This is a genomic window from Rothia sp. P13129 (assembly GCF_048512865.1).
Classification (GTDB): domain Bacteria; phylum Actinomycetota; class Actinomycetes; order Actinomycetales; family Micrococcaceae; genus Rothia.
Genome location: NZ_JBLXYA010000001.1, coordinates 346,029 through 403,699, shown reverse-complemented (window position 1 = coordinate 403,699; position 57,671 = coordinate 346,029). Strand labels below are relative to the sequence as shown.

Annotated in this window: 57 protein-coding genes, 3 tRNA genes and 2 rRNA genes (2 of these 62 cut by a window edge); 40 read left to right on the top strand and 22 right to left on the bottom strand. The window is 45.2% G+C overall.

The window, feature by feature from the left end; genetic code table 11:
- Window positions 1-1,125, bottom strand: partial view of a CCA tRNA nucleotidyltransferase gene (locus tag ACN081_RS01940; RefSeq protein ID WP_419106769.1) — the 5' portion only. It extends 297 nt beyond the left edge of the window; only the first 1,125 of its 1,422 coding nucleotides appear in the window; it begins with the start codon at window positions 1,123-1,125; the stop codon falls past the left edge of the window.
- A 91-nt stretch (window positions 1,126-1,216) separates the two neighbouring features.
- Between ACN081_RS01940 and ACN081_RS01935 the strand changes: the two genes are divergently transcribed.
- From ACN081_RS01935 to trxA, 5 genes are all read left to right on the top strand, one after another.
- Complete coding sequence (locus ACN081_RS01935; RefSeq protein WP_419101276.1) at window positions 1,217-1,723, top strand: NUDIX hydrolase; 507 nt, start codon at window positions 1,217-1,219, stop codon at window positions 1,721-1,723.
- Window positions 1,724-1,755: 32 nt separating this feature from the next.
- Window positions 1,756-3,417, top strand: coding sequence for a murein biosynthesis integral membrane protein MurJ (murJ, locus tag ACN081_RS01930; protein WP_419102812.1), 1,662 nt, complete (start codon window positions 1,756-1,758; stop codon window positions 3,415-3,417).
- Between the two features lie 97 nt (window positions 3,418-3,514).
- Window positions 3,515-4,759, top strand: coding sequence for a serine/threonine protein kinase (locus ACN081_RS01925; RefSeq protein ID WP_419106768.1), 1,245 nt, complete (start codon window positions 3,515-3,517; stop codon window positions 4,757-4,759).
- A 221-nt stretch (window positions 4,760-4,980) separates the two neighbouring features.
- Window positions 4,981-5,934 carry a thioredoxin-disulfide reductase gene (trxB, locus tag ACN081_RS01920; protein ID WP_419102837.1) on the top strand — a complete coding sequence of 318 codons (954 nt, stop codon included), beginning with the start codon at window positions 4,981-4,983 and terminating at the stop codon, window positions 5,932-5,934.
- Window positions 5,935-5,972: 38 nt separating this feature from the next.
- The gene (gene trxA / locus ACN081_RS01915; protein WP_419106767.1) at window positions 5,973-6,296 is read left to right on the top strand and encodes a thioredoxin; all 324 of its coding nucleotides are present in this window, start codon (window positions 5,973-5,975) and stop codon (window positions 6,294-6,296) included.
- 65 nt (window positions 6,297-6,361) lie between these two features.
- On the opposite strand, the gene ACN081_RS01910 is transcribed toward trxA, so the two are convergent.
- The 9 genes from ACN081_RS01910 to rpmH all read right to left on the bottom strand — a co-directional run bounded on the left by ACN081_RS01910 (window position 6,362) and on the right by rpmH (window position 14,222).
- Complete coding sequence (locus ACN081_RS01910; protein WP_419106766.1) at window positions 6,362-8,020, bottom strand: alpha-keto acid decarboxylase family protein; 1,659 nt, start codon at window positions 8,018-8,020, stop codon at window positions 6,362-6,364.
- Window positions 8,021-8,377: 357 nt separating this feature from the next.
- Window positions 8,378-9,490, bottom strand: coding sequence for a ParB/RepB/Spo0J family partition protein (locus ACN081_RS01905; protein ID WP_419106765.1), 1,113 nt, complete (start codon window positions 9,488-9,490; stop codon window positions 8,378-8,380).
- Window positions 9,491-9,682: 192 nt separating this feature from the next.
- Entirely contained in the window at window positions 9,683-10,660 is a 978-nt protein-coding gene (locus tag ACN081_RS01900; protein WP_419106782.1) for a ParA family protein, read from the bottom strand.
- 337 nt (window positions 10,661-10,997) lie between these two features.
- Entirely contained in the window at window positions 10,998-11,642 is a 645-nt protein-coding gene (gene rsmG, locus ACN081_RS01895; protein ID WP_419106764.1) for a 16S rRNA (guanine(527)-N(7))-methyltransferase RsmG, read from the bottom strand.
- A complete protein-coding gene (locus ACN081_RS01890) occupies window positions 11,643-12,185 on the bottom strand; it encodes a protein jag (protein ID WP_419102806.1) in 543 nt (180 codons plus the stop codon).
- Between the two features lie 5 nt (window positions 12,186-12,190).
- Window positions 12,191-13,168 carry a membrane protein insertase YidC gene (yidC, locus tag ACN081_RS01885; RefSeq protein WP_419106763.1) on the bottom strand — a complete coding sequence of 326 codons (978 nt, stop codon included), beginning with the start codon at window positions 13,166-13,168 and terminating at the stop codon, window positions 12,191-12,193.
- Between the two features lie 52 nt (window positions 13,169-13,220).
- Window positions 13,221-13,601: a membrane protein insertion efficiency factor YidD gene (gene yidD, locus ACN081_RS01880; RefSeq protein ID WP_419106762.1), complete on the bottom strand. Its 381-nt coding sequence runs from the start codon at window positions 13,599-13,601 to the stop codon at window positions 13,221-13,223.
- The gene (gene rnpA, locus ACN081_RS01875; protein WP_419106761.1) at window positions 13,598-14,020 is read right to left on the bottom strand and encodes a ribonuclease P protein component; all 423 of its coding nucleotides are present in this window, start codon (window positions 14,018-14,020) and stop codon (window positions 13,598-13,600) included. Before rnpA ends, yidD begins: the two co-directional genes overlap by 4 nt.
- A gap of 64 nt (window positions 14,021-14,084) precedes the next feature.
- On the bottom strand, window positions 14,085-14,222 hold the full coding sequence (gene rpmH, locus ACN081_RS01870) for a 50S ribosomal protein L34 (RefSeq protein ID WP_419101264.1): 138 nt from the start codon (window positions 14,220-14,222) through the stop codon (window positions 14,085-14,087).
- Between the two features lie 520 nt (window positions 14,223-14,742).
- On the opposite strand from rpmH, the gene dnaA reads away from it, so the two are divergent.
- From dnaA to rrf (ACN081_RS01780), 18 genes are all read left to right on the top strand, one after another.
- Window positions 14,743-16,308: a chromosomal replication initiator protein DnaA gene (gene dnaA, locus ACN081_RS01865; RefSeq protein WP_419106781.1), complete on the top strand. Its 1,566-nt coding sequence runs from the start codon at window positions 14,743-14,745 to the stop codon at window positions 16,306-16,308.
- 545 nt (window positions 16,309-16,853) lie between these two features.
- Window positions 16,854-17,450: a hypothetical protein gene (locus ACN081_RS01860; RefSeq protein WP_419106760.1), complete on the top strand. Its 597-nt coding sequence runs from the start codon at window positions 16,854-16,856 to the stop codon at window positions 17,448-17,450.
- A gap of 171 nt (window positions 17,451-17,621) precedes the next feature.
- Window positions 17,622-18,266 (top strand): hypothetical protein, encoded by a 645-nt coding sequence (locus ACN081_RS01855; RefSeq protein ID WP_419102801.1) that lies wholly within the window; start codon window positions 17,622-17,624, stop codon window positions 18,264-18,266.
- Between the two features lie 207 nt (window positions 18,267-18,473).
- Window positions 18,474-19,598 carry a DNA polymerase III subunit beta gene (gene dnaN / locus ACN081_RS01850; RefSeq protein WP_419106759.1) on the top strand — a complete coding sequence of 375 codons (1,125 nt, stop codon included), beginning with the start codon at window positions 18,474-18,476 and terminating at the stop codon, window positions 19,596-19,598.
- A 46-nt stretch (window positions 19,599-19,644) separates the two neighbouring features.
- Window positions 19,645-20,805: a DNA replication/repair protein RecF gene (gene recF, locus ACN081_RS01845; RefSeq protein WP_419106758.1), complete on the top strand. Its 1,161-nt coding sequence runs from the start codon at window positions 19,645-19,647 to the stop codon at window positions 20,803-20,805.
- Window positions 20,806-20,845: 40 nt separating this feature from the next.
- On the top strand, window positions 20,846-21,433 hold the full coding sequence (locus ACN081_RS01840; protein ID WP_419102798.1) for a DUF721 domain-containing protein: 588 nt from the start codon (window positions 20,846-20,848) through the stop codon (window positions 21,431-21,433).
- A gap of 306 nt (window positions 21,434-21,739) precedes the next feature.
- The gene (gene gyrB, locus ACN081_RS01835) at window positions 21,740-23,767 is read left to right on the top strand and encodes a DNA topoisomerase (ATP-hydrolyzing) subunit B (protein WP_419106757.1); all 2,028 of its coding nucleotides are present in this window, start codon (window positions 21,740-21,742) and stop codon (window positions 23,765-23,767) included.
- 78 nt (window positions 23,768-23,845) lie between these two features.
- Window positions 23,846-26,491: a DNA gyrase subunit A gene (gene gyrA, locus ACN081_RS01830; protein WP_419102796.1), complete on the top strand. Its 2,646-nt coding sequence runs from the start codon at window positions 23,846-23,848 to the stop codon at window positions 26,489-26,491.
- 2 nt (window positions 26,492-26,493) lie between these two features.
- Complete coding sequence (locus ACN081_RS01825; protein ID WP_419102795.1) at window positions 26,494-26,994, top strand: DUF3566 domain-containing protein; 501 nt, start codon at window positions 26,494-26,496, stop codon at window positions 26,992-26,994.
- Window positions 26,995-27,107: 113 nt separating this feature from the next.
- Window positions 27,108-27,181 (top strand) — tRNA-Ile (locus ACN081_RS01820).
- 21 nt (window positions 27,182-27,202) lie between these two features.
- Window positions 27,203-27,319 (top strand): DLW-39 family protein, encoded by a 117-nt coding sequence (locus ACN081_RS01815; RefSeq protein ID WP_419102794.1) that lies wholly within the window; start codon window positions 27,203-27,205, stop codon window positions 27,317-27,319.
- 23 nt (window positions 27,320-27,342) lie between these two features.
- Window positions 27,343-27,415, top strand: a tRNA-Ala gene (locus ACN081_RS01810).
- 3 nt (window positions 27,416-27,418) lie between these two features.
- Window positions 27,419-27,535: ribosomal RNA gene (rrf, locus tag ACN081_RS01805) — 5S ribosomal RNA — on the top strand.
- 401 nt (window positions 27,536-27,936) lie between these two features.
- Complete coding sequence (locus tag ACN081_RS01800; protein ID WP_419102793.1) at window positions 27,937-29,169, top strand: inorganic phosphate transporter; 1,233 nt, start codon at window positions 27,937-27,939, stop codon at window positions 29,167-29,169.
- Window positions 29,170-29,172: 3 nt separating this feature from the next.
- A complete protein-coding gene (locus ACN081_RS01795) occupies window positions 29,173-29,466 on the top strand; it encodes a hypothetical protein (protein ID WP_419102792.1) in 294 nt (97 codons plus the stop codon).
- A 39-nt stretch (window positions 29,467-29,505) separates the two neighbouring features.
- Window positions 29,506-29,949, top strand: coding sequence for a DUF3349 domain-containing protein (locus ACN081_RS01790; protein ID WP_419106756.1), 444 nt, complete (start codon window positions 29,506-29,508; stop codon window positions 29,947-29,949).
- Between the two features lie 215 nt (window positions 29,950-30,164).
- Window positions 30,165-30,237 (top strand) — tRNA-Ala (locus tag ACN081_RS01785).
- Between the two features lie 3 nt (window positions 30,238-30,240).
- Window positions 30,241-30,357: ribosomal RNA gene (gene rrf / locus ACN081_RS01780) — 5S ribosomal RNA — on the top strand.
- A gap of 261 nt (window positions 30,358-30,618) precedes the next feature.
- On the opposite strand, the gene ACN081_RS01775 is transcribed toward rrf (ACN081_RS01780), so the two are convergent.
- Window positions 30,619-31,080 carry a hypothetical protein gene (locus tag ACN081_RS01775; protein ID WP_419106755.1) on the bottom strand — a complete coding sequence of 154 codons (462 nt, stop codon included), beginning with the start codon at window positions 31,078-31,080 and terminating at the stop codon, window positions 30,619-30,621.
- Window positions 31,081-31,341: 261 nt separating this feature from the next.
- On the opposite strand from ACN081_RS01775, the gene ACN081_RS01770 reads away from it, so the two are divergent.
- On the top strand, window positions 31,342-31,869 hold the full coding sequence (locus ACN081_RS01770) for a peptidylprolyl isomerase (RefSeq protein WP_419102789.1): 528 nt from the start codon (window positions 31,342-31,344) through the stop codon (window positions 31,867-31,869).
- Between the two features lie 167 nt (window positions 31,870-32,036).
- On the top strand, window positions 32,037-32,741 hold the full coding sequence (locus tag ACN081_RS01765) for a rhomboid family intramembrane serine protease (RefSeq protein WP_419106754.1): 705 nt from the start codon (window positions 32,037-32,039) through the stop codon (window positions 32,739-32,741).
- Between the two features lie 265 nt (window positions 32,742-33,006).
- Here the strand turns inward: ACN081_RS01765 and ACN081_RS01760 are convergent, their stop codons facing one another.
- The 3 genes from ACN081_RS01760 to ACN081_RS01750 form a co-directional block, all read right to left on the bottom strand.
- Entirely contained in the window at window positions 33,007-33,312 is a 306-nt protein-coding gene (locus ACN081_RS01760; RefSeq protein WP_419106753.1) for a glutaredoxin domain-containing protein, read from the bottom strand.
- 134 nt (window positions 33,313-33,446) lie between these two features.
- Window positions 33,447-33,641, bottom strand: a complete 195-nt coding sequence (locus ACN081_RS01755; protein ID WP_419102786.1) for a CsbD family protein — start codon at window positions 33,639-33,641, stop codon at window positions 33,447-33,449.
- Window positions 33,642-33,852: 211 nt separating this feature from the next.
- Window positions 33,853-34,026: a ribosome recycling factor gene (locus ACN081_RS01750; RefSeq protein WP_419102785.1), complete on the bottom strand. Its 174-nt coding sequence runs from the start codon at window positions 34,024-34,026 to the stop codon at window positions 33,853-33,855.
- Window positions 34,027-34,428: 402 nt separating this feature from the next.
- Between ACN081_RS01750 and ACN081_RS01745 the strand changes: the two genes are divergently transcribed.
- Window positions 34,429-36,450 carry an amino acid transporter gene (locus ACN081_RS01745; RefSeq protein ID WP_419106752.1) on the top strand — a complete coding sequence of 674 codons (2,022 nt, stop codon included), beginning with the start codon at window positions 34,429-34,431 and terminating at the stop codon, window positions 36,448-36,450.
- A gap of 85 nt (window positions 36,451-36,535) precedes the next feature.
- Here the strand turns inward: ACN081_RS01745 and ACN081_RS01740 are convergent, their stop codons facing one another.
- Window positions 36,536-37,909: a galactokinase gene (locus ACN081_RS01740; RefSeq protein ID WP_419102783.1), complete on the bottom strand. Its 1,374-nt coding sequence runs from the start codon at window positions 37,907-37,909 to the stop codon at window positions 36,536-36,538.
- A gap of 180 nt (window positions 37,910-38,089) precedes the next feature.
- Entirely contained in the window at window positions 38,090-38,626 is a 537-nt protein-coding gene (locus ACN081_RS01735; RefSeq protein WP_419106751.1) for a TetR/AcrR family transcriptional regulator, read from the bottom strand.
- A gap of 63 nt (window positions 38,627-38,689) precedes the next feature.
- Here ACN081_RS01735 and ACN081_RS01730 point away from each other — a divergent pair, with 63 nt between their 5' ends.
- From ACN081_RS01730 to ACN081_RS01710, 5 genes are all read left to right on the top strand, one after another.
- The gene (locus tag ACN081_RS01730; RefSeq protein WP_419106750.1) at window positions 38,690-39,436 is read left to right on the top strand and encodes a hypothetical protein; all 747 of its coding nucleotides are present in this window, start codon (window positions 38,690-38,692) and stop codon (window positions 39,434-39,436) included.
- 117 nt (window positions 39,437-39,553) lie between these two features.
- Window positions 39,554-40,792, top strand: coding sequence for a biotin synthase BioB (gene bioB, locus ACN081_RS01725; protein WP_419106749.1), 1,239 nt, complete (start codon window positions 39,554-39,556; stop codon window positions 40,790-40,792).
- A gap of 103 nt (window positions 40,793-40,895) precedes the next feature.
- On the top strand, window positions 40,896-41,798 hold the full coding sequence (locus tag ACN081_RS01720; protein WP_419102779.1) for a serine hydrolase: 903 nt from the start codon (window positions 40,896-40,898) through the stop codon (window positions 41,796-41,798).
- A 163-nt stretch (window positions 41,799-41,961) separates the two neighbouring features.
- Window positions 41,962-42,324: a hypothetical protein gene (locus tag ACN081_RS01715; RefSeq protein ID WP_419102778.1), complete on the top strand. Its 363-nt coding sequence runs from the start codon at window positions 41,962-41,964 to the stop codon at window positions 42,322-42,324.
- Between the two features lie 16 nt (window positions 42,325-42,340).
- Window positions 42,341-42,571, top strand: a complete 231-nt coding sequence (locus tag ACN081_RS01710) for a hypothetical protein (RefSeq protein WP_419102777.1) — start codon at window positions 42,341-42,343, stop codon at window positions 42,569-42,571.
- Between the two features lie 81 nt (window positions 42,572-42,652).
- Here the strand turns inward: ACN081_RS01710 and ACN081_RS01705 are convergent, their stop codons facing one another.
- Together ACN081_RS01705 and ACN081_RS01700 are read right to left on the bottom strand one after the other, a co-directional pair.
- Window positions 42,653-43,120: a MarR family winged helix-turn-helix transcriptional regulator gene (locus ACN081_RS01705; RefSeq protein ID WP_419101237.1), complete on the bottom strand. Its 468-nt coding sequence runs from the start codon at window positions 43,118-43,120 to the stop codon at window positions 42,653-42,655.
- A gap of 433 nt (window positions 43,121-43,553) precedes the next feature.
- Window positions 43,554-44,411, bottom strand: a complete 858-nt coding sequence (locus tag ACN081_RS01700) for a PRD domain-containing protein (protein ID WP_419102776.1) — start codon at window positions 44,409-44,411, stop codon at window positions 43,554-43,556.
- A gap of 637 nt (window positions 44,412-45,048) precedes the next feature.
- Here ACN081_RS01700 and ACN081_RS01695 point away from each other — a divergent pair.
- The 4 genes from ACN081_RS01695 (at window position 45,049) to ACN081_RS01680 (ending at window position 47,880) form a co-directional block, all read left to right on the top strand.
- Window positions 45,049-46,353: a carboxylesterase family protein gene (locus tag ACN081_RS01695; RefSeq protein ID WP_419106748.1), complete on the top strand. Its 1,305-nt coding sequence runs from the start codon at window positions 45,049-45,051 to the stop codon at window positions 46,351-46,353.
- A gap of 15 nt (window positions 46,354-46,368) precedes the next feature.
- A complete protein-coding gene (locus ACN081_RS01690) occupies window positions 46,369-46,788 on the top strand; it encodes a fluoride efflux transporter FluC (RefSeq protein WP_419102774.1) in 420 nt (139 codons plus the stop codon).
- A gap of 11 nt (window positions 46,789-46,799) precedes the next feature.
- Window positions 46,800-47,174, top strand: coding sequence for a fluoride efflux transporter FluC (locus tag ACN081_RS01685; RefSeq protein WP_419102773.1), 375 nt, complete (start codon window positions 46,800-46,802; stop codon window positions 47,172-47,174).
- Between the two features lie 100 nt (window positions 47,175-47,274).
- Window positions 47,275-47,880, top strand: a complete 606-nt coding sequence (locus ACN081_RS01680) for a VanZ family protein (protein WP_419102772.1) — start codon at window positions 47,275-47,277, stop codon at window positions 47,878-47,880.
- 1 nt (window position 47,881) lies between these two features.
- Here ACN081_RS01680 and ACN081_RS01675 read toward each other — a convergent pair whose 3' ends face one another.
- The 3 genes from ACN081_RS01675 to ACN081_RS01665 all read right to left on the bottom strand — a co-directional run bounded on the left by ACN081_RS01675 (window position 47,882) and on the right by ACN081_RS01665 (window position 51,757).
- A complete protein-coding gene (locus tag ACN081_RS01675; RefSeq protein ID WP_419106747.1) occupies window positions 47,882-49,123 on the bottom strand; it encodes an acetylornithine deacetylase in 1,242 nt (413 codons plus the stop codon).
- 97 nt (window positions 49,124-49,220) lie between these two features.
- Complete coding sequence (locus ACN081_RS01670) at window positions 49,221-49,760, bottom strand: flavin reductase family protein (protein ID WP_419106746.1); 540 nt, start codon at window positions 49,758-49,760, stop codon at window positions 49,221-49,223.
- Between the two features lie 332 nt (window positions 49,761-50,092).
- Complete coding sequence (locus tag ACN081_RS01665) at window positions 50,093-51,757, bottom strand: alpha-keto acid decarboxylase family protein (RefSeq protein ID WP_419106745.1); 1,665 nt, start codon at window positions 51,755-51,757, stop codon at window positions 50,093-50,095.
- A gap of 238 nt (window positions 51,758-51,995) precedes the next feature.
- On the opposite strand from ACN081_RS01665, the gene ACN081_RS01660 reads away from it, so the two are divergent.
- The 5 genes from ACN081_RS01660 to ACN081_RS01640 all read left to right on the top strand — a co-directional run bounded on the left by ACN081_RS01660 (window position 51,996) and on the right by ACN081_RS01640 (window position 57,634).
- Window positions 51,996-54,083 carry a DUF6541 family protein gene (locus ACN081_RS01660; protein WP_419106744.1) on the top strand — a complete coding sequence of 696 codons (2,088 nt, stop codon included), beginning with the start codon at window positions 51,996-51,998 and terminating at the stop codon, window positions 54,081-54,083.
- Window positions 54,084-54,222: 139 nt separating this feature from the next.
- Complete coding sequence (locus tag ACN081_RS01655) at window positions 54,223-54,921, top strand: glycosyltransferase family 2 protein (RefSeq protein ID WP_419102834.1); 699 nt, start codon at window positions 54,223-54,225, stop codon at window positions 54,919-54,921.
- A complete protein-coding gene (locus ACN081_RS01650) occupies window positions 54,921-55,352 on the top strand; it encodes a DUF2304 domain-containing protein (protein WP_419102767.1) in 432 nt (143 codons plus the stop codon). Before ACN081_RS01655 ends, ACN081_RS01650 begins: the two co-directional genes overlap by 1 nt.
- The gene (locus ACN081_RS01645) at window positions 55,349-56,227 is read left to right on the top strand and encodes a glycosyltransferase family 2 protein (RefSeq protein ID WP_419102766.1); all 879 of its coding nucleotides are present in this window, start codon (window positions 55,349-55,351) and stop codon (window positions 56,225-56,227) included. Before ACN081_RS01650 ends, ACN081_RS01645 begins: the two co-directional genes overlap by 4 nt.
- An 87-nt stretch (window positions 56,228-56,314) precedes the next feature.
- Window positions 56,315-57,634 (top strand): hypothetical protein, encoded by a 1,320-nt coding sequence (locus ACN081_RS01640; RefSeq protein WP_419106743.1) that lies wholly within the window; start codon window positions 56,315-56,317, stop codon window positions 57,632-57,634.
- On the opposite strand, the gene ACN081_RS01635 is transcribed toward ACN081_RS01640, so the two are convergent.
- Window positions 57,631-57,671, bottom strand: the 3' end of a protein-coding gene (locus ACN081_RS01635; protein ID WP_419102764.1) for a glycosyltransferase family 2 protein. It continues 955 nt past the right edge of the window; 41 of the gene's 996 nt are visible here — the last part of the coding sequence; the start codon falls outside the window, past its right edge — the gene reads right to left on this strand; it ends in the stop codon at window positions 57,631-57,633. The two genes, ACN081_RS01640 and ACN081_RS01635, sit on opposite strands and share 4 nt — an antisense overlap.

Genomic DNA, 57,671 nt, shown 5'->3' with positions numbered 1-57,671 from the left:
ACGGTGCAACCGCTCCAGATATGCCCCTGCATCACGCACATAACGACGTACAGCAGAATCACTCCACCCAGCATCACCATAACCGTAGAAACGCATATGAAGCTCTACCAAACGGGCAACAGCCCTCGTCGTATCGTTATCAAAACGCAACGCACGCATACGCTTTTTGACCAGCTTCGCACCAACAACATCATGGTGCAAAAAACTAACCAAACCATTCTTCTCAAACTTACGAGTAGCAGGCTTACCAATATCGTGCATCAACGCTGCAAAACGGAGGATAAAATCGGGAGAAGGTACCGCGCCCTGCTCGTCAGTTTCTTGAGCGGCTGCCTGTTCAAGAACCGTCAGAGAATGTTGATACACATCTTTATGACGATGATGCTCATCAATTTCCAGTTTAAGAGCAGGAATTTCAGGCAAAACATAATCAGCAAGACCAGAATCAACCAGAAGGTCAACACCTCGACGAGGGGCAGCTGCCGTCACCAATTTGACGAGTTCATCGCGCACACGCTCAGCAGATATCATCTCAATACGCTGTGCCATCTTTTTCATCGCAGCAAAGACTTCAGGAGCCACATCAATATCAAAGCGTGCAGCGAATCGAGCAGCTCTCATCATTCTCAGAGGATCGTCTAAGAAAGAATCTTCAGCTCGCCCAGGAGTTCGAATGACACCAGCACGTAAGTCTCTAAAACCCCCGTAAGGATCTACAAGCTCTAAAGAGGGTAGACGCAACGCCATAGAGTTAATCGTAAAGTCACGCCGAAAAAGATCGTCTTCTAGAGAATCACCAAAAGACACAACAGGCTTGCGTGAATCGTGACGATAAATTTCTGCCCGATAGGTCGTAATTTCGACAGTTTCATCGCCTTTCCTCAAACCAATAGTTCCGTATTCCTTACCAATTTCCCATGTTGTGTCAGCCCAATCATCAACAATTTCTAGAATCTGATCAGGGGTCGCATTCGTCGTAAAATCTAAGTCCGTCGCTTTTTGAGCAAGGAAAAGATCTCGAACAGGACCGCCCACCAGAGAGAGTTCATACCCAGACTGTGCAAAAAGCTCACCAAGAGATAGAGCGATGGGGTCAATAATAGAAGAGTCAAAAAGATGCGCCATAGTCATACCATCGTGCCAGATAAATGACCGTTATACCCGTATCCCACACAATAATCAGGCATAGACTCATTTCATCGGTTAAGGTAGAGACATGACTTTTCCTATACCTCGGGCTCCCAAGAAGCGGGCAATAACCCCTATTTCTCTCTTGCCGACGGTAGAAGAAGTCTCTGCAGGAGGTGTTATCGTCGATCTTGACAAGCCTAATTTTCCTGTAGCTATTATTGCCAGAATGAACCGCGGAGGACGTTTAGAATGGTGTTTACCCAAGGGACATCCCGAAGGGTCAGAAAATAACGCTCAAGCGGCAACACGCGAAATCGAAGAAGAAACAGGAATTTCTGGTCAGGTTCTTTCCCCTCTAGGAAGTATTGACTACTGGTTTACTGTTGGCGGTCGCAGAGTACATAAAACAGTTCATCATTACCTTTTAGCGGCCACGGGAGGATATCTCACCACAGAAAAAGATCCAGATCATGAGGCAATTGCCGTCGATTGGGTTAACATTGACGATTTAGGGCGTAAACTCTCATTTTCGAACGAACGACGAATTGCCGAGATTGCGCGCGAATATATTATTCACCAGCTCTCCTCGTGAGCAGCTCTCTCAGCAAAGATTAAGGGCACAACGTGGCACGTACAGGTGCAGTATCTAGCGCAATTATGGCATCAGGGACGATGGTTTCCCGTATTCTCGGGTTCGTTAAAACCATTCTCATTACCGTTGCTATCGGCACCGGAACCGCAATGGGAACGATTTTTGAAACAGCAAACACCCTACCTAACTTGATTTATGTTCTTGTTGCTGGAGGTATTTTTAACGCTGTTCTTGTCCCACAGATTATCAAAGCCGCAAAACATGATGACGGCGGTTCCGATTTTATTTCTCGGTTAGTTACCCTAGCTACTGTCGGTATAGCCGCTGTTACCATCGTTGTCGTAGCGTGTTCTGTGCCTATTATCTCCGTCATGGGGCGAACATGGACGGAAGAACAACGCACTTTAGGGCTCATCTTTGCGTTATGGTGTCTTCCCCAAATTTTCTTCTACGGTTTTTACACCATCATTGGTCAGGTCCTCAATGCCCGAGGGGCTTTTGGCTGGTTCATGTGGTCCCCAGTGATCAACAATGTGGTAGCGATTATTGCCCTTATCCTCTTTATCAATGTTTTTGGTCAACAAACTAACACTGTCCCGCCGTTACACACTGTGAACACGTGGAGCACTGCTCAGACGGTCGTTCTTGCTGGCTCTGCAACGTTAGGTGTTGTAACTCAAGCGTTAGTGCTTCTTATTCCTCTACGCCGTATTGGTATTCGTATTCGCCCAAAGTTTGGGTGGAGAGGGATTGGTCTTGGTGCGTCCGTCAAGTTAGCAGTGTGGACACTAGCTACGGGAATTGTTTCTAACCTTTCATTCTTTTACCTCATACAAATTGCTTCAAATGTTATTTCTCATGATGGAAAAATTGTTCCTGGAATTCAGGCGCTTAACTATTCATCTATGCTCTATTCACTACCTCATGGTGTTATTGGATTATCTATTGCAACATATCTTTTCAATAAAATGTCCCATGCATCACAAGAGAATAATCATCAAAATGTAGTGCATGCTTTATCCTCCGGTTTGAGAGTTTCTTCTATTGCAACAATTTTCTTATCTGTAGCTCTTATTGTTTTCTCAGGACCTGTAGGCGTATTATTTGGTAATGGAAATAATATTTCTGCAGCCCTCATTGCTCAAACTATTTGCATTATTGCCTTGGGCGGCCCTTTCCTCACTATTTCTTTTATGATGGGAAGAGTTCTCTATGCACGAGAAGACGCAAAAACCCCATTTATTATTCAGTTCATCTCCGCAGTAGTCATTGTCGGAATGGGATTCATCGCCTCCCAACTCAACCCGCATTACATCGTCTTCGGACTGGCAGCAGCTTATGCCTTACAAAATGTCCTTTCTGTTGTCTTGAGCCATATTTTCCTCAAAAAATATCTTGGGGACTACGATGGAATGAACATTCTTTCCACCCATGCTCGTGTTGGATTAGCTTCCTTTGTTGCAGGTATTTTTGGTTCGCTCATCCTCTGGATATTAGGCGGATACTCATTCGATGGGTTCGCATGGTCAGGGACGACACCTGCCCTCATCACCATTGCTGTGGGCGGAAGTATTATGTCTTTGGCTTACTACATTGCTCTGCAAATCTTCAGAGTCAAAGAGCTGGATTCTTTAATCTCCCCGATTGCACGAAAATTGATGCCACAACGTCACCAATCTCGACACAAAATATAGATTTATTTTCAACGGACAGAACCCAACACCTCGTCATAACAGGTAAGATTCAGAAGAGAATCACCGTATTAAATTTTTAGAGCCTTGGAGGGCTACCTTGTCTCATTCACATTCCTCCCATCCCATTGCTATCAACACTGTTCTGGGTGAGCGTTATCGCGTCACAGCTGCTATTGCACAGACCGAGCACGGCGACGCAGTTTTGGAAGGTAAAGACCAGGTTCTCAATAGACGTGTATCTATTGTGGTAGCTTCTCCCGCTCATAATGATCGGCTCATTGCTAATGCACGCCTTGTCGCAACGACTTCACGTTCTCCTATTCAGGTTCTTGATTTGGGAAATAGTGAAGGCAGAACGTACCTTGTAACGTCATATTCCCGACCAGAAGCACTTCTAGAAAATCTTTTGGCAGATTCTTCGGCGGTAGCCGCATCCTCCGAAACTCAAGAAGCTCTAGGGCAAGAAATTTTTGGGGACGAGGTCACAACTGGAAAAACTCCTTATGCAGAAGCATCAAAACCTGCCCCAGAAGATACCTCAATTTCTGCAACACGGGCTGTTGATGATCAAGAGACTCTAGCACCAGACACTGTTGAAGAATCTTCTTACGAGGAAGAATACGATGAGTACGACTACCCTGACGAACCAGAATTTGACGATGAAGACGATCAGCGTTCTGGTGGAGTGTGGATTGTAGCTATCGCCGCTATTATTCTTCTTGTTTTGGGTGTAGCTATTGTTTTCTCTTCCATCAACGGCATGGTTTCAAAGAAAAGCGAAAACGAGAATGTAACGGCTGTTAGTGCTTCTGCTACGGCTACCCCATCACAGAAGAAGTCCTCAGAGCCTTCAGAAACGCCTTCTCCAAGTGTTTCTCATGTCCCACCAAAGATTACAAATGTTACCCGTCTTGTGCCGTCTTCCCCCGATTTTATGGCTGATCAGGATGCGACTCTCCCCCAGATGCTTGACGGCAATCCTGCAAGCACATGGATTAGCTACGGTTTTGCAACACCTAATTTTGGTGGGGCCACTGATTCTTTCGCATTAGCATTCCAGCTTCAAGAACGTACCGTTGTTTCTGAACTTACGATTGAACAGATTAATGGTTCAGGTGGCGCCTTTACGGTATATACCAACAATACGCCTTCTTTGGATGGTGCAACGGAAGTTGGTTCGGGTTCTTTCAACGCACCTAAGGTCAACGTCAAGCTTGATCAGAAGAAGCAGGGTGAAGGCATTCAGTATGTTCTGGTGAAGTTCACAGAAGCTCCTCTATTGGGTCAGCCTATTGCTGGTTATAACTATGGTGTGCGCATTGCTGAAGTAACAGCTCGATAGGTTCCTGTTCTTCTTTAGGCTGCCGTCTGATGTGTTCTTGTTCTACATCAGGCGGCAGTTGTTCACATAGGCTCAAGAGTTTGGAATAATCAGAGCTACATCGTGGTTCTATTTGATGAACATTATTTCAATGAAAGAAGGATACTTTGCCAAACGAGTCTTTGGGTGGTCTTTTCTCTGCCCCTAGCGGCATTAAGGTGGACGCTACAGTACCAGAATCTATGTCTGTCACAGAGGCTGAAGACAGCCATGTACATGACGTCATTATTGTTGGTTCTGGCCCTGCTGGGTACACTGCAGCGATTTATGCTGCACGAGCGAATTTACGTCCCCTTCTTTTTGCCTCATCTGTTTCCCCTGGTGGCGATTTGATGACAACCACTGAAGTAGAGAATTTCCCCGGTTTTGTTGACGGTATTCAGGGTCCTGAATTGATGACCACGATTGGTGCGCAAGCCGAGCGTTTTGGTACTGATGTCCGGTATGAGGATGTTGAATCGCTTGAACTTGAGGGCGATGTTAAGAAAGTTATTTTGAGTGATGGTTCTACTTTTCTCACGAAAACTGTCATTATCTCAACAGGTTCTGAATATCGTAAGTTGAACGTTGACGGGGAACAGCGCCTTTCTGGTCATGGTGTTTCATGGTGTGCAACGTGTGACGGTTTTTTCTTCAAGGGGAAGACTCTTGCTGTTATCGGAGGGGGCGATTCTGCATTAGAGGAGGCCCTCTATTTGACGAATCACGCAGCAAAAGTATATTTGGTGCATCGTCGCGATACTTTGCGTGCATCGGAGATTATGCAAAAACGCGCTTTTGATCATCCGAAGATTGAGATGGTGTGGGATTCCGCTGTTCAGTCTATTAACGGTGAGGATAAAGTATCTTCATTGACGTTGGTTAATACTCAGACTTCAGAGGAATCCGAGCTCGTTGTAGATGGTGTCTTTGTTGCTATTGGTTCTGACCCGCGAACAGCACTTGTGCGAGATGTTTTAGAGCTAACTGAGGCTGGAACAATCGCTGTTGACGGACGCTCTTCACGCACCTCAATTCCAGGTGTTTTTGCTGCTGGAGATGTTATTGATTCAACGTATCGTCAGGCGATTACGGCTGCAGGTTCTGGCTGTGTGGCAGCGTTGGATGCTCAACATTATCTTGAATCTTTGTCTTAAGAGATATTTTTATTCACTACTATCCAAAGGAAAAAATTATGGCTAATCAAGTCACTGACGCAACATTTGCTGACGAGGTTCTTCGCTCTGAGAAACCCGTTATTGTTGATTTTTGGGCTGAATGGTGCGGTCCTTGCCGCATGCTTGGACCTGTCATCGATGAAATTGCTGAAGAATATTCAGAGCAGGTTAAAGTTCTCAAGCTCGATGTGGAGAACAATCCAGAAACAGCAATGAAGTATGGCATTACCTCCATTCCTGCAGTATATGTTTTCAAGGATGGAGAAGTTGCTCATCAGAGTGTTGGCGCAAAACCTAAGGCAGCTCTCGTCAAAGAGTTTGCTCCTTTCCTGGGACTGTAGCAACTAAAGACTACGCATAAGGGTGTTTGTTGTGTTTCACGTGAAACACAACAAACACCCTTATTTTATTGAGAATTAGCTCGAGCTAGAGCCTTTGCAACGTCATTGAGCAACTGAGGTACGTCATCTTTGTCCATGATAATTTCCATAAACACCATCCGATCGCGAGTTTCATTAGTAATACGACAAGCGTCTAATAACTCTTGAGCCGTTTGGACTTTAAATAAAAGAACATCATCTTTACCGGCACCGAATGCTGCAGGAATAAGATCCCATTGATAACGGTGGATATCGTTGTAAGGCTGTTGAGGCCCATGAATAGCGCGTTCAACGGTATATCCATCGTTGTTGATGAGGATAATGACCGGATTGATTTTTTCACGCAGCATCGTTCCGATTTCTTGGATGGTTAACTGCGCTGACCCGTCACCCACTAGCAAAATACCTCGAGATTCCCTGTCAGCTATTGACGCTCCAAGCATTGCAGGCAGGCTATATCCAATAGATCCCCAGAGCGGTTGTCCAATAAACATTGAAGATTCTGGAAATTTTCTATTTGCCATACCAAAGAAAGAAGTTCCTTGATCAGCAACAACAATATTTCCGGGGGTTAACTCTCCAGAAAGTAAGTCCCATAGGATGTCTTGTGTCAAAGGAGCACTCATATCAATCTTTTGAGATTGTTGTTCTGCTTCTTTTTGGAGGGGATACGGCTTAGCACCATATTCCCGAGCAACATCTAACACAATCTCTAGTGCTGTTTTAATCGTTAACGGAGTGAAAACCTCATTTCCAATACGTGACGATTGAGGGCGGATATGAACAGTATTTTGAGGAAGCTTCTGCGAGAATCCTGCGGTTGTTGAATCTGTGAACTCAACACCAGCACTAATAAGCACTTCCGTATTTTCGATGGCGTCCCTTGTACGATGATCAGAAACTACACCGGCATACACTCCGGCAAACTGGGGATCGCTCTCGTCAACGAGAGTTTTGCCCCACATCAATGTTGCGTGCGGAAACCCAGTTTCCTTAAGGAGATTATTTAGCTGCTCACGCGCGCCCATGCGGTGTACTAACAAATCAGCAAGGACACTCACCTCTTTCTCTGCAATAACCTCTTTCAGTGCCATTCTAAAGGCTTTTTGAGCACCTTCCGAAGAGAGTGCAACATCAGTTTGGAGCGGATCTTGAGGTGGAGTTGTCTCAACTCGAGCAACGTCGGTTGACAGAAGGAGATACCCTGGACGGCGACGGATTATTACTTCGCGAATCACTCGATCAATTTCAGCAGTCGCTGTGGCATGATCAAGGTCTGCTACAGCGCAAGAAACTTCCTGCGCCATCCTCATAAAATGGGAGAAATCTCCGTCTCCTAGAGTGTGATGCATTTTCAGATGATTTGCTTGGTTTTCTTTACTCGGAGCACCCACAATATGAACCACCGGCACGTGCTCAGCATAGGAACCAGCTATAGCATTAATTGCAGAGAGTTCTCCAACACCATAAGTTGTTACGAGTGCACCTAAGCCGCGAACTCGCGAATAGCCATCTGCACTATATCCGGCGTTAAGTTCATTTGCACTGCCAACCCAAGATATATTTTTATGCTCTACGATATGATCCAAAAATTGAAGATTGAAGTCTCCTGGAACCCCAAATATTTCAGTAATACCTTGCTCCGCAAGTCTATCTAATAGATAATCACTCACCGTATAACTCATATAACCCTCGTCTCTTTTTGAATAACACAATATAAAAACTGTAAAAATAATTTACCTGTACTTAGAATCACATAGAGAATAAAAAGTTGCAAGGTTCGAGAAATATAGGCAATAAAATCACCAACGACATTCCAACTATTCACCACTGTTTCACGTGAAACACCCACGAAAACTACGCATAAAGTACAGCACAAATACAGATATACAACTTGTAAAGTTTTATATCACACTTATGACCATATATTCGCCCTATGTTTCACGTGAAACAAGAGAGAGTACTCTGTGTGAATAATAAAACAAACGGTACGTAAAATAAATAAATTTATTTTACGTACCGTTTATTAATAAATAAACTATCTATTTTTTATCTATACTTGGGTCAAGAACAGAAATAATTCTGTTCAAATCTTCTACCGAAGCAAATTCAATAGTCATTTTCCCTTTACGTGCCCCCAGTTGAATTTTAACGTTTGTATCAAGCCTGTCAGCAAATGCATCGGCAATATAATCTAAACGCTCATGATGCTTTTGAGGTTGAACGACCTTAGGTTCTCTCTTAGATTGTTCCGTTGAATGCGAGACGAGTTCTTCCACTGCACGAACAGATAAACCTTCATTAACAATTTTTTGAGCAAGCTTCTCCATCTCAGCATGAGTTCTCAAAGATAATAACGCTCGAGCATGTCCAGAGGACAGAACACCTACAGCTACTCGACGTTGAACAAGAGCAGGAAGTTTAAGAAGGCGAATAGTGTTCGCAATCAACGAGCGAGAACGTCCAATTTTTTGTGCCAATTGTTCTTGAGTAGTTCCGAACTCTTCAAGAAGTTGCTGATACGCGGCAGCTTCTTCAATAGGATTAAGTTGGCTACGGTGAAGGTTTTCCAATAATGCATCGCGCAATAAATCGACATCATGAGTTTCGCGAACAATAGCAGGAATAGTGTCGAGTCCAGCTCGTTGAGTGGCGCGCCAGCGACGCTCTCCCATCACTAATTCGTATTTTTCTTTCCCACCTTCACGACTTTTTCGTACCACAATAGGTTGAAGAACTCCGATTTCTTTTACGGAGTGAACAAGTTCTTCCATGTCTTGTTCATTGAATTCAGTACGAGGCTGTTTTCGATTGGGGTGAATATCGTGAACATTAAGAACAGCAAATTGAGCACCAGGAACAGGGACTAATCCACTTTCAGGCTGTTCTTCTCCCCCGAAGAAAAAGTCAACAGGACGCCGATTGGAAGTCGAACTACGAAGAGCTGCTCCCATGTCTGCACGTTTTTTCTTTGAATCTTTTTGAGGAACTTTAGAAGTTTCACGTGAAACATTCTTGTGGTCTTTTTGACGACGAGAAGTGTCTTGAGATGAATGTTCTACAGTTGGCACCGTTTGAACGTCCTTCTCTGAGTAGCTTTCAGTAGGAATGAGGGCGCCAATACCGCGACCCAATCCACGCTTCTTTTCTGCCATAGTAAGATTCTCCCTATTGTTCAACGGACCGTCTAAGTCTATCTGTTCTCACAGAAACATGGGGAGAAAAATGTCATGTTTCACGTGAAACTCTTAAATAGAATGATTATTCTAATCGTTATTTTCCATTAAAAATACCAGTTGCTACCCTAATAATCATAGAATAGCAACTGATATAAGTTTTATATTATTTTATTTTTTCTTTGCTATTTCTATAGCCGCTTCTATATACGCTCTAGAGCCCGTGGATGAGACATCGTAGCTAATAACGGTCTGCTGATAACTTGGAGCTTCTGAAATGCGAACAGAACGAGGAATAACACTGTTGAGCACTTCGCGTGGAAAATGAGTCCTTACTTCATCAGCGACCTGTGAAGCCAAATTTGTTCTTCCGTCATACATTGTTAACAGGATAGTACTCAATGCAAGATCTGCGTTCAGGTGTCTCTGAATCATCTTGATGTTTTTAAGTAACTGGCTCAATCCTTCTAGCGCATAATATTCACATTGAATCGGAATGAGAACTTCTTGAGCGGCAACAAAAGCATTAACCGTCAGTAACCCAAGACTGGGTGGACAGTCAATAAAAACATAGTCAAGGCGCTCCAACCCTTCGCGGTCTCGCCATTGTTTATATTCTTGGAGAGCTCCCCTCAACCGATTTTCACGAGCAACCATTGATACAAGTTCAATTTCAGCTCCGGCAAGGTCGATAGTTGCAGGCGCACACCAGAGCTGTTTGATATCTGGACAAGGTTTAACAATCTCAGATAAAGGCAATTCGTCAATGAGTACGTCATAGACGCTAGGTGTATCATTTCCGTGATCAATACCCAAAGCGGTCGAAGCGTTTCCTTGAGGATCACTGTCAATCACAAGAACATTCATTCTTTTAGTTGCGAGAGCAGCTGCTAAGTTGACGGCGGTACTTGTTTTCCCAACGCCACCTTTTTGGTTAGAAACAGCAAATATGCGAGTTCTTTCTGGCCGATTCAACACGATTTGTTCCAGTTCTTTAAGTTTTGTTTTCTCGCTCAAAGCCTCTGGAGAAACCAGAGTGTTCAGCCCTTTATCTTGCACTTGTTTCTCTAATTTCTGGCGTGTTTCACGTGAAACACGACCTCGATCCAATTGAGAAGAACCCACGCTCTCATGGGGCTCCGGAGGCATTCCAAAATCAGGAATATTGATTGCTATTTTTTCATTCATGAAATTCCAGCCAATCCCATCTTTCTCCCCTCAAGAGCAATATGGAAGGTTCGGCACTATTATGTGAGGGTGATATTTAGATTACCTGTTCACGTACAACATCTCGACAGTATTTATAAATAAAAACTTATAAAAGTTGTTTTGAGATAAGATTTCTCATAGTAGAACACATACGGTTCATAGCTTTCCAGCGTTTATGCCCAAAACAGAATCTTCACCATACATAAAAACGGTGGTGTTGATATTTTGTAATATCAACACCACCGACGATGAAAATCCGCCCACCGGCGAACGTGTATTAGAGAGAAACCCTCACAATAGTAGTTGGCTCATCAAGGAGCTGATCGCCAGCACTAAGCACTTCGACCGTGCGAGCACCATACTTATTGAGCTTCTTCTTCGCTTTCGTAATTTCTTCTCCCGCAGAACGCCCTTTAATAGCAAGCAATTCGCCAGTACCACGAAGAATCGGAAGGGTAATATCAACAAGCCCGACCAAGGCGGAGACAGCACGAGCCGTTACGTACTCGACGTCGACCATGCCTACCGCTTGTTCAGCACGCGAACGTAAAATCGTTACGTTATCTAGACCCAAGTCTTCAACGACTTCATCAAGCCATATGACACGACGCTCCAGAGGCTCTATCAGCGTAATATCAAGATCTGGGCGAGCAATAGCTAAGCAAAGCCCTGGAAGACCAGCACCGGAGCCTACATCGGCAATTGAAGCGTCTTTCTCAATATATTCTTGTACCACTGCACAGTTTAGGACGTGACGCCCCCACAAACGAGGCACTTCTCGAGGACCAATAAGACCTCTTTCGATGCCACTCGTTGCAAGATGCTCTACGTAGCGCTGGGCAAGTGGAAGTCTCTGACCAAAGATCTTTTCCGCAGCAGTTCTTTCAGCACCGGTGAGTTCCGGAAGGATATCTTGAGCCATTTATGCCTCCGGGACAGAAATAACGATATGACGTCCTGCCCCTTCTCCTTCAGACTCTGAGTAAAGACCGTTTTCAGCAACAAGATCATGAACGAGCTTCCGCTCATAAGCACTCAAAGGCTCTAAGTGGTAATCCTCCCCCGTCTCTTTGACCTGTGCGATAGCTTCTAATGCCATAGAAGTAGCTCGCTTAATGCGCTTTGCGCGGTACTCACCAATATCAAGAACTAGGCGGGAGTGGTTTCCGGTAGAGGCAAGCACTGATAAACGTACGAGTTCTTGCAAGGCAGCAAGAGTATTTCCTCGTTTACCGATAAGAGCTTTAAGTTGTTCGTTCTCGCTGTCTTCACTAATAACAGAAAGATACGTGCGATTATTACGAATCTCGATATCGATATCTCCATCGATATCAGCAATATCTAGGAGTTCTTCAAGATAATCTGCCGCAATATCGCCTTCATCTTCGAGGTATTTAAGGTGGTCTTTTTCCTCGTAGTTTTCGTGTTCTTCAGACACAGGTGTTTCTTCCACAAGTTGCTCCATTAAAACTAGTTCTTCTTTTTCTGTTGCTGACGCTGACGTTTTTTGCTCATAGGTTGCTGACGCTGTCCCTGAGCTGCACGTTCACGTGCTTTTTGTAGTTCTTCTTCGTATTGTTCTTTGGTTTTACCAACTGGTGGTAAACCTTTTTCGGCGCGACGAGCGTTGAGCTCTCGTTCTGCTTGGGACCCAGGTGTTGGGTTATTACGGATAACCCACCATTGCTGACCTACAGACCAAATATTTGAAACAGTCCAGTACACGAGAACACCGATAGGGAAGTTGATGCCAGAAATCAAGAAGATGACAGGGAAGATGTAAATCATCATCTGCTGTTGACGGTACATGGGAGATTCTTTAGCAGCGTCGGACATGTTTTTAGCACCCAGTTGTTTCTGAGATACGAACATGGACACAGACATCAACACAACGAGAGTACCAGCAACAATAATGGTGCTTGCGTGGTTTCCATTTCCGGGGTTCAGCATCGTAGAGAAGAGCGGAACCTGGCCGAAAATATAGGAATCGTTGAACTGTTTCACCAGATCGTTAGAAAGCATTAAGATGCCTTCGTGCTTTTCTGCTGCATGAGGGATGCCTCTTAGAACTTCAAAGAGGCCAAAGAAGATTGGCATCTGAGCCAAGATAGGGAAGCACGAAGACAGCGGGTTAGCACCGCGTTCTTTGTACAGGGCCATTTGTTCTTGTGCCATAGCTTGGCGTGAGAGCTGGTCTGTTTTACCCTGATATTTTTTCTTCAGCTTTGCAAATTCTGGCTGAAGTTCTTGCATTCCTCGCATAGATTTAATCTGTTTAAGGAATAGAGGGATTGTCAGGGTTCGCATGACGAGTGTTAGCCCGACAATGGCAAGAACCCAGGTCAGACCGGAAGTGGGGTCTAATCCTAATGTGGTGAAAAGTGAATGGAATACCCAGAGAATAAAGGAAACAATCCATTTAAAGGGCCAGAGGATGACGTCAAACATCGAGTTCTCCTTGGCTCGTTGAGCCTGTTAGTTTGGTCTGTATGAAGTTGGTTTATAGGTAGTCTTGAGGGTGGTTTAAAAGAACAATTTTAGGTTCTTTTCCGGCAGGAAAATTCTGTTTTCCTGCCGGTACTTCATCAAGTCCGCCAGTTGCCCAGGGGTGACAGCGTAGAAGCCTGCGAACAGTGAGCGATAGTCCTTTAGTTGCTCCGTGTCGAAGGCATGATTCTAAGGCATAAGCTGAACAGCTTGGGTAGTACTTACAAACATTTCCGTAAAGCGGTGAGATGACTGCTCGATAGATTTTTAGTACAGCAATGAGAAAGTTCTGCGGTAGTGTCCATAGAGCATGTTGTACAGATTGCGGTCGTACAAATTCATGCGGCGCTTGTTCTAAGAGGTCTGGCTGTTGTTTTTGAGAGGAGTGCTTCATGATGGGTTTTCGGCATTCCTCTCGCAAGATAATGGGGCAGTTTCAGGGCTTTGTGCTACTGCCTGCAGATTTTGTTGTGATGCCATTTTAGCAAGGGTGCTGGTTAAAGCGTTTTCGTAATCTTGTGATAGTTCTTCCCATGTGGCGTGGGAAGACGCGGGAAGAGCGCGAATAACTATTTGATGGCCCTGAGGAATTTTTTTAAGGGTGAGAGCTGATAACGCACGTAATCTTCTTTTAACAAGGTTTCGAGTGACAGCGTTTCCAACAGTTTTAGAAACGATGAACCCAATAATAGTCGGAGATTCACCGTGAGAAGTTGCATATAGAACTAAGTTCCGGCGCCCAGAACGGACACCGGAACGTGTAGTTTCTGCGAATTGGACTTTTGTCCGCATCCGGTGCTGTTGAGCCAGCACATGTTCTCCTTTCGGTTTCGACTCCTAGGATTCCCCCAGAGGTCGAGGAGGGAAGGAGTTTAATTTATGCCGAAAGAGCGGTGCGACCCTTGCTGCGGCGGTTTGCCAAGATGGCACGACCTGCGCGGGTGCGCATACGAAGACGGAAGCCGTGCTTCTTGGCACGACGGCGGTTATTCGGCTGAAAAGTCCGCTTGCTCATTTTGTTACTCCAAAGCGTTTGGTAGGGGCGCGCAACCCTTCACCAATTTGTTTAGAAACAGGTTGACGCTTATTTCTGATGATGAGCACACATCCTAAGCGTTTTTTCACACTATTGCCCTGCCTAAACAGAGCGTTCGGAGCGTACACATACGACTAAAAAACTCTATGAGTTTAATTGCTTGTGGTCAAGCAAGGCACAGCTAAGTTTTTAATCACAACATGTGCACAATTTATCATCAACAGCTGTGGATTACTTCCCGAAAGAGGCTTAAGTGTCAAGTTTTCCACAGAATAGCACTTTATAACTTATCAACAGCTATTTTCTTGTAATTTACGACTTCTTCGATAGACTGTCTCAAAGTATCCTCACGAAATACACTGTGTAAATAACAAGTTTTCCACTCTGTGTATAACCCTTGTGGAAAACTGTGGATTTTGGTGGTTAAGCGCTAAAATTTAATCTCAACATTACCGACTGAAAAAAGGAGTTCACCTTGAGCGAGCAATCACATAAAGACATGATGCTTCGTTGGGCTCATCTCAAGGATGCGCTTCGTTCTAGTGTCAGTCCGCGATGGATGGGGTTTATTTCGCAAGCTCAACCTCAAGCTCATATGGGAACGGTGCTGCTGATTGCAGTTCCTAGCGAATACGCGAGAGATGTTATTCAGCAAAAAATCAATCAAGAATTCAAAGTTGCGTTAGAGAATGCTTTTGGAGAGGGAACAACTGAAGCTATCGTCATTGATACGAGCCTCGAAGAAACTCCAGATCTTACTTTCACCCAGCCAAAAGTTTCTCAGCAGACAGTCTCATCGCCGACAGCTAACACCGCAAACATAGTACAAGAGAGCAACAGTGTTCAGAATTTTACTTCTGTTCCAAATGTTCAAGAGATAGAGACAGAAGGGCGTTTGGCAAGCCCTTCCTTTACACAAAACAAGAGTCCCATTCAGAAAGAATCGGCGCCTGCTTCGGACGTTGAGCAACCCCAACCAAAGCAGAATACAGAAACATCAACAGCTTCATCGGTGTGGGAGAGCTCTGCCCGTCTTAACGATAAATATACTTTTGATACTTTTGTGATTGGGCAGTCTAACCGTTTTGCTCATGCTGCAGCTTTTGCTGTTTCGGAAACTCCAGCCTCTGCTTATAATCCCCTCTTCATCTATGGAGACTCAGGTTTAGGTAAAACTCATTTGCTTCATGCTATTGGGCATTATGCAAAGAGACTTTATCCAGAGCTCAGGGTACGTTATGTCAATTCTGAAGAGTTCACTAACGAATTCATCAACTCTATTAGAGATGACGAAGGTTCCTCGTTCAAACAGATTTATCGCAACGTTGATATGTTGCTGATTGACGATATTCAGTTTTTAGCGGGTAAAGAACATACACAAGAAGAGTTTTTCCATACTTTTAATACCTTGCACAACCATCAGAAGCAGGTTGTTATTACTTCTGATTTGCCTCCTAAAATGCTCACTGGTTTCGTTGAACGTATGCGTTCTCGTTTTGAATGGGGACTCATTACCGACGTTCAGCCACCAGAGCTAGAGACTCGTATTGCTATTTTGAGGAAGAAAGCTCAGAATGAATCGATTGAGGTACCTGATGATGTGATGGAGTATATTGCTTCGAACATCACCACCAACATTAGAGAGCTGGAAGGTTCTCTCATCCGTGTCGCGGCTTTTGCTTCGTTGAATAAACAACCTATCGATTTAGCTGTAGCGGAGAGAGTTCTCAAAGATTTTATTACAAGTGATGGTGCTCAGGAAATTACAGCTTCTCAGATTCTTGTTGCTACGGCTAGCTATTTTGATGTCTCGATTGAAGATTTGCAGTCGAAGTCTCGCACGCGCACGCTGGTGACTGCACGTCAAATTGCGATGTATCTACTACGTGAGTTAACGGATATGTCGCTTCCTAAAATTGGTCAAGAGTTAGGTGGGCGTGACCATACAACGGTGATTCATGCCGATCGGAAGATTAGGACGTTAATGGCGGAGAGACACCAGATTTTTAATCAGGTCAATGAGCTCACCAATAAGATTAAGCAGGCTCAAAGGTCTCAAAAGTAGCTCTGACAAGCTTAATAACAAAAAATATCGACCCTGTGGATAACTTGTGTGACTTAAGGTCTTAAAATGTGGACGTTAAGTGTATAGTTATGCGTTTTAAGTGGATTGCTTATACGGTATAAATATTCATTCACAATAGATTCACTTAATAGTCATTATTAAAACACATCTTATCAACATCTAAAACCCTAGATTCTCGCGGTTGATAATGGTTTTCCACATAATCCACACCCGTTATTAACACTACTCCCTTAAAGAGAAAAACATCCAAATAACATTTTCTCTGCTTCCTGCGGAGGTCTTGAACTCTGTAATTACATTTTTTCTTCTCGTGTTCCAAGGGGTTAAGTGCACTTTGTAATTACAGAAATATGTTGTTTCTAGAGTCTTATTGTTGTTTTGAAAATTAAAAGGCTGTAATTTGACTATCAGATGTTCTTCTTTCAACACCATGAGTTTTTAGAAAACATCCTCGCAATGAACCAACGAGAACGTCGCTAAAATCAACGGGTTTTTGCTAGTTCTCCCTTTCTTATAGAGGAACCATGAATTCACTATCTCGTCGTCACATAGTTCGTGGAGCTGCTTGGTCTGTACCTGTAGTTCTTAGTTCAGCAGTAATTCCCAGCTATGCAGCTTCTCCTTGTCCTGAAGGTTCGTGGTACATCAAGTCACGGCTCATTCAGACAGATGAAGATCCATCAAATGTTAATTTTGATAATGTTGTCACCGATCAAACCACTCCACCCGGCGAAAGCTCGATGCAACACTGGTATTTCAGAGGAAAGCTATGGTGGCGTATTCCTTTAGGATTCCCACAAGGCGCAGAAGCAGGTGCTCTTGTTACTGTCCCCTTTGACAGTTCATGGACTTCACCTTCAAAACCAGCCCCTTATCCTCTTGCAAAGTTTAAAGCATTTGGATCAGCCCATCCTGAACTGTTCACTCAAGAACTTCCTGCAGCTGAGGTAGCTATAGGAACTGATCACATAACCATTTCTTTCCCTCAAGAAATTCCAGCTGGCGCCGCTGGAGGTTTTATCTTTACAACGGTTCCTGTTGGTGGAGAAGAATCTGTATTGGCAGGTACCCCATATACTGCTGAAGCTTATATAACCTTCAAACCCCTAATATGCTCTTAAATATTCTGTTTTCTTAGACAGGTTATAGCGCAAGTTTGGCGGGGAATGTCACCCGTTTAGCTGACACTCCCCGCCAATAGAGTGGTTATTTAATAAAGCGTCTTTTAGATATCTTGTAGGTACACTAAAAAGTGAAGTTTTAATTTAAAAATTTTTCTTATTAGGGGAATAATGTCTCACACAGTGAACCGTCGTCATCTTGTTAAAGGTGCCGCTTGGGCCGCACCTGTTGTCCTCGCAACATCTGTTGTTCCGGTCTATGCTGCTTCATGCGATATGCGAGTCTGGGAAGTTAAATCTCGAATCGTTGCAACAGACCCAGACTATTCAAACCACAACTATGATAAAAAAGTCCTCTACGGAGAAGGTCTTTCTGGAGAAGATAAAGCGCAACAATATGGTGAAGCAGAGATGCAACACTGGTACGACGCTAATAGTAAAAAACTTATGTGGCGTCTTCATATAGGTCTTCCTGAAGGTGCAGCTAGTGGTGCAATGATTACGATTCCTATTGACCCTTCATGGTCAAACCCCTCAGCTATTACCCAAGGCGGACTCGAACTTTTCTTGCGTCTTGATGCTCACCGTCCAGAACTTTATTCGGAGAGTTTCCCGCCTGCTCTCATTGAAGATCGTGGAACTTACCTGTCTATTATCTTCGCTGGGCCTATTCCGAAGGGTGCAGGAGCAGTCTTTACGTTCTCTGCAGACCCAAAGGGTGGAGAAGATGCTGTACTTGGTCGTAATAGCTCTACTGGAACTGGCGATACTTATACTGCTGAAGCGACTATTGAGTTTAAAAAACTAGGTTGCTAAAGCCATCAAATAATAGCCACTAGCGTATATGCCTTATTGTGTATATGCGCTAGTGGTTTTTTATGGAGTGATAACGACTAAAAACCTCCTATCTTCTGATGTTTGCAACGGTACTGTTGAAAATATCCGGTAGACTGAAAAACAAAATGTGCTCACAACTTCGATGAGCTCACAACTTTTCTTTGACTTATTGCACAAGGGGTACCGGTGAAATTTACTATCGAACGTGATGTCCTCACAGAAGCAGTCGGCTGGACTGCTCGATCACTTTCACCTCGACCACCTGCACCTGTTCTATCAGGGCTGCTAATTACCGCAGCCGAAGGAGAAGTCTCCATCGCAAGTTTTGACTACGAAACCTCTGCGAAACTCAACGTTAGTGCCACTATTGAAGAAGAAGGCGTAGCTCTCGTTTCTGGAAGGCTTCTTGCAGAAATCTGCCGTTCCTTGCCTAATGCAGATGTTAATGTCAGCGTGCATGATTCGAAAATGCACATTCAGTGTCGCACTGCAAGCTTTAACCTCAGCACCATGCCAGTAGCTGACTACCCAGAATTGCCAACACTGCCGACGATTTCAGGAACAGTTGAAGGGAACTCGTTTGCGAAAGCTGTATCGCAAGTTGTTGTTGCCGCTTCTAAAGACGATACCCTCCCCATTCTTACCGCTATTTTGGTAGAGATTGAGGGGGAAAAAATGACGTTGCTTGCCACTGACCGTTATCGTCTAGCAATGCGTGAACTCACCTGGGCGCCAATGTCATCAGATATCCAAACTGCGGTACTAGTTAAAGCAAAAACTATGTCAGAAGTAGCTAAAACTCTCGGCGGAGCAGGAGAACTGAACATAGCGCTTTCTGACTCTCATGAGCTAATCGGCTTTGAATCAGGTGGACGTCGAACCACTAGCTTGCTTGTTGACGGAGAATACCCGAAAATTCGATCACTATTTCCTGACTCAACACCAATTCACGCAATTGTTAGAACTTCCGATTTGCTTGAAGCCGTACGACGTGTATCGCTTGTTGCAGAACGTAATACACCAGTGCGTCTTGTCTTTAGCGAAGGCCAAGTCACTTTGGATGCTGGAACTGGCGAAGACGCTCAAGCAACAGAAACGCTGAGCGCTCATCTTGAAGGTGAAGAGAGCATTACGGTAGCGTTTAACCCTTCCTACCTTTCAGAAGGTCTTAACAGTTTCGGAACAGAATTTATTAGATTCTCTTTCACTGATCCTGCAAAACCCGCTTCTATTTCAGGGCAAAAAGAGTTGATGGGTGAAGACGAAAGTGACTATCGATACTTGCTCATGCCTGTTCGCCTGCCTAATTAGTTACGTCTCTTACCTCTAAGGACTGTGTGAAGAACGGAAGGTTTGTGTGTACATCGACCATATTTCGTTGATGAACTACCGTACCTACTCGCTACTGAATTTACCGTTATCTACCGGTGTCACTGTATTCCTTGGCGCTAATGGGGTCGGTAAAACCAACATTGTTGAAGCTATTAACTACACTGCGGAGCTTTCTTCACATCGAGTATCTCATGATGGGCCTTTAGTTCAGGTGGGGGCGCAACGAGCATATATACGGACTCGTGTTGTGAGAGGAAATTGGCAGACCATCACTGAATTTGAAATTGCCCCAGGGCATAGTAACCGTGTCCGTATCAATAGAGCTGCTCCGGTTCGTGCCCGTGAAGCATTGGGGATTACCTCGACGGTGTTTTTCTCACCTGAAGATTTACAACTCGTTAAAGGTGAACCTCAATGTCGGAGACGTTTTGTTGATGATTTGGCTGTTTCTCTGCGTCCTGTTGTTGCTTCTTACCGAAGTGATTATGAGCGAATCCTCAGACAACGAAATTCACTTCTGAAAACGATGAGAGGTGGACGAATCACTGAGGAGCATCGTCATACGTTGAATATCTGGAATGAACAGATTGCTCAAGCTGGGGCATTACTTGTTCATTCTCGATGGAATGCGTTGGCGCGCTTAGTTCCAGAAATTCAATACGCTTATCAGCAGCTCACTGACGGGTCTAAAGCTATTGGTATTACCTATGAATCAACAATTTTTCCTGATATTACAGAACGGACCTTGCCACAAGCAGCACAGCTGAGTGTTGCTGAGATTAGTAAGGCTTGGATGCAAGCAATAGAAGACAAACAATCTGAAGAAATTGAGCGTGGAGTGAGCCTCATCGGTGTTCATCGCGATGAGATGATATGGAAAATTGGTGATATACCCGCTAAAGGTTTTGCATCTCATGGGGAGAGTTGGTCCTTAGCTCTAGCGTTAAAACTGGGTTCTTGGTACGTTCATAGAAAAGATCAACAAAGCGTAGAATCGTGCCCTATTCTTATCCTCGATGATGTCTTTGCTGAGCTAGATACTGCGCGCCGGAAACGTCTTGGTGCAATCGTATCTGACGCTGAACAAGTGTTAGTAACATGTGCTATTGAAGAGGACCTTCCGCAAGAGCTTGGTGAAGATATCACGATGATTAGAGTGACTCCGGGGCATGCGTCTCTTGCTTGAGTATCTTAATGGCATATCGTAGTGAAAGAACTGTCTTCTCATGAATTTTGATGAGCAATACGCCCAAGCACCAGCAATTATGCTGCAAAGAATGCGTTATGCTGCTTCTGAGAGAGGAGAAGCTCCTCTCAAAGGGTATGCTGCCCGAAAAATTCTCAAAGATTTTAGTGCTTCTATGGTTCAGCAACCGGGAAAGAAGAAGCCACAACAATATTATCAACGGCATAATATTGCTCAAATGGGTGGATATACCGGCGCTGGTGAAGATTATCGTGATCCTCAACCTTTGAGCTACGCTATTGATAAATTAATTCGTAGTCGAGGTTGGAAAGAGCCTGTTGCTGTTTCTTCTGTTCTTGCTCGTTGGAAAGAACTCATGGGAGAACACGTTGCCGAGCATACAACCCCTGAGAAATATCAAGACACTAAAGTCACTATTCGATGTACATCTACTTCGTGGGCTACCAGCTTAAAGCTGATGAAAGAAGAAATATTGAAGATGTTTGAGAGGGAACTTGGTGCCGGTATTGTCACCGATATTATTATTTTGGGGCCTCATACACGACAATGGAAACACGGAAAATTAGTTGCGCCTGGAGGGCGTGGTCCACGAGATACCTACGGATAGTTTTCTCATCTAAGAAGAGAATCTCATAGCAACGGGGAACCTATTGCATAATACCCTCGTGCGCTAGAAGCGCTGATTCTAGGCGTTCTAGCGGGTGCATACTAAGAATAACCCTTACAAAAGGCAACAAAGAGGGCGATATCTCCCTACTTTCCGGTAGAATTGAGCGTAAATGTACTGCGCATTTCTAACTCTGCATCGCTCATTAAATGAGCAATTCATGCAACCTTTGCTCATAGTAATGAGCGAGGTTGTAAGAGGTCTTGATGGGGGTGCGCTAAATCTTACTCAAGGAGCCTTATACCTGTGGCAACTGAAGAAACACCTCATGAATATGGTGCAGCCGATATTACGGTTCTCGAGGGGCTAGAAGCTGTTCGTAAGCGTCCTGGTATGTATATCGGTTCAACTAATGAACGCGGTCTGCACCACCTCGTCTACGAAGTTGTCGATAACTCTGTTGACGAAGCTTTAGCTGGGCATGCTGACCACATTGAGGTGATAATCCTCGAAGATGGTGCAGTGCGCGTTAGCGATAACGGGCGCGGTATTCCTGTTGATGAACACCCCACCGAACACAAGCCTACTGTAGAAGTCGTGATGACGATTTTGCATGCTGGCGGTAAATTTGGCGGTGGCGGATACGCTGTCTCTGGCGGCTTGCACGGTGTAGGTATCTCCGTTGTGAATGCGCTATCTACACGCGTAGAAACTCAGGTGCGACGTCAAGGATACGCTTGGAACATTTCCTTCGAAAACGGTGGTGTTACAAAGAACCCATTGACTCGTGGCGAGGCGACAGAAGAAACTGGTACGACTCAGACGTTCTGGCCTGATCCTGAAATTTTTGAAACAACTATTTTTGATTTTGAAACCCTCAGGGCACGTTTCCAACAGATGGCGTTCTTAAATAAGGGGCTCACTATCTCTCTCACTGATCAGCGAGAGGTTCTCCCCCAAGACGAAATCGCTGGAGATGAAAAGAAAAAGGGCGAACAGCTCAATCGAGTGAGCGCAGATGCCCAAGGGTATAAGAGTGTCACTTACCTCTATGAAAACGGTCTTTTGGACTATGTTAAATTCCTTAATAGCTCTAAAAAAATAGAGACTATCAACGATGAAATTATCGCATTCGAAGCAGAAGATACTGAACGTATTATGAGCTTGGAAGTAGCGATGCAATGGACCACCGATTATAAAGAGTCTGTTCACACCTATGCTAATACCATCAATACACATGAAGGTGGTACACATGAAGAAGGCTTCCGCGCTGCATTGACATCTTTGGTGAACCGTTATGCTCGTGATAACAAGCTGTTGCGAGATAAAGACGATAACCTCACCGGTGAAGATGTTCGTGAAGGTCTGACTGCTGTTGTCTCTGTAAAAATTTCTGAGCCCCAGTTTGAGGGGCAGACAAAAACGAAATTGGGCAACTCTGAGGCAAAGTCTTTTGTTCAGCGTGAGATGTCTGATCATTTAGGTGACTGGTTTGAGCGTAATCCTCAGATAGCTAAAGACATTGTTCGTCGTGCAATTACTGCGTCTAACGCTCGTTTAGCTGCTCGTCGCGCTCGCGAGACAACTCGCCGTAAAGGGTTGCTAGAGACAGGTTCAATGCCTGGAAAGCTTAAAGACTGTTCGTCGAAGGATCCCTCGATTTCTGAAATTTATTTGGTGGAGGGTGATTCTGCAGGTGGTTCTGCAGTTCAGGGGCGTGACCCAAATACTCAGGCGATTCTTCCTCTACGTGGAAAAATTCTTAACGTAGAGCGTGCTCGTCTTGATCGTGCATTGGGTAATGCTGAGATTCAGTCGATGATTACTGCTTTTGGTTCTGGTATTGGAGAAGAATTCAATATCGAAAAAGCTCGCTATCATAAGGTTGTTTTGATGGCGGATGCAGATGTTGACGGTCAGCATATTACGACGTTGTTGTTGACTTTGCTCTTCCGCTTTATGAGACCTTTGATTGAAGCTGGGTATGTGTATTTGGCTCAGCCTCCGCTGTATCGCATTAAGTGGTCTAACGCTCCACACGATTATGTGTATTCTGATGCTGAGCGTGATGAGGTTGTTGCTCGAGGTCTTGCTAATAACCAGCGTCTCCCTAAAGACAATGGTATTCAGCGTTATAAAGGTCTTGGAGAAATGGACTACACCGAGCTTTGGGAAACAACAATGGACCCTCAAAAACGCACTCTCTTGCAGGTGACTGTAGAAGATGCTGCTGCAGCTGATCAGGTTTTCTCTGTTCTGATGGGTGAAGATGTTGAGGCTCGACGTGACTTTATTCAGCAGAATGCAAAAGATATTCGATTCCTTGATGTCTAGGGAATATGTGCATAGCGCAAGCGTTATATAACGCTCAAGGAATATAAATCAAGGACGAAAAGAAACGGAAAACTTCACATGAGCGATGAAACTCAGAATGATTCCACAGAACCTATTGAAGGCGAAGTTGTAGGAAGTTCTTTAGCGGCAGCAACTACCGTTCACGGACGAGTGAATAAAGTAGACCTCCGCTCAGAAATGGAACGTTCGTACCTAGACTACGCAATGGCTGTCATTATCGGACGTGCTTTACCGGATGTACGTGATGGGCTAAAACCTGTGCACCGCCGAGTCATCTACGCGATGTACGATGGCGGCTATCGACCTGAACGAGCTTTTAATAAATGCGCTCGCGTGGTCGGTGACGTGATGGGTCAGTACCATCCCCACGGTGATAGCGCTATCTATGACACCTTGGTGCGTCTGATTCAGCATTGGACCATGCGTTACCCGCTCGCGCTAGGTCAAGGAAACTTTGGTTCTCCCGGTAACGACGGAGCGGCAGCTTCTCGTTACACTGAGACGAAGATGGCCCCTATCGCATTAGAAATGGTTCGTGATATCCACGAAGATACCGTGGACTATCAAGACAACTACGATGGTAAAAACCAAGAACCGACTGTTCTTCCCTCACGTATTCCTAACCTATTAGTCAATGGGTCATCAGGTATTGCGGTAGGTATGGCAACCAACATCCCTCCTCACAACCTGCGTGAAGTAGCAGAAGGCGTGGAATGGTTCCTTAAAAATCCTGATGCAACCAACGAAGAACTCCTTGACGCATTGTTAGAACGGGTCAAAGGTCCTGACTTTCCTACTGGTGCAACTATCCTTGGACATAAGGGCATTGAAGATGCTTACCGTACAGGGCGCGGATCCATTACGATGCGTGCTGTGGTTAACGTCGAAGAGATTCACGGCCGCACGTGCCTCGTCATTACCGAACTCCCCTATCAAGCAAACCCCGATAATCTTGCTATTAAAATTGCTGACCTTGTCAAAGAGCATAAGATTACCGGTATCGCTGATTTACGTGATGAAACTTCTGGCCGTACCGGACAGCGTCTAGTTGTCGTTCTCAAACGTGATGCTGTCCCTAAGGTCGTCCTGAACAACCTTTATAAGCACACCCAGTTGCAAGAAAACTTCTCTGCTAACATGCTTGCCGTTGTTGATGGTGTGCCTCGTACACTCTCTTTGGATGCGTTTATCCGCCACTGGGTAAATCACCAAATTGAGGTTATTGTTCGACGTACTCGTTATCGTCTACGTCAAGCTGAAGAAGAAGCGCATATTCTTCGCGGGTTGCTCAAAGCTCTTGATGCTCTAGACGAGGTAATTGCGCTGATTCGTCGTTCTGCAACAGCTGACGATGCTCGCAGTGGATTGATGGCATTGCTTGATATTGATGAAGCTCAGGCTCAAGCAATTCTTAATATGCAGCTACGTCGTCTAGCAGCTTTGGAACGTCAGAAGATTCAAACTCGTCATGATGAATTAATGCGTTTGATTGCAGAATATAACGAGATTATCGCTTCTGAGGCTCGTCAGCGTGAAATTATCTCTGAAGAACTTGCCGATATCGTCAATCGCTATGGCGATGATCGTCGCACCAAGATTCTGATGGGATATGACGGCGACATGTCGATGGAAGACCTTATTCCTGAAGAAGAGATGGTCGTAACCATTACCCGTGGCGGATATGTTAAACGTACTCGCTCTGATCAGTATCGAAGCCAGCACCGTGGCGGCAAGGGCATTAAGGGTGCCGCGCTACGTGGTGATGACGTTGTCGAACAATTCTTTGTCACAACAACACATAACTGGATTCTTTTCTTCACTAATCTGGGCCGCGTCTACCGTACAAAGGCTTATGAACTAATGGAAGCCGGTCGTGACGCTAAAGGGCAGCATGTTGCTAACCTCTTAGCTTTCCAGCCGGGTGAGACCATAGCCAAAGTGATGGAGCTGAAATCTTATGAGGACGCTCCCTACCTTGTACTAGCTACTAAGGGCGGTCTGGTGAAGAAGACCAAACTAAGTGATTACGATACCAATCGTACTGCTGGTGTTATTGCTATTAACCTACGTGATGGCGATGAACTTGTTTCTGCTGGGCTTGCCTCGGCCGAAGACGATTTGATGCTGATCTCTCGCAAAGGTCAGTCATTACGTTTTACTGCAACGGATGAAGCGTTGCGTCCGATGGGGCGTGCAACTTCTGGCGTGACGGGCATGAAGTTCCGTGACGGTGATGAACTGTTGAGTATGAATGTTGTTTCTGATGATTCGTATGTTTTTGTTGTAACCGAAGGTGGCTATGCAAAGCGTACGAAGGTCGGAGAATACCGTATTCAAGGTCGTGGCGGTCTTGGTATTAAGGTCGCTAAGTTGGCTGAAGATCGTGGTGACCTTGTGGGAGGTCTGATTGTTGAAGACGATGACGAAGTCTTAGTCGTTATGCAATCAGGTAAAGTTGTTCGTACTTCTGTTGCTGAAGTTCCTGCTAAAGGACGTGACACCATGGGTGTTATTTTTGCTAAGCCTGGCAAAAATGACCATATTGTTGGTGTTGCTCGTAACCAAGACCGACAGCTTGAAGAAGAAAATGATGGTGAACGCACCGAAGCGGTCGATAATACAGTACCGTTAGAGAGTCATCAGCTTGAGTCTGAGCAAGTAGTAGCTCAGAGTTCTGAAGAGAATGCACACGGAGGTAACTAAGAGTGAGCACTACCGGTACTAGCACCCGTAAACAAGGTGCACGCCCTACTGCGAATAAACAGCGTGCGGGGGCTCGCAGCAACGGCACACGTTCTGCTGCTCACCGCAATAAGCCGTTGGTGCGTCCTGCGCCTCGCTCTAAAGTTCGTCGTGCTCGCCTTGTTGTTGCCAAAGTTGATACATGGTCTGTGGCTAAGCTAGTCTTCTTGCTTTCTGTTGCTGTGGGTATTGTTTTTGTTGTGTCTTCAGTGGTTTTGTGGCTTGCTATGCAGGCTACAGGATTGTTTGATGGCATTAATGATCTTTTGACGATGCTTGGCACTACTGGCAACCATATTGATATTTCTAATTTCTTGTCGTTGGGGCAGGTTGCACTGTACACCACTATGATTTCTGTGGTGAACGTTATTCTCTTTACGTTGCTTGGTGTTATTGCCGCGATGCTGTACAACATTGCTGCAAAGCTTGTTGGCGGTATCGGTCTGACCTTGACTGATGACTAGAAATTTTCCTTGTTTCCTTAGAACGTTATAAATGTGACCTAAAATACCCAATATCGATTTGGAAAAGTCGAGAAGGTCGTGTAAAGTTTTATTTCGTCCTAAGGGACAGGTAAGGGCGTATAGCTCAGACGGTTAGAGCGCTTCGCTGATAACGAAGAGGTCCCAGGTTCAATTCCTGGTACGCCCACTTCCTTACCGAAAGGCAAAAATGAAAAAGATACTTGTCGTTGTTTCAACAACAGTTCTTGGATTGTTTTTGACGAAGAAGGTTCAGGAAAATCAAGATGTTAAAAAATCTTGGAAAGAATCTACGGATTCTTTATAAAATCTCATAGAGGTTATAGCCGAGGGGGCGTGGCGCAATTGGTAGCGCACCTGCTTTGCAAGCAGGGGGTTAGGGGTTCGAGTCCCCTCGCCTCCACGTTTCGGTGATTATAGCAAGAGGGAAACGCCCGGATCCATCCCGAACCCGGAAGCTAAGACTCTTTGCGCCGATGGTACTGCACTGGGGACGGTGTGGGAGAGTAGGTCGTCGCCGAGCTATTTTTATGGTTGAGAATGACTCCAAGCCTTGTAGAGGTTTGGAGTCATTTTTTATATCCAGAGTTATATAGTCTTTGTGATGAGTATCCCACTGTTTTTAAGGTGAACAGTTGGTAAACAGCATCTAAAGATGGGGTTTAACTCATTAATCCCCTAGGTGAACTATTCCTAAGCCAACATAAACCAACATATTTATTAAGTGAATCAACTTTGTTTTATGTCGATTGTAAACCTATTATTTAGGGTGAGTTTATAACTTTTTAACCTATTATTATTTTCTTGGTAAAGATTAAGTTGCGTTTACTGTTTGTTAATGTTGTTTTATATTGCTTTTTTATGGTTGTTTTTACCGTGTTCACCTAGCTTCCTATACCGAATAACTATGTTCATAATCAAAGGGTGACTACTGAACTTATTATCTTAGCTATCGTGGTTCTTACGGCTTTAGCCTTTGACTTCACGAACGGATTTCACGACACCGGAAACGCTATGGCAACTTCTATTGCCACCGGTGCTCTCAAACCTAAAACTGCTGTAACTCTTTCTGCTGTTCTTAACCTCATTGGAGCATTCCTCTCTGTAGAAGTTGCTCGCACTGTAGGTAAGGGCATTGTTAATCTCGATGCTGTTGCTGGTGACAATTCAGGGCTCCTCCTGATTGTCTTCACCGGACTTGTCGGCGGTATCTTATGGAACGTTCTGACATGGCTTCTCGGATTGCCTTCTAGCTCTTCTCATGCCCTATTTGGCGGATTGATTGGCTCAGCCATTGCAGCTTTTGGATTCTCTGGTGTGCAGTGGAGCGGCGTCGCAGCGAAAATTGTTATCCCCGCTGTGATGGCACCATTCGTTGCGGGTATGGTTGCAACGGTAGGTACCTGGCTTATCTACAAAATCTCCCGCCCCGTCTCGGATAAAAAGAAATACGAAGGATTCCGTTGGGGTCAGGTTGGTACTGCGTCTTTGGTTTCACTGGCGCACGGCACAAACGACGCTCAGAAAACCATGGGTGTTATCTTCCTAGCGCTTGTTGCTTCCGGAGAAATTACGCCCGATGCAGATATTCCTTTCTGGGTTAAATTTACTTGCGCTCTTGCTATCGCTCTTGGTACGTACTGGGGTGGCTGGCGCATTATTCGCACCTTAGGTAAAGGGCTTGTCGAGATTGATACACCTCAAGGTATGGCAGCTGAAGGATCCTCTGCCGCTATTATCTTGACCTCTTCCCACTTCGGTATGGCACTGTCTACAACCCATGTAGCAACAGGGTCTATCCTTGGTACTGGGCTTGGTCGCCGCGGTGCTGAAGTTCGCTGGGGTGTTGCTGGACGTATGGTTATCGCTTGGATTATTACCTTGCCTGCTGCAGGTAGTATCGGCGCAATAACGTGGATGATTGGGCACTATCTCAATGCTGTAACAGGTAGCGGGTTCTTAGGTGAACTGGCCGTATTCCTTATCCTCATCGGTTTCTGCTTGTGGATGTATCTACATTCCAAGAAAGCTCCTGTTGATGCGTCAAACGTCAACGATGAGTGGGGAGAATCTGGTGCCGATAAACAGTCCAAAGAATCAGTTCAAACACTTAAATCTGGTGTCTCTGAAAATACAGCCCATAAGGTGGGTGCCTAAAATATGAGTCTTTTTGAAATTGCACAGAGGGTCGTCCCTGTAATTCTTACAGGCCTAGTGTTTGGTGCTGGTATTCCAGCTTTCTACGCTATTGGCTTGAGAATGCTTGCTGGAACAACCGAATACACCGCAGATGGGCGCCTCATTGAGGTGGAGCCACCATCTTCATTCCGTAAACTCATCGCTTATAGTATCTTTGCAGTGATTGTCCTTGTTATTATTATGGGAATCTTATGGATTGCTAAAGATTTTATTTATCATTCCACAGGGTTTAACCTATTTGGTGTGGCGGGATAGGATGTCTCGTCTTTGAATCCCTAGCAAAGGAGTAGCGGGATGCCTCAGAGAAATATCGTCTCTCGTGTTATTGACTGGTTGAGTATCGGTTACCCCGAAGACGTCCCGGTACAGGATAGAGCGGCCGTTATGGCAGTGTTGCGTCGGCGTTTGACCGATGCTCAGCTCGAAGAAGTTATACGTAAATTGATGCTTTCTCGTGCTGCTCGTGGTGAAGACTATGTTTCTGATCAGCGTATTAACGAATACATCAGAAAAGTAACTGACGATGTCCCTACTCCTGAAGAAATTGACCGTGTAGCTCGAATTCTCGGTGCTCATGGGTTGCATATTTCAGAGAATCACTTCAGTGCTGAGGACTCGGTTGAAGAGACTGACACTGATGGGTACGTCGAGTACATCAATCCCAGTGAGGAAGAAAAGCGTATTGCTGAATCAGCTGCTTCTCGAGTTCACTTAGATGGTATTACGAAAGAACAATAATTATCGATATTCGCTCAGATGCGGATGTCGTACCTAATCTTTCTTAGAGATAAGAGAGGTGCAATCGCATCAGTAGTCCGTAGCGAAATGCACGTGGGGAGCACCTTGTAGCGGGGTGCTCCCCACTTTATTTAAGAGATAAAGTGTTGCAAGTCATAACTTCTTGATTTGCTCATGTTTTGATCAGTGTTGTAGACTCTTATATGTAACACCACGGGGGCGTGGCGCAATTGGTAGCGCACCTGCTTTGCAAGCAGGGGGTTAGGGGTTCGAGTCCCCTCGCCTCCACGTTTCGGTGATTATAGCAAGAGGGAAACGCCCGGATCCATCCCGAACCCGGAAGCTAAGACTCTTTGCGCCGATGGTACTGCACTGGGGACGGTGTGGGAGAGTAGGTCGTCGCCGAGCTATTTTTATGGTTGAGAATGACTCCAAGCCTTGTAGAGGTTTGGAGTCATTTTTTATCTCTAAACAATTCACCGCATATGACGGCTTGAACCATCCTCCCCATAGCTATTTCTGCCTGACAAAAACTTGCATGCTCTTATTCAGCTTCTTGATATTCCTATAAAAATACCCCTAATGAATAGATGCGACATCCAATCATCAGGGGTATTTTGAAGAAGGAATCTCTTGAATACTCCTTCGCTCATTATCTGAGCATAAGAACTAGCTCTGAGGAGTCTTCCAAGGATCCTCTACTGGCTGAGACGCTTTATACGCAGCATAACCTGCAACTGCTCCAGCAACAATCAAACCAAGGAAAACCAAGGACTTGTTTCCACCCTTAGTGGCTTTTTTCTGCTCTTTCGCATAAGCCTTCGCAGCTTTAACCGCCTGCTTCTGTGCATTCTTAAGAGCTTTCTTATTTCCAGTTGCCTTCTCAACAAGGCTCTCAGCCTGCTCCGGAATATCGAAAGAACTTAATTTATCTGCAGCAACAGCAGCAACCTCGCCACTCTTCGCGCAGGTCTTTTCTGCATACTTCTGAGCAATTTCACTAGCCTTGGCTGCCTGAGCTTCAGCAAGCTGAGTAAGCTTCTCAGCTTTCTTGCCGGTAGCTTTCTGAGCCTTAGCGAAAGTCTTTTCTGCAAGCTTCTGAGCTTTCGACACTTTACGTGCACACACCATGAGGTCTGCCTTTCTCTATCGTTACACCATAAAACAAAGTGTCCTATGGAAAATTATGATCAATACCTAGCTTACGTACTATTTTCCTAAAACAGAGGTTTAGCTCGCAAAAACCCCTGTATTTCACTTCTCGCTAAAGTTCATGAACACACCTGAACGACCAAAAAAGAGGAGAAACCCACACCCTAAAAACACTTTCGCTGAGTGCATAAGTGTCTCATAGGCTAGCGGACTATGACAGAACATGCGAAAATAGGAACTATGACTAACGCAACTGCTAAAGCAACTATTCATACCAACCACGGTGACATTGTGGTGAACCTCTTCGGTAATCATGCACCCATCACCGTTAAAAACTTCATTGGTCTTTCCAATGGTACTCAGGAATGGACACACCCTCACACCGGTGAACCACAAGAAGGCCCTCTCTACAAAGATGTCATCTTCCACCGCATCATCCGTGATTTTATGATTCAAGGTGGAGACCCCCTCGGGCAGGGCATCGGCGGCCCCGGATACCAATTCAAAGATGAGATCCATCCTGAACTTTCCTTCAACAAGCCATACCTTCTTGCTATGGCAAATGCTGGCCCCGGCACCAACGGCTCACAGTTCTTCATCACCACTGTAGAGACTCCTTGGCTCAACGGCCGTCACACCATCTTTGGTGAAGTCGCAGACGAAGCATCTCAGAAAGTCGTAGACGCTATTGAAGGCGTCAAGACCGGAAATATGGATCGTCCTGTAGAAGACGTCGTTATTTCTTCTATCGATATTGAAGAGCTCTAAACCTTATTGAGGTGAGATAAGAGCCCGTCCGGTATTTACTCTGGACGGGCTCTTATTGCATCACCACAACAACACTCAGAGAAAATACACAGATGAACTATCAGCCACCCCTGTATGGAGAATCCTCCGAATATTCATTTCCTACATGTTCTCAACACCCTGACAAAATGGCATATGCACGATGTAAACAATGCCAAAAACCAACCTGCGGTGACTGTCAGATTCCTGTAGAAGTCGGTATTTTATGTCGGTCTTGCCACCCCGATAGGACATCCACTCAAAAGATGACGAGAGCAATAATGCAACAAGGCTCTCCTCTTATCACCTATCTATTGATAGCACTAACCACGATAGTCTATGGCGCTCAATTATTAATTCCTGGGCACTTTATGTTCAACACCTTCGCTTTTAACTGGAATTATGTTCTTGAAACACACCAATGGTGGCGTTTTCTTACGAGCGGTTTTCTCCATAGCCAAGGGAATATCTCCCATCTGGCGCTTAACATGTTCTCTCTTTGGCTTTTTGGCCGTGAACTAGAATTTCGCCTGGGAAGAATAAAATTTATAGCCCTCTACCTGTGTTCTATTATCGGTGGTTCCATTGCAGTGTCTTTGGCAAGTATTCTGAGTTTTGCCCCATCTGTCACCACCATTGGTGCTTCTGGGGGAGTCTTTGGGCTCTTTGGTGCTTTTTGGGTTTTAACGCGTCTTCGCGGCGAAAATTCTTCTCCTATTTTGGTGTTAATTGCTATCAATATGGCTTATAGTTTCTTCTTCCCTGGCATCTCTTGGGAAGCTCATCTCGGAGGGATGTTTACCGGTGCTGCGGTGACGTGGCTAATGCAAAAATTCTCTCATCAGGGACGATAAGTCATTCTGCAAAGAACGTGGATTGACCTCTATGGAAGAACCCTACTAAAAGTTATCCACAGAGGTTGTCCACATTGTTAATAACTACAGGTGTGTAATTCTCAGAGTGTCATTCTGCGAAGAAAGCGATAAAACCAAGAAGCCACTTTCGCGTAATTACAGGGGTGTAACTATTTTCCCCAGGGTTATCCACGATTGTGGATAACCCTGGGATTGAAAGGTGTGGATTTTTTGGAATTACAAAATCTCACGCAACATAAAACTTCTAAGCTGATGCCGTCTTGATAAGACGGCGCACAGTCTCAGCAGCATCAGGAGCAGAAGCAACAAAAGACTTTTCAGCTGTAGAAACCGTGGGAACAACAGCATTTCCCTGATTGACCGATTTAACAAATTCTTCAGCCTCAGAATCTTCCCAAATATTGACCCATACGGCGTTATCTCCATCGCCACCTAAACCAGCATCAAGGCGCTCGCAAAAAGGGCACCCCGGTCTCCAAAAAATAACAACAGAACCCTGCTCAAGAGCCTGCTGGGCCTGAATAAACGTTGATTGTTGACGGTTTGTCATGGCAAACTTCTTTCTTTTAAAAATACTGATACGAGGTAACACAGAAAACTCCTTGCTACTGGAAGTATGATGGCACAAAAAACTGTGGACGATACCGAAAAATCGGTACCGCCCACAGCTTCTAAAAGAATAAATTACTTCTTGAAGGAATCAATAATGTCGCCAGCAGCGTCCTTGACCTTCTCTACACCGTCTTTAACAGTGGATTTGAGCTGATCAACTTTACCCTCTGCTTCTAGCTGAGAATCGTCAGTTACTTTGCCAGCAGCTTCTTTTGCCTTACCGGTAACGTCTTCAACGCCGTTCTGAATTTTATCTCCGATGCTCATAAGAGCCTCCTTCATAGATATGAGGTCTTTCGAGGAAGCAAACTTGCAACCTCTCACTAATAAGACGAAACAACCTCCAAAAATGTCACGCAGAAAATAAAAAATTTTTTGAGGAAACTAAAAAAGGCTGATATTGCCATACTTTTACAGCGAAAAGTAGCCTTAAAAGACCAAACGCCCCATCTTACAGATGGAGCGTTCGACGAAAAACTTACTTACCAAATTTTTCGGTTACAGCGTCAATACCTTCGCTGATTTTTTCTTTTGCCTGGTTGACAATATCGTCATTGACAACGTCTTTACCAATTTTTTCATTGACAACATCTTTGACGTTTTCGACGCCTTCAGTGATTTTGTCTTTCATTCCATCAAGATCGAAACCCACGGAACTATCCTTTCATCTCAAGACGAGAAGAACTCTTAGAGTATCTACTCGAAGCATCAGAACAATGCTCATAACCAGAATAGTTGGTGCAGAATCATAAATAAAAGCTTTTCATCAAAATTTTCTCTATCGGTAGAAGGCGATTTACAAAACACGCGTTTGAATCTAGGCGCAAAACCTATACGACTGATATCTCAAACCCCCAAAAATAGTCTTTTGTGTACCTTTAAATCCTATTGTTTATTGAACAACACATCACAAAATAGCCAAAAATGACACTTCTGACCAGTAGAAATTAAAAAATAACATTGCTGAGTACCTTGCTTCGAAAAACAGGAGTATACTCGCCAGAGTCTTATTCATGATTACGCACAATAGTGCGTTCCTAGAAAGGTCCCCCTGATGGGGTCTACGCTCAAAAATAAACAGCGCAGTATCGCTCAACGAACACACAATAGCGATCCTGAACCAGAGGCGACATCAACTATCACCCAAAAAGTTCGCCATATATCTCGCACATGGCTCTTAGATAACGGGCAAGAACTCAAAGGCAACCTCCAAGGCCCCCACGGTAGAAAACGCCCGCAACATGAAGGTCACTCTTGGTGGAAAGTCATGTGCCTCTCCGGCGTCGACTACTTTTCAACCCTCGGATACCAGCCAGCTATCGCAGCACTCGCAGCAGGACTACTCAGCCCGCTCGTAACAATACTCCTCGTATTCGTCACCCTCTTCGGAGCGCTTCCTATCTACCGACGTGTAGCTGCAGAATCCTCAAATGGTGCCGGTTCTATCGTCATGCTTGAAAGATTACTTTCACGGTGGAACGCAAAAATTGTTGTCCTCATTCTTTTAGGGTTCACCACTACAGACTTCATGATTACGATGACGCTCTCAGCAGCTGACGCTGCTGAACACGTCGAAGCTAATCCTTATGTACCCTCATTCTTTAGCGGTCAACATATCCTTATTACACTCTTCTTCCTTGGATTACTCGGAGCAGTATTCTTGCGTGGCTTCAAAGAAGCTATCGGTATTGCTGTCGGTCTCGTTGTCTTCTTTCTCTCGGTCAACGTCGTTGTCATCGTTGGATCAATGATTCGTATCTTTGAGCACCCCGACTACCTCAACAATTGGTCCGACGCCTTGCTCAGAAGCCATTCAAACCCGTGGTTAGCTTTTGGTCTTATTGCTCTCGTCTTCCCTAAAATTGCGCTAGGTATGAGTGGATTTGAAACCGGCGTGGTTGTCATGCCTCAAATCAAAGCTGAAGGGAAGAATACCGCCGAGCAGACTAAACATCGTGTTATCGCTACTCGTAAACTACTGACAACAGCGGCAATAACCATGAGTACGTTATTGATTACCTCAAGTTTTGTTACAACGTTGCTCATTCCGCAGGCAGAATTTCAAGAAGGCGGCCACGCCAACGGTCGAGCTTTAGCCTACTTGGCCCATGAAATGTATGGGGAAGGATTTGGCACAATCTACGATATTGCCACCATTCTCATTCTCTGGTTTGCAGGAGCGTCAGCGATGAGCGGTCTTTTGAACCTCGTGCCACGCTATTTGCCTCGATACGGTATGGCCCCAGAATGGGCGCGTGCTTCGCGCCCTCTGGTCATTGTTTTTACTATTACCGCATTTATTATCACCATCATCTATAAGGCAGATGTTAACGCCCAAGGTGGAGCTTATGCTACAGGTGTTTTGGTGCTCATGACTAGTGCCGCTATTGCAGTAACACTAAGCGCTCGCCGTCATCGAGAACCTTATTCCGTTATTTTCTATTCGTTGATCACTCTTATCTTTGTCTACACAACCGTTGCTAACATTATTGAACGCCCAGAAGGTATTCGTATTGCTAGCACTTTCATTCTGGCAATAGTGCTTGTGTCGCTGGTATCTCGTGCTATGCGCTCATACGAGCTTCGTATTGACCACGTTAAATTTGATAAAAAGGCTCTTGAATTTATTCTCGAAAAAACGGATGAGCCCATACACCTCATTGCTCATCGTCCTGATAACTTCAATCTTGCTGATTATCTTGAAAAGCGAGAACGTGAAGAATGGGGGCATCATATTGGTAGGGATAAGAATGTGCTCTTTATGGAAATTGCAGTGATGGATCCTAGCCAGTTTAAATCTGAGCTAACGGTGCACGGCGTTGAGGTAGGCGACCAACGTATCCTCTGCGCTTCTGGGGCTTCTATCCCTAATAACATTGCTGCTTTGACACTAGAGATTCGTGATATGACCGGTAACGTTCCGCACGTGTATCTTGACTGGGCTGCGGGTTCTCCGATGAAGAATTACTTGGCGTTTATTTTCTTTGGACAAGGTCAAGTTGCTTCAACGACGCATGAGGTGTTGCGGCGAGCTGAGAAACAGATTATGAGACGACCTGTTGTACACGTTTCATAATTAACGTATCTTGACAAGCTGTCCCCTAGTATATATGCCATTATGGGAATATATATACTAGGGGACAGCTTGATTTAAATAGCTCCTAGAAATCTTTATCTGCAGGGAATCCCGCAACCATCGGCAAAAATTCAGGGGCTGCGTAACCGCAACGAGCATAAGCCTGTGCCACACTCTTTGCAGTGTCATGAATCTTGTCTTGATCGATGAGTGCCATAACAGCACCACCAAATCCTCCACCAACCATGCGAGCGCCTAATGCTCCATTTTCAAGACAGACGTTTACTGCAAGGTCAATCTCTGGTCGTGACACTCTCAACTCGTCCCTCATGGAAATAAAAGATTCTGTGAAAAGATGCCCTAGTTCACTCCACGCATGAGGGGTTTCATCTGACATATTCCGAAGAAGGAATGCGGCTCGCTCTACAAGGCACATGTCGTGAAAAGTATGTCTAACCCAACCACGAGGAAATTGTGGAGGTTGTTGAGTCCCCTCAAAAGCATCAAGAGCACGAATCGTTGTTGTATCAACCATCGATAAACGCCAAAGCTTCGCCTGATGCTCATCTAATTGAGAACAGGACAAATCCTCAGGGAGAGCATTGCGAAGATAGTCCAAACCTAGAGCCTGAGCGCAGGCTTCTGCTGCTGCTCGACGAACCGCAAACTCTCCGCCTGAGAGCTCATGTGGAGTATTGGTGTTAATGACGAGGAAACCTAGCCCTGCTGATTCAACATCTGCTTCTAGAGGTTCTATAGAAAAATCTCGGAAATCAATAGCTAAAGCCTTATGTGGTTTAGACCGTAATGAGGTAGTTTGATCTAGTCCTCCTGTACGAGCCCCCGCAACATCGTTTTCTGCACGTATACATACTTGAGCTAAACGAGAACGTAAAACATCATTGCCAGGGCCTCTATCAGAAGGTAACGGCTCACTCTCATCGCAATCCTCACGTAGAGGGCATGAAAGGTCGAGGAGTGCCAAAATCGTTGAACACTCTAAAGCTGCAGAAGAGGAAAGCCCTCCGCCGACAGGAACATGAGAATCAATTAGTAAATCTGCACCAAAATTTTTAGGTAAAACAATATCTTTGCCCCCTTCCTGGTTCATGGCCCAAGCAACACCTGCAACATATGTGAACCACCCTTTGAGATTGCCTGGATGGATATCTCGAATAACGACGGTTCTTTCGTCCGCGGGCATCTGTAGAGACTCTGCACGAAGCACACCATCAGTTCTTAGTCTTCCTGCAATATAGGTGCGATAGGGAAGAGGCATCGGCAAACATGAACCACCCAAGAAATCAATATATTCCCCTAAGAGGTTAAGGCGTCCAGGAGCAGACCAGACACCATCAGGATAGACGCCGTATTTTTCTTTGAATGCATCTCTAATGCGTAATACCTGTTCTTGATGGTGAGGAAGATCCTTCCAATGTGGTTGAGCAAAATTGCTCATAGCGATATATCTTCTTTCCTGTAGTTGTAACCTTCAAACCTCATACATGATGATGTGGCAGTTTCGGGAATATCAACGATATTTTCCCACGACCTATTCCCTCCCCGTGGTGAAGTCTTGTTTTTGTTCTCACTAAAGATGACAGTTTTCATCGTTTCGGATGTATTACTTTTAGGGTATTTACGAGCATTCCGTAGATAACCACCCATGAATGAGCGCTTGGATACTTGTTTGATAAGAAGAAGGGGGCGTCAGCATCGTCTCTCGTGCTTCAAGCACAGCTGTTGTTTGTTCTTCTTCGATGAGACTGAGACAAAGATGTATTAAAGACTTTGCGGCAACCATCCCTGAAATATCATCTCGTTGGTGGGCGAAGAGTTCTGCTAGCTTGCATAGAAAAGGTAAATCTTCAGGGTGAAGCGCTAATGCTAAACGAATAACTTCGGCGCCTTCAGGGATAGAAATAATCTGTGTATAAAGTTCTTGAGTGCCGTTATACAGTGATATAGCCTCAGTGTCTCCAGTACAGTGAACGGCGGAGAGCATTCTTGAGGCTAAAGAGGCAAGAAGCTCTTGTTTATTGCGAATGTGATAGTACAAAGAACCTGGTGCGACGTTTAACTCGGTGGCTAATCTGCGCATCGAAAGATCCGCTAAACCATATTGGTTGAGAACGGAGAATGCTGTGTCCAAAATTTTTTCACGTGATAGAGCCACCACATTATTGTAAAACGGTTCAGAGAACAAAAAAATAGATAAGCAATGGGGTTGAATGGAAATATGACACTGAACTTCTCTGAACTCAAAGCACGTGTTTCTCATAAAGAGCATCTGACTATTAACGATGTTGTTGATATTTTGAGATCTGGTCCAGGTGCAAAATTCGCTCTTGTCGAATTAGCTGCACAGCAACGTACCGAATTTTTTGGTCGTGAAATAACAATCGCTAATTTACTCGGTGCAGCACCTCTTTCTGATATTCCGCAAGTTGTTGTAACGGTTGCAGACGCAGAAGATGACCAAACGTTAGCGCATAAATTGATGGACGCAGCTGAAGAATTAGAGTCGCTTACGCACGGACAATCTGGACAGTTGGTTCTCGACTTTTTGCCAGTTCACAAGGTATCCGACGCGGCTCAGGCACTTAGCCCTATGCGAGCGGTTGGTGTTCTCGTTGCTCTCCGTCTGCTCATTGGTTCGCACAGTCTTTTCTTACGTCAGCAACGAGTCCAACGACTACAGTCCTTACAATCTTTAGGATTGCACGTCATCGATACGTTGATACTGGAACAAAACCAAGAGAATGCGTCGTTGAGCGTTTTTGAAGATTTTGTTTCTATTCGTAATGCACGTTTAGAGATTTCTGGAGTGCAAGGTCGAGATATCGTAGAAGAATATATTTCATTCTTTGAATCTCAAGGAGATTCAGATGCTCGGTCTTATGCTGAGGTTCTTCTGGGAGACCAAGAAAGTTCCGGTGGCGGTTGTGGTGGCAACTGCGGGTGCGGTTCAGGTGGCTGTGGCTAGTCATCATGTGATGTAGATGTCCTTAAAATGACGCTTACCTGAGATTTTCTGGAGAACTTCAGGGGTGTTGGCGCGTTTTGAATTGAACACCGTTCAAAAAAACAGTTAGATGAGTCTATGACGACCAACTTTCTAGAGATTTCTCAACGCATTCTCAACGGCGGACAGCCTGCCACCCGCGAAGAAGCCTTAGCCATGCTCACCGCAGAAGACTTTTCTACCTTTACCCTGGTAGAAGCCGCCGGTCAGCTACGTCGCCACTATTTTTCAAACACCGTCAAAATTAATTACCTCGTCAACCTCAAATCTGGCTTATGTCCAGAAGACTGTACCTATTGTTCTCAACGATTAGGATCAGAAGCCGATATTCTCAAATACACGTGGATTAAACCTGACGAAGCCGTCAAACAGGCAGGGCACGGTATTGCTGGAGGGGCATCTCGTGTATGTATGGTTGCATCAGGCAAAGGCCCAACCAACCGCGATGTTGAACGTGTTGCTGGAATGGTTGAAAGCCTCAAAGAAGAACACCCCGAAGTAGAAGTATGCGCTTGTCTTGGCATCCTCAAAGAAGGACAAGCTGAACGCTTGCAACAAGCTGGGGTTGACGCTTACAACCACAATCTCAACACTAGTGAAGACCACTATAAAGATATTTGCACCACCCACACCTACGAAGACCGCGTCAACACGGTGCACTCAGCTCAGAATGCTGGGCTATCTGCATGCTCTGGTCTCATCGTCGGAATGGGAGAAAGCGACGAACAACTCGTCGACGCAATTTTTGCTCTTAAAGACCTTGAGGGAGATTCTATCCCCGTCAACTTCCTGATGCCTTTTGACGGGACACCCTTAGCTGGCACGTGGGAACTCACGCCCATGCGATGCTTACGCATTCTTGCAACAGTCCGTATGGTGAACCCTGAAAAAGAGCTTCGTATGGCTGGCGGACGAGAAATGCATTTGCGCTCGCTTCAAGCTACAGCATTACACGTCGTTAATTCTCTATTCCTCGGGGATTATTTAACTTCTGTCGGGCAGTCTGCTTTAGACGATTTAAAAATGATTCGTGATGGGGGATTCGTTGTTCTCGGCGCTGAAGACCGAGACCTTGTGGCAGAACATGAAGAATACCTACGTGCTCATCATGCTTTACCTCAAGAGAACATGCCGGCTGCGACCCCCTGTGGAACCAGTGGCTCGGTGAGTGCTTGTGGTGGTTGTTCTTCTGCTGGAGCTTGTGGAAGCTCTCATATTTCAGTAGAAGCTGCTCAAGATTCTGGTCATCATGTAGAGTTTTCGCCTGTTATTACGAGAAAACGTGGCGTGGGTACTGATATCGCCCCTAATGCCTGATGGTTTTCTGATGATACGGTGAGAAAAATAAAGTATTTTTGCTCTTTTCTCACATAGACTGGGGCATGATGTCTTATACGATGCACCAGCACATCATGAGAGGGTGAGTAGAGCCATTATTTCTCGACGTTCAGCGCTAACATTGTGTGGTTTAGGCGGTTTAGGTTTAGCTCTTAATGCTTGTGGTTCTTCCTCCGATCAAGGAAATGATGAAGACCATGTTGCCGTGGAATTATTGGACCGCCAGAATAATCCGCTTAAAGTTTCTGGTGCTTACCGTCAATTAGCTGATTCTCTACGTGGGCTACCAGAGTTTTCTTCCCCTCGTAATTTTTCTCTGGCTCTGCACCGTTATGATACGCAAGAAACTTTTTACTATAACCCGTCATATCGTGGTTATGAAGCGAGCACGGTGAAGGTTCCTATTGCTTTAGCTCGAATGCGTATTGCCTATGAGCATGGAAAATCGTTGGGGCGCCATACCGTATCTTTAGTGAAATCAAGTATCGGGTATAGCGATAATAATTCGACAGTTTTGCTCTACGCCGGATTAGGTGACAACGAGCAGGAACGCTCTGAACAACTCAATCTCACCTATCAAAAGCTGGGTGTTTCTCAGACTCGAGACGGTGGTGGTTGGGGGAATAACCTCACAACAGCTGGAGACCACCTCAAAATTGCGCGAGCGGTCTATGAGGGACTTGATTGGGTGGCTTCATCGGATATGCGCGTTCTTCGTGCTGCTATGGAAGGAGCTGACCCGTCATCGCAGGGGTGGGGTGTTGGTGCCCTCACTCAAAACCCCGGTGCTCAACGCGTACTTTGCAAGAACGGATGGATTGCTGATGATGCTGGCATCTGGTTCATTAATTCTACGGGCGATGTGCTTCATCATGGGAAAACATATGCTCTATCCGTAATGACAACCGGATTCGCAGAGCAACAGCAGGGGCAAGAAGCTAATAGTAAAGTTGCTCAGACGGCATTATCAGTATTATCTTCTTGATAAACACCGTCATCGGGAAAAACTTTGATGATGCTATCAGTCTTTAGGTCTTAGAACGAGAAGAAATATGAACTAGACTTATTGCATAAGATAGCTTATGAACCTGTATAAAGCTCCTCTATGAGCGACGCAAAGACTTACTCAAGGAATTGATTCAATAACCATGAATTTAAAAGATTTTTCTCCAGCATTCCTAACCTCGTTAGCAGGTATTTTCGTGGGAGCGTTGATGATTGGTTCAAGCTCGGTAGTAGTAACGGCTCTAGGATGGTTACTGTTACTGGCGGCCCTCGTTCTTAACGTATTTTCCGTGATGGTTTCTCTCCAAGGTGCTAAAGGTAAGGATCTTCCTAGCTTGATTAGTTCTGTTGTTTCGGATTCTCGTGGTGACGAGAAAAAAGCTATTACTCAGACAGAAGATTCTGAGCCTGAACCTGATACAGAAGCTCAACCCGTGGTAGAGAAAAAGACTGAAAAAGAACAAGAAAAGATTTTTCGTTCCCGTTCTGCTCGCCCACGAAACTAGAAGGTAAAGAACCGGTATGAATACAAAGTTTTTACGTTCTCCGGCGTATCTTATGTCGGTTGGTGCGCTTATTGTTGGTGCGGTGCTAGCTAGTACTGACATGATGATTATCGGGTGGATTGTTTTTGCTGTTGGCCTTGCTCTTAACGCTATGGCGCTAGTTGTTTTGGCTAATCGAGATTATTTACATCATGTTCAGCGTTTAGAAGCGTCTCGTTCTGCACGTACGTCTGGTCGTTCGTCATAACAATACGAAAGCATAAAAAATGCGGTGGTCCTCCATAAATGGAGGACCACCGCATTTTTTATTTCTTTGCATAGCTACTACTTAGATGATGTCGTTGAGGATTCTCTTCATCAGAGTAGACATTGCAACAATCTCATTTGAATCAGTGTTGCGCAGTAGGTTTTGAATAAGGTCAGTGTGCACGGTGCGTGCTGCTCGGAATTGTTTATATCCTTGGGGTGTTAGGTAGACGCCTTTTCCTCGGCGGTCTTGTTCGACGTTGATGCGTTCAACCCAACCGATGTCAATGAGACGACCAACTTGGTAGGTGAGTCGAGAAGGAGAGAGGACGAGCGTTGAGGACAGCTTACCCATGCGCACCACTGGTGGCTCTTTGTCTTTTTTGTACCCTTCTGCAAGTACTGCAAGCACCTGAAAGTCGTCGAGCTTCATTTTGGTATGCGCTCGAAGGCCTTTATCAAGGTATTGGGTAATGGTGCTGTGTGTTTGTGAAAATAGCTTCCAGAGAAGTGTAATTTCCTGTTCGGTAAGTGGATGGGCAGTATTCATAGCAGTATGGAGTGTACCCTTCGTTGGGGAAGTGGGTTGGGGAAATATATTTTGTAGGTTTCGATGATATGTTGTTCAGAAAATCCATTACTGGATATCCATGACAAAATATCAAGTCCACAATCTACATATAGTTTATAGTAAATAATCCCTTAACAGTTACATTATATGCAAAGAAAAATTTTCTCATTACCAGCCGGTAATTTCCAGTTAAGTCTGATATCTACGTCTTCAATTATATAGATTGACCTAGTCAAGAGCGTAAAAATACAAATAATATTAAGATATTAGTCGTTAAAGCTGATAGGAATCTTTACGTTCTATGAGTTTCATCTGAGGGGAATAGTGTCGCTATTGACTTCTAAGAACTTCTTTATTGATAAAACAGGAAAGTTGTTTATTGTGACTTTCGCTAAGATTGTTTAGATAATTGCTAGCTATCAAGAGTTAAATCTTTTGCTAAACGAGCAATATGAATAGTCAGGTAGGTTAACTCATCGTCTGTGAGTTCTTGATCCAATTGCATTTCAAGTAGAAGACGGACTTTTTTAGCGCAAGAAAAAGCTTGAGGATAACTCGTCTTGACAGCCTCGAAAATAGCTGGAGTTGTTGGATCTTGCTGTAGAGGATATTTGCCTTGTTGAGAGCGAACAAAAAGATATCTCAAATGGGTGATAAAACGGACAACGCTCATCGAAGATTGATCAATTTTTTGCCCATATGCGGAAGAAATCACATCAAAAATTTGGGAAAAAATTTCAGTCATGCGGAACGTCGTAGACATATCCGCCGTTGTTAATTGAGAATTGACCAGATGCAATGCTAAAGGAATAGCCTCTGCCTCAGCTAACTTTACGCCTAAACGTTCTTCTACTAATGCAATTGCTTTCTTTCCGAACTCTACTTCTTGAGGATATAACTGGGTCACTTCAAGAGTGAGTGGATAATCCGCGTCAATACCTTCCTTCGCTCGAATAATAGCGAAGTTCAGGTGATCTGCGAGTGGGATAATAAAAGAATGAGAAAGAGATATATCGCTATTTTCACGAACAGAAGCCTCTAATTCAGTGGCAAGGGCAAGAATCTCTGAAGGAATCTCTGACAGAGACCACGTGAGCCTTTCGTCTGAGGTGTTCTGTTCAGGAACGAAAGTCTGTTCAACTTTGGTGGGGTCAAGAAGGTCGCCTTTGCGTTTGCCGAAGGCGAGACCTCTGCCGATGACGACTGTTTCAACACCAGAGTGATTCATAGCGAGGGCAACATTATTGTTGTAGATTCGAGAAATCCGCAAAGTACCCTCCTTCAATAAAACAACTATGAAGCATATATGTCTTCTCTATTTTAGGTGATATGTCGGTCAAGAAAGGGTTTGACCGCTATCATGCCTAGAAGTTTTAGTGGTGAGGGAGCTTTTCTTCCGTGATGACACATGGCTGAAGACGTAGAAAGGCTCGTGCCGGGGGGAACCACAACCACCGACACGAGCCAGTCTAAATGAAACGTACGCATCTCGAGTTTGCATTAGTACGATTCAGTCTCGCGCGCACCCTTTCGGGTGCTAATTTAGTTGACAACACAATAACTATACCTATTTATTGAGCAATGACGCAAGTGGCATTAGATAATTTTTTAACACAGTACCCGTGGGTAACATAGTCAGGTAAACCTTTAGTGTAGTAGAGCTTACTAACGCATTATTATTCCTAGTCAATGTCTTGTTCTTCAACTTTTCTGAACAACTATTGTTCATAGAGAAGACCTATACAGACCCATTTTTATACATAAACCAGATAACAAAAATATTTGATGATAAAGCAGATAACTGTACTAAATACAACACCAATACTGCCCACCGCCAAACCCCACCTCAACAAACTACACTGAAAAGAGTAGACAAAACGCCTTCAAAAGCTCAGAAAGACAACCTCATGAAACTCATCAACACACCAGCAGGAACCATCCACGCCATAGAAGATGAGAACACCATCAAAGCATGCGGAATCCCCTACGCTCGAGCCAAAAGATTCCAAGCCCCATATCCAATCCGACTAGACGCTTTTGAACAACCCTATATCGCAGACCAACCAGCACCGGCAGCACCACAAAAACTTCGTGGAACACACTCCGATATACGACAAGCAACACTCATCAGCGAAGACTGCCAAAACCTATCCATCCTCGCACCCACAACAGCGGATCTTAAAAAACCAGTTATGGTTTACCTTCACGGAGGCTCCTATGTTGTCGGCTCAGGAGACGGAAAACGATATAACGCCCACAAACTCGTCACAGAACAAAACCTCATCGTCGTCACTGTAACCTACAGGCTAGGAATACTAGGATTCCTCGGAGGAACACCCCAAAGGCCAGCCAACCTCGGACTGCTCGACGTTAGAGAAGCCCTTCGCTGGATCAAAGAAAACATTAGCTCATTCGGTGGAGACCCCAACAACATTACCGTCTTCGGACAATCAGCAGGAGCAGACCTCGCAACACAACTCATGATTACCGAAAACGTCATCGAAGAAGGACTACTGCACCGTGTCATTGCACAAAGTGCACCTTTAGACATGGTCAACCATAAAGAAAAAATGCCAGCAGCAATGCTCAAAAAAATTGCACACATCCCAGAAAACGCACCAGCTGAAACCTACGCTGAACTCTCCTGGAAAATGATAAGCCTCAACCCGCTCAAATTCGGCTTATATCCTTCGATGATGCCTTTCGGAACACAATATGGGTACTACCCGTTACCAGCCCCAGAACACGTAGAACAAGCATGGAAAAAAGCCGCACCTCACGTACAAGTACTCCTTGGAAATAACGAACGAGAAGCCGCCTACTTTACACCCGCCACACAATACCTCACCTCCATCAGCAACTCACAACCCCTCGAAAAAATCATCCAAAAAACCACCTACGATATTTACGAAAAACCAGCAAAAACCTTCGCCCAAAGGCACCAACAAGCAGGCGGAAAAGCAACCCGATACACCCTAAAAGTCGGTCACCCACTGCACCGCCTACGTTCAGCACACGGAGCAGAACTTTCGCTCCTCTTTGACAACCCCGCCTGGGAAAACTCTAAAATGCTTGCCGGAATGCACCACTATGAAAGAACCCAACAAGGAAAAGCGCTCCGCACCATCTGGGCAGAATTTGCACGAACTGGCACAATACGCGCCGAACTAAAAGACTTAGCACAGATACAATTTTTCTTTGAAGAAAAATAAAGGACACTAGATACCGTGAAACTATCGGATATCCCACAAGGACTACTCGTCTTCTTAGGTGGCGGAACCGGCGCAACACTACGTTGGCTACTGAGCGTCATATTAGCCGTAGACACGGCAACCCAAGTATGGATGATTAACCTGACCGGAGCATTTATCCTCGGACTCTTCCTCAGCTTCCTCTCCGCCTCAGGAGAAGATAATGAGCACCGTCAAGCACTACGCTTACTCATCGGCACCGGACTCATGGGAGGATTCACCACATACTCCTCCTTCTCCGTAGAAACCATCAAACTAGCACAACAAAATCTCTGGGGAGGCTTTGCCCTCAGCTTAGGAGCAACCCTAACACTAGGGCTCCTCTGCTGCTGGCTTGGAACCCACCTTGGGACATACCTCGGAACTCAATACCGCACAAAAACCTCAACACCATAGAGAAAAACCTCATGAACTATGCACTCATCATCGGTATCTTCATTGCTGGAGGAAGCGGAGCATGGGCACGCTTTACCTGCGACCGATTCGTCAAAAAACTATGGAAAAAACACATTCCTCTTGGTACCTTCCTCATCAACATCGTAGGATCGTTCTTCCTCGGACTACTCGCAGGAACCATCGCATCACAAACCATCACCGACACTTGGATTATCACCATTATCGGCGCCGGATTCCTCGGAGGATTCACCACATTCTCCAGCGCAATGGTCGAAGTCGTCACTCACCTACGTATCAAACAACACCACGCAGTCTATTTTCTTCTGCTCATCCAACCCTTACTAGCACTCACCTGTGCAGCACTAGGATTCGCAATTACCAGCTAACACCACCGCAAAATAACTTGCTATCTTTTAACGACACCACACAACGTGCGCAACACAGATACCCCTAAACCCCAAAACTAACAACAAGGCTCACTCAGATATGCTCGCTGTACACTTCCTCGCCATCGAACAAGCGTTTTACCTATGGGGTTTCTCCTATGCCATCATCAGCATCATCCTGTTAACACTATGGAGCATGAAAAAAATAACTTTTAGCCTACGATGGTTTCTCTACACACCCATCATCCTGCTCTATCTTTGTGGCGTCATCGCAGTCACCATGCTGCCCCTACCAACACCCGAAGAATATACCCACATTTGCTCTGAGAACCCCTACTACCCACGATTCATCCTCGGATGGAGCCTACAATTTGCCATTCGTGATTTCTCCTCCATGGGAATCGGTGCAATACTCACCAGCAGCTACATCAAAGGACTCATCCTCAACGTTGCACTTTTCTTACCAGCCGGTGTCTTCCTCGCACTCCTTGCAAAAACAACGTGGAAAACAACACTCTTCGCAAGCTTCGGGCTATCAATGCTCATAGAACTCACACAACTAACTGGCATTTGGGGGTACTATCCTTGCGCATACCGCACCTTTGATGCAGAAGACCTGCTCACCAACACCATCGGAGCTATGATGGGGTGGGCCATCATCGAATTACTACGACACCACACCCGCAAACAACCCACCAGAGACTAATTTAAAGAGTTGGTCGTGAAGAATACTCCAGCACACGAAGCATAAACTGCTCACATAAACGAATCTGGGAAAGCTCAATCCACTCATTAGGAGTATGTGCCTGAGCAATATCACCTGGACCAATAATGACCGCACTAATACCAGTCTGCTGAAACTGACCAGCTTCCGTACCATACGTAACACGAACCAAAGATGTCGTATCGCTATACTCCTGACCAACCCACTCAAAACCTAAAGAAACCAGTGGATGATCCTCAGGAGTATCTAACCCAGGAACCGCCGCAATCAACTCATGATTCACCGAAACCTGAGAAGACAAAGAACCCTCTGGCACACCCGATAGACGTTCTGCACGCTGGGCTTTTTGTACCATCCTCGGAAGAATATCATTGAAAAGTTTATCCTCAACCGATGCAATAACTTCTTCACGGTTCGTTGCAGGAATCGTGCGGAAATCATATTCCACCACAACGTTCTCTCCCACAATGTTGTACTGCAAACCACCCTGCACAAAATTTGCACCCGCAGTAGAAGTCGGAGTCACAAAACCCTCATCAAAAGGCCCCTCTTCGAGCCACTGCTGCGCCAATTGCTCAATAAACACAATGAACTCGGCGGCCGAAGCAACAGCATTGACCCCATGAGGAGCCAACGACGCATGTTTAGCGATGCCATGAAAAGTAGCACGACCACGATGAGCCGACTTATGCGCCACAATAACCTGCATTGAAGACGGCTCACCAACTACCGCATACTCAGGGCGAACACCACGTTCTGCAAGCTCCGCAATCATACGAGGGGCACCCAAACACCCAATTTCCTCATCATACGAGAACGCAAAGTGTAAAGGCTTCACTAAACGTTGCTGATCAATCCGTTCAAGAAGCCACAACGCTACCCCGATAAAAGACTTCATATCAGCAACACCACGACCATAAAGTCGATTACCTACTACCGTCGCACAGAACGGGTCAGTATCCCAACGCTGTCCTTGAACAGGAACCACATCGGTATGAGCGCTAAGAACAACACCACCCTGGCGTGTTCCATCTGCTGCAGGAATCGTGACATACATATTGGCGCGCTCGCCATCATCGCTATAGGTATACCACGGGGTATAACCGTATTTGAGAAACTCTTGCGCAATGAGCTCTAAAAGGATGGCATTAGAAGTTTCAGAAATCGTAGGAATCGCAATAACTTTTTGAATCCAAGGCAACGAATCGGGAAGCGTTGACATCATGAGTCCTTAATCAATCGGTGGTCTGTGTATATCCAGTCTAAAAGGAATTCAGAAATAGTTTTCTAAACTCCTCTGAAAATATGTGTGCGAGGCAGGACTATATTTCGTAAAAGTCGCCTAAGCGGTGGAACTTACGGGCGTGATACACCACCGGAGTCATTGTTGTAGTGTCATGACGAATAAAATCTGTGACGGTTGCAGTTAAAACAACCGCTGGGTCTGCCTCAATTTTCTGAAGAGGTTTCACTCTTAGAACACGGTTAAACCCCTGCAAAAGAGGTTCACCCGTGGGGAGAGTGTCCCACGTTGTTCTATCCTCAAACTTGGGGTATCTGCTGGTCGCAAATTTCTTCGCAACCTCAACATTCTCCCCACTAACTAAATGAATGAGAAAGGACTCCGAATCGACAATTCTAGCTGCAGAACCGGTTCTACTTTGAAAAGAAAAAGCAACAATAGGAGGTGTTGCTGACACCGAAGAAAGAGAAGAAATAGTCAGCCCCGCAGGAAACCCCTGCTGATCTTGTGCCGTAATGATGGCAACTGCTGCTGCCTGAGCTCCAAAACACTCACAAAAAAGTTCTGCTGGAGTCTTTGAAGAAAATACGTGCGATGTAGGTGCCAACTGTGTGCTCATGGCTATCAATCTTTCTTTTGCGGCTGCAAGGTGATACGGGTAAGCCTAAAGGCACACAGCAGAATGCGCGAGGTTATGTCGTTTTGTGTAAATGAGGGCGTTCTATGACGAATATGACGAGGGTATAACGTCACATTGCTAGCGCTTCATATGAATCCTCTAGAGAAGTATCCATCCTAAATTTTTGTAATTACATACTAAAACCGCATATCTGCAACGGCAGAAAACAAGGTTTCACTCAAGAACACTCTCTTAACGGCTCAGGCCTGCTATCTGCGCGCGGATAGCAGGCCTGAACTGTATACAAGAAAAATAATGTATTTGATTAGTATTTATGCCTTTTTGTGCATTTCTTCAACGAGTGCACCAAAGTCTCTCAGCAACTGAGGCATATCATTCTTATCGGTCACAACCTCAACAAAAACCAATCGATCTCGAACCTCGCGTGCCACCGTACATGCGTGAACAAGCTCCTCAGAGGTCGTCGCCTTCAAAATGATGGAATTCTCTTCCGTTGCCCCAAAACCTTCTGGAATCTTCTGCCAGTTATAAGCAGTAATATCGTTATATTGAGCCTCTGGCCCATGAATAGAACGCTCAATCGTATAACCCTCATTATTGACAACGAAGATAACAGGATTAAGATTCTCACGAATAATAGTTCCCAACTCCTGAATCGTTAACTGAGCAGAACCATCACCGACGAGAAGAACACCTCGCGAATCACGATCAGCCATCGCCGCACCTAATAATGCAGGAATCGAATAGCCAATAGAACCCCACAACGGCATGCCAATAAAACGAGAATCTTCAGGGAACTTCTGATGAGCCATACCGAAGAACGACGTGCCCATATCAACAACCACAGTGTTCTTTGCATCCAAATGCTGAGGAAGAAGAGACCATAACTGGTGCTGAGTCAAAGGCCCAGAACTTACCTCCACCGAACTATCAGAGGCAAGAATCGACGAAAAATCTGCTGGTAAAGCACCAACCTCCGTAGCAGCCTCACGAATAATATTCAAAGCATCAGCAATAGTCAGCGGGGCAAATACCGCACCAGCAATCGTTGCCCCTTGTGCACCTAAATCAATCACACGAGAAGAGTCAATTTGCTGAGAAAAATGCGCTGAAGTCATATCGGTAAATTCCACACCCGAACAGATAAGAACCTCAGCTTCCTCAACAACACGACGAGTATTCTCGTCAGACAGCGCACCAATGTAAATGCCAGCATAATTCGGCAACGTCTCATCAATCATTGCCTTACCCCACAGAATAGACGCAAAAGGGAACCCTGTGGAGGTCACAAGAGCGTTAAGCTCGCCGACTGCACCAAGACGCTCTGTCATAATATCGGCAAGAACAGCAGTCTTCTTACCACGGATAAAATCTCTCACCGCATGACGGAACTGATCTTCAACCTCAGGATCAGAAAGACGCAAATTCACATCAAGAGGGGTGCTGGGAGCGCTTGCTGGAACACGAGCAACATCCACAGGAACCATCAAATAACCGGGTTTACGATGAACAATAGCTTCGCGTAAAACACGATCAATATCGCTCGTTGCGGTAGCCCTATCAAGAATAGCTACCGAATAATTCACTTCTCTAGCCATGCGCACAAAATGGTTAAAATCCCCATCGCCCAAAGTATGGTGCATACGTCCATGCTGTTGCTGAGCCGTTGTACTCGGCGCTCCAACAATATGAATAACGGGAACATTTTCGGCATAAGAACCAGCCGTCGCATTAATAGCAGATAACTCTCCAACACCGTAGGTGGTGCATAAAACACCTAAACCACGTACGCGAGCATACCCGTCGGCAGCGTACCCAGCGTTAAGTTCATTAGCGTTACCCACCCACGAAAGTTTTTCATGCTCAAGAACATGATCTAGAAAATGTAAATTGAAATCTCCTGGAACACCAAAGATGTCGGTGACACCCAATTCGACTAGTCGATCAAGCAGATAATGACCTACGGTATAAGACATTAGAATAAACTCCTAAACCTAAAATAAAGTGTGGTAACGCATATCGTCTCTAACGATAGCGGTCATACCTCCGATAAACCACCTGCTTTTCGAGAAAGAACTCGCAAATAACTCGAGAAAACAGTGTGTTTTACCTCAGAATCTAAGGCTTTTGTCTTTTCCGCAATAACGAACAGAACGCATATTGTAGGCTGTATAAACGGCTCATTAATACTGCACAGCAAGGAGAACGCAAACTATGGTCTGGCTGGTTACCGCAGTGCCATTCCTCATAGGAATAGCACTTATTCTGCTACCAGGTCTTTTTGTTACCTCCGCACTACGTCTTCGAGGTGTCGACGCAATAGCTATCGCGCCTTCTGTCTCTATTGCGCTTATTACCGTTAGCGCAATGATTGCGCCACTTATTGGACTTCCTTGGAACGTTGGTGTTCCCTTAGGTTTCTCCTTGCTGGTAGCTTTTATCCTTGGCGTTATCTATGCTCTTATCCGCTATCTTCGATGCGAAGACTTCCCTGCAACAGTGCGAAGCAAACAAGCCTTGACTATAACCAAAGGTGCTGGCATTACAGCGCCAGCACTTACACTGCAACGGTGGTTCAGCAAAGAACAAGCAATCTACTGGGGTAGTTTCCTAATCGGGGCGTTATTGCTTCTGCGGAACACCAAAAATGCTATTGGTCGCCCTGAATGGATTTCGCAAACTTTTGATAATAACTTTCACCTAAATGCCATTCGCTATATAGAACAAACACAAAATGGCTCATCTTTATCTATCGCTGGGATGACATCTGGAGACGGCGACGTATTTTTCTACCCTGCTGCATGGCACGATGTTGTCTCACTGATTTTCCAGCTTTCTGGAACAACCATACCCATCGCAACCAATACGATGGCATTGGTGACTTGTGCAATTATCTGGCCACTGAACCTCGTGATGCTCATGAGGAGTATATATCGTTTTAACGCTGCAGCGGTCATGAGTATTGGTGCTCTTGGTGCAGCTTTTACCGCGTACCCTGTATTACTCCTAAATTTTGGTGTGCTTTACCCTAACCTTCTTGGCATAGCGCTCATCCCCTCAGGGCTTGCTCTAATTATTCAAATACTGCGTATTACAGGAATACGTCTGCTGAACACCGCTCAGAGCCTGCTCTTAGGCATTTTCTGTGCATTAGGAATTGCACTATCACACCCAAACGCGATTATGTCACTCTTTGTGATTGCGTTGCCATTAGTACTTGTGCGGATGGTTTTGCAAATAATTCGTTTATCGAAGGGCGCGCTGAGCAGATGGGTTTTTTGCGTGCAAATGGCATCTTTAAGCGCTGTTCTTGCGGTCGTTAATATCCTGTGGGGGATTGTGCGTCCCTCTAAAGAAGCTGGAGAAATCTGGGGTCCTCATATTAGTCAAGCTCAAGGTTATGGAGAAGCCTTAACGAACGCTGAGATTAATAACGTCCCTCAATGGTTTATCACGATTATATTCCTCATAGGAATCTACGCATTGTTACGCCGCAAAGATCGGAATCTGTGGCTTCTTCTGTCGTGGTCTTTTGTCGCATTTTTCTATAGTGCTGCACGATCTCTCCCCTGGGACCAAGACCGTTACTGGGTTGTTGGCATCTGGTATCACGACTCTTACCGATTAGCAGCACTCTTGCCTATTGTTGTGATTCCCATTGCTGTATGGGGTATTCAATACATGACACGGAACTTCTACCAGAGTGTTCTATGGTCTAAATTGATACACGTCCTAGAAAACACTATAAAGAACACGTCACGACGGAAACAAACTCTAGAATCTCGAGCTCGTATCGTATCGACAGCAGTAGTTCTATGTGCTGTGATTTATGGGGGGCAAACTGCTCAAGCTCTTACCCGTCAGATTGAAGACAGTTTCTGGTTCTATGCGCCTACTCACGATTCTCGACTGCTGACGACTGATGAAATAGAAATCCTTAAAACCTTGGATGACTATGTTCCAGCAGATAACGAAATTATTGTGCAACCCTATACAGGCTCTGCTTTAGCCTATGCTTTAGCAGATCGAAAAGTTACCGCTTATCACACCATCTATGTTGAAGAGCCTGAGGTTAAATACGTACAAGAACACCTTAATCAGGCCAAAGATGACCCGAAAGTGTGCCGTATTATTAAAAAAGATAGAATGAATTACTATCTTGACTTCGGAAAACAAGAAGTTAACGGTGATGACCATACGCATCGTTATCAAGGATTTGAGAATCTCAAGAACTCGGGAATACTCTCTGAAGTTCACCGTCAAGGTGATGCTATTCTCTATCGAATCACTGCCTGTAACTAGCGGTATATGAGGGAAATGAACTGTTACACTGAGTAACGATTCACCGAGAACACCCCTCGATGCCATTGCACATACTGGGAGCAAATTTTTGACGAATACACCTGCATCTGATGTGACGCCTCAGCGCGTCCTCGTCATCATGCCCGCGTGGAATGAAGAAACAACTATTGGGCAGAGTATTCGTGAACTACGCGAGACGGCGCCGTGGGTAGACCTTGTTGTGATTAACGATGGTTCTACTGATAAAACTAGTGATATCGCAAAATCACATGGAGCGTTCGTTATAGATCTTCCCTTCAATATGGGCGTAGGTGCTGCCATGCGAACTGGTTATAAATATGCTCAACGCATGGGATACGATATCGCCTTGCAAATGGATTCTGATGGACAGCACCCACCAGAATATATTGATGTTCTTATCAAAGGACTAGAACAAGCTGACATTGTTATTGGTTCGCGTTTTCAAGGAAATAGTACGTATAAAGTTTCTGGTCCGAGAAAATGGGCGATGGGAATCCTATCTTTTATGTTCTCCCGCATTTCTGGAGAACAATTTACAGACGTTACTAGCGGGTTCCGTGCAGTGAACCGTAGAGGTATTGCCCAATATTGTGATTTCTTCCCTGCCGAATATCTTGGTGACACCATAGACTCTACGGTGATGGCGATTCGTTCGGGATGTAAAGTCATTCAGGTTCCGGTTCAGATGCGTGAGAGGCAGGGGGGAGAACCCTCTTCAGGGCCTCTCAAATCTGCTATTTATCTGATTCGCTCGTTCTTTGCTTTCGGTATCTCCATGACACGACGAAAAACAGAACCAGCGGGAAAGGATAACTAATGCCATCTAACGTATTCTTTTTATTTCTTTCTCTTGTTGTCTTCTTGATGGTGATTACTCAGGTGCGTAATCAGAAGATGAAAGAGAAATATGCGGCGTTATGGCTTGTTATCTCAGCCGTTATTATCGTCCTTGCGCTATTCCCTGATGTTCTTCTTCGCCTTGCGGAGTTTACAGGTGTGGTTGTGCCTGTGAACCTACTGTTTTTATTAGCAATTATGATGCTTATTGCGGTGTGCCTGCACTTGAGTTTTGAAGTGTCAAAATTATCAGATGAGACGAGAACCTTAGCAGAAGAAATAGCGATGCTGAAAGCTACCGTAGATCAGGGTAGTCCTCAACAGGTGCAAGAACGCTACGCTTCAAAGAAAACAGCTCAGAGCACTTCTTCTAAGAAGTGCAACCTTAATAACTCACAGGAGAAAAAATGACGACCGTTGATGTGCTTTTCCCGTACTACGGTGATGTGGACTTTATGAAACAAGCGGTGCGTTCCGTTTTGGGTCAGACGAACCCTCATTGGCGTCTTGTCGTAGTTGATGATGGTTACCCCGATGACTCTATCCCTGGATGGTTTGAGTCCCTTAACGATGAACGTATCACCTATATGCGCAACGAAAAGAACCTCGGCGCAAATGGTAACTACACTAAGGCTCTGAGCTTCGTTGAAAATGAACTGGTCACAGTGATGGGTGCTGACGACGTGATGCTTCCAAACTATATTGACTGGTTTATTGAAGCTGCGCAGGCGCATCCTCAAGCTCAGATTTTCCAGCCTGGTTGTGTTGTGATTGATGAAAATAATGCATTGTCGAACACCTTAGTAGAGAAAACAAAAGCTTATTACCGACCTAACACTTCAACGGAGCTTTCTGGTGAAGAACTAGCTGTGTCGATTCTTCGTGGCGATTGGTTGTACTTCCCCTCTCTTGGATGGCGTGCTGAGACTATTGTTGGTCTTGGGTTCCGAGAAGGGCTCAATGTTGTTCAAGATATGGCGTTAGTCCTTGATGTTGCGATGAGTGGTGGGTCGTTATACTACGACGAGGCTGTTGCTTTTATGTACCGTCGTCATAAGGCATCTGACTCTTCTTGGCGTGCTCTTGAAGGAACACGTTTTGATGAGGAGAGAACATATTTTGAGACCATTGCACAAGAGATGTCTGCTTTAGGTTGGAAGAAAGCAGCTATGGTTGCTCGTGTTCATTTCTCATCTCGTATGCATGCTTTGACGTTGTTGCCTCAGGCTGCGATGGCGAAGAAATGGAATGGTGTGAAGAATCTTGTCAATCATCTGGTGAAGTAGAGATGATGTTATTGTGCCGGTAAGGTTTAAACCTTACCGGCACTAGTATATATTCCTGATAAGTTATGAAAGTGTAGAGTGTTATCGGTGGTCAAACAACAATCAAAAGAACCTCCCACATCTACCGATCAACCTACCCCCCCAACATCTATTACGCGTAAGGAATCTAGCGCTATCCTCGGTGCGTCTGTTCTTTCTGCACTCTCAGCGTTCCTTGCTACAGTCATTGCAAAACATGCGCTACCTAGCGCTGACGTACCAGAATTTTTAGTGTTTTGGGCGCTACTCTTTGGTATTTACGGAATCATTGGAGGTATTGCCTCAGAGGCCACCCGTGCTGTCGGAGCTGCTCAACTTAACCCACCTGCAACACCTGGTGCCCGCCCTGCTGTTATCGCTTTAGGGATAGGTCTTGGTATTGCCATCATCGTGACGGCAACATCAGGTATTTGGATTCATTACTTCCTTTCTCAAGACCCCCAGTTTACTCTCGTCGCCATTGCGTTAGCTACGGTTCTATATGCTGTTCAAGTTGCTCTAAGCGGTAATGCTGCAGGTGAGAAAAAATGGTATCTTATGGCAACCATTAACGGTGGAGAGGCTACTTGGCGTTTCGTGAGCATGCTTGTTGTCGGTCTTCTTGCCGGATACCTTTGGGGTCTTGAAGCTGCTGTTATTTCGCCAGCATTACTCTGGATAGTCCTTGCTATATGTTCTTCTCATGCCCGTTCTGCCTTGGGGGCCAGAGGTGATGTGCCTGCAAAAACGCTCACCATAAACACCCTTATTGCAATGGGCTCAGCCGGCGCATCGGCTGCTCTTACCACAGGCTTCCCCCTCATGATGAAAGCCACTGAAGGAGCATCTTCTGGTACGCACTCAGATATGGTGCTAGGAGCGCTCATTCTGGCTATTTCGATTACTCGTTCACCTATTATGATTCCGCTCCAAGCTTTTCAAGGCGTGGCAATTTCTCTCTTTATCAAGCATCAGGATCGTCCTCTTCAAGCCATTGTCCGACCTGCTGGTGCTCTTCTCGGGGTGGGCGCTATTGGGGCGATCGCAGCTTATCTGATAGGGCCGTTCCTCTTCTTGGCGATTTATCATCCCAAACCAGAAGAAACCGTGGCGTACCAAGAAGTCGCCCAAGGACATATCCTCGCCCTTCTCACCTTTGCTTCAGCTATTATGGCGCTCTTAGTTCTTTCTGGAACACTTGTACTGGCAACAAACCTGCACCGAATCTATATCCTCGGGTGGGTTGGGGCGGCGTGTATTTCCCTCGGGTTACTCTTCTTACCTTTGCCGCTTATGGTGAGAGTGCTGATATCGCTTTTTGTCGGCCCCCTCAGCGGATTTAGTATTCACCTCATTGGAGCATGGCTGAACGCACGCGTGAGTCGCTAAAGCCCATAGGTTCTCTTGACATAGGCGCGATACACTA

What these genes read in the sequence shown, in the direction of transcription:
- ACN081_RS01935 (WP_419101276.1), top strand. Translation starts at nt 1,217, where the DNA reads ATGACTTTTCCTATACCTCGGGCTCCCAAGAAGCGGGCAATAACCCCT.
- trxB (WP_419102837.1), top strand. Translation starts at nt 4,981, where the DNA reads ATGTCTGTCACAGAGGCTGAAGACAGCCATGTACATGACGTCATTATT.
- trxA (WP_419106767.1), top strand. Translation starts at nt 5,973, where the DNA reads ATGGCTAATCAAGTCACTGACGCAACATTTGCTGACGAGGTTCTTCGC.
- ACN081_RS01910 (WP_419106766.1), bottom strand. Translation starts at nt 8,020, where the DNA reads ATGAGTTATACGGTGAGTGATTATCTATTAGATAGACTTGCGGAGCAA.
- ACN081_RS01905 (WP_419106765.1), bottom strand. Translation starts at nt 9,490, where the DNA reads ATGGCAGAAAAGAAGCGTGGATTGGGTCGCGGTATTGGCGCCCTCATT.
- ACN081_RS01900 (WP_419106782.1), bottom strand. Translation starts at nt 10,660, where the DNA reads ATGCCTCCGGAGCCCCATGAGAGCGTGGGTTCTTCTCAATTGGATCGA.
- rsmG (WP_419106764.1), bottom strand. Translation starts at nt 11,642, where the DNA reads ATGGCTCAAGATATCCTTCCGGAACTCACCGGTGCTGAAAGAACTGCT.
- ACN081_RS01890 (WP_419102806.1), bottom strand. Translation starts at nt 12,185, where the DNA reads ATGGAGCAACTTGTGGAAGAAACACCTGTGTCTGAAGAACACGAAAAC.
- yidC (WP_419106763.1), bottom strand. Translation starts at nt 13,168, where the DNA reads ATGTTTGACGTCATCCTCTGGCCCTTTAAATGGATTGTTTCCTTTATT.
- yidD (WP_419106762.1), bottom strand. Translation starts at nt 13,601, where the DNA reads ATGAAGCACTCCTCTCAAAAACAACAGCCAGACCTCTTAGAACAAGCG.
- rpmH (WP_419101264.1), bottom strand. Translation starts at nt 14,222, where the DNA reads ATGAGCAAGCGGACTTTTCAGCCGAATAACCGCCGTCGTGCCAAGAAG.
- dnaA (WP_419106781.1), top strand. Translation starts at nt 14,743, where the DNA reads ATGATGCTTCGTTGGGCTCATCTCAAGGATGCGCTTCGTTCTAGTGTC.
- ACN081_RS01860 (WP_419106760.1), top strand. Translation starts at nt 16,854, where the DNA reads ATGAATTCACTATCTCGTCGTCACATAGTTCGTGGAGCTGCTTGGTCT.
- ACN081_RS01855 (WP_419102801.1), top strand. Translation starts at nt 17,622, where the DNA reads ATGTCTCACACAGTGAACCGTCGTCATCTTGTTAAAGGTGCCGCTTGG.
- ACN081_RS01840 (WP_419102798.1), top strand. Translation starts at nt 20,846, where the DNA reads ATGAATTTTGATGAGCAATACGCCCAAGCACCAGCAATTATGCTGCAA.
- gyrA (WP_419102796.1), top strand. Translation starts at nt 23,846, where the DNA reads ATGAGCGATGAAACTCAGAATGATTCCACAGAACCTATTGAAGGCGAA.
- ACN081_RS01815 (WP_419102794.1), top strand. Translation starts at nt 27,203, where the DNA reads ATGAAAAAGATACTTGTCGTTGTTTCAACAACAGTTCTTGGATTGTTT.
- ACN081_RS01795 (WP_419102792.1), top strand. Translation starts at nt 29,173, where the DNA reads ATGAGTCTTTTTGAAATTGCACAGAGGGTCGTCCCTGTAATTCTTACA.
- ACN081_RS01790 (WP_419106756.1), top strand. Translation starts at nt 29,506, where the DNA reads ATGCCTCAGAGAAATATCGTCTCTCGTGTTATTGACTGGTTGAGTATC.
- ACN081_RS01775 (WP_419106755.1), bottom strand. Translation starts at nt 31,080, where the DNA reads ATGGTGTGTGCACGTAAAGTGTCGAAAGCTCAGAAGCTTGCAGAAAAG.
- ACN081_RS01770 (WP_419102789.1), top strand. Translation starts at nt 31,342, where the DNA reads ATGACTAACGCAACTGCTAAAGCAACTATTCATACCAACCACGGTGAC.
- ACN081_RS01765 (WP_419106754.1), top strand. Translation starts at nt 32,037, where the DNA reads ATGGCATATGCACGATGTAAACAATGCCAAAAACCAACCTGCGGTGAC.
- ACN081_RS01760 (WP_419106753.1), bottom strand. Translation starts at nt 33,312, where the DNA reads ATGACAAACCGTCAACAATCAACGTTTATTCAGGCCCAGCAGGCTCTT.
- ACN081_RS01755 (WP_419102786.1), bottom strand. Translation starts at nt 33,641, where the DNA reads ATGAGCATCGGAGATAAAATTCAGAACGGCGTTGAAGACGTTACCGGT.
- ACN081_RS01745 (WP_419106752.1), top strand. Translation starts at nt 34,429, where the DNA reads ATGGGGTCTACGCTCAAAAATAAACAGCGCAGTATCGCTCAACGAACA.
- ACN081_RS01740 (WP_419102783.1), bottom strand. Translation starts at nt 37,909, where the DNA reads ATGAGCAATTTTGCTCAACCACATTGGAAGGATCTTCCTCACCATCAA.
- ACN081_RS01730 (WP_419106750.1), top strand. Translation starts at nt 38,690, where the DNA reads ATGACACTGAACTTCTCTGAACTCAAAGCACGTGTTTCTCATAAAGAG.
- bioB (WP_419106749.1), top strand. Translation starts at nt 39,554, where the DNA reads ATGACGACCAACTTTCTAGAGATTTCTCAACGCATTCTCAACGGCGGA.
- ACN081_RS01715 (WP_419102778.1), top strand. Translation starts at nt 41,962, where the DNA reads ATGAATTTAAAAGATTTTTCTCCAGCATTCCTAACCTCGTTAGCAGGT.
- ACN081_RS01710 (WP_419102777.1), top strand. Translation starts at nt 42,341, where the DNA reads ATGAATACAAAGTTTTTACGTTCTCCGGCGTATCTTATGTCGGTTGGT.
- ACN081_RS01705 (WP_419101237.1), bottom strand. Translation starts at nt 43,120, where the DNA reads ATGAATACTGCCCATCCACTTACCGAACAGGAAATTACACTTCTCTGG.
- ACN081_RS01695 (WP_419106748.1), top strand. Translation starts at nt 45,049, where the DNA reads ATGAAACTCATCAACACACCAGCAGGAACCATCCACGCCATAGAAGAT.
- ACN081_RS01685 (WP_419102773.1), top strand. Translation starts at nt 46,800, where the DNA reads ATGAACTATGCACTCATCATCGGTATCTTCATTGCTGGAGGAAGCGGA.
- ACN081_RS01680 (WP_419102772.1), top strand. Translation starts at nt 47,275, where the DNA reads ATGCTCGCTGTACACTTCCTCGCCATCGAACAAGCGTTTTACCTATGG.
- ACN081_RS01675 (WP_419106747.1), bottom strand. Translation starts at nt 49,123, where the DNA reads ATGATGTCAACGCTTCCCGATTCGTTGCCTTGGATTCAAAAAGTTATT.
- ACN081_RS01670 (WP_419106746.1), bottom strand. Translation starts at nt 49,760, where the DNA reads ATGAGCACACAGTTGGCACCTACATCGCACGTATTTTCTTCAAAGACT.
- ACN081_RS01665 (WP_419106745.1), bottom strand. Translation starts at nt 51,757, where the DNA reads ATGTCTTATACCGTAGGTCATTATCTGCTTGATCGACTAGTCGAATTG.
- ACN081_RS01660 (WP_419106744.1), top strand. Translation starts at nt 51,996, where the DNA reads ATGGTCTGGCTGGTTACCGCAGTGCCATTCCTCATAGGAATAGCACTT.
- ACN081_RS01655 (WP_419102834.1), top strand. Translation starts at nt 54,223, where the DNA reads ATGCCCGCGTGGAATGAAGAAACAACTATTGGGCAGAGTATTCGTGAA.
- ACN081_RS01650 (WP_419102767.1), top strand. Translation starts at nt 54,921, where the DNA reads ATGCCATCTAACGTATTCTTTTTATTTCTTTCTCTTGTTGTCTTCTTG.
- ACN081_RS01645 (WP_419102766.1), top strand. Translation starts at nt 55,349, where the DNA reads ATGACGACCGTTGATGTGCTTTTCCCGTACTACGGTGATGTGGACTTT.